Annotated in this window: 35 protein-coding genes; 15 read left to right on the top strand and 20 right to left on the bottom strand. The window is 74.8% G+C overall.

What is annotated here, in order from left to right:
* A partial coding sequence (locus ACFQ11_RS23255) for a hypothetical protein (protein ID WP_378302036.1) occupies positions 1-483 on the bottom strand: 483 nt, incomplete at its 3' end.
* Between the two features lie 145 nt (positions 484-628).
* Here ACFQ11_RS23255 and ACFQ11_RS23250 point away from each other — a divergent pair.
* Together ACFQ11_RS23250 and recD2 are read left to right on the top strand one after the other, a co-directional pair.
* Complete coding sequence (locus tag ACFQ11_RS23250) at positions 629-862, top strand: hypothetical protein (RefSeq protein WP_378302035.1); 234 nt, start codon at positions 629-631, stop codon at positions 860-862.
* Positions 863-864: 2 nt separating this feature from the next.
* Complete coding sequence (gene recD2, locus ACFQ11_RS23245) at positions 865-3081, top strand: SF1B family DNA helicase RecD2 (protein ID WP_378302034.1); 2217 nt, start codon at positions 865-867, stop codon at positions 3079-3081.
* Here recD2 and ACFQ11_RS23240 read toward each other — a convergent pair.
* The 5 genes from ACFQ11_RS23240 to ACFQ11_RS23220 all read right to left on the bottom strand — a co-directional run bounded on the left by ACFQ11_RS23240 (position 3072) and on the right by ACFQ11_RS23220 (position 9017).
* Complete coding sequence (locus ACFQ11_RS23240) at positions 3072-3824, bottom strand: MBL fold metallo-hydrolase (protein ID WP_378302032.1); 753 nt, start codon at positions 3822-3824, stop codon at positions 3072-3074. The two genes, recD2 and ACFQ11_RS23240, sit on opposite strands and share 10 nt — an antisense overlap.
* Positions 3825-3845: 21 nt before the next feature.
* Entirely contained in the window at positions 3846-4166 is a 321-nt protein-coding gene (locus ACFQ11_RS23235; RefSeq protein ID WP_378302030.1) for an alpha/beta hydrolase, read from the bottom strand.
* A gap of 199 nt (positions 4167-4365) precedes the next feature.
* Entirely contained in the window at positions 4366-5727 is a 1362-nt protein-coding gene (locus ACFQ11_RS23230; protein WP_378302028.1) for a hypothetical protein, read from the bottom strand.
* Between the two features lie 439 nt (positions 5728-6166).
* Complete coding sequence (locus ACFQ11_RS23225; protein ID WP_378302026.1) at positions 6167-7492, bottom strand: FUSC family protein; 1326 nt, start codon at positions 7490-7492, stop codon at positions 6167-6169.
* Between the two features lie 112 nt (positions 7493-7604).
* The gene (locus tag ACFQ11_RS23220) at positions 7605-9017 is read right to left on the bottom strand and encodes a type I glutamate--ammonia ligase (protein WP_378302024.1); all 1413 of its coding nucleotides are present in this window, start codon (positions 9015-9017) and stop codon (positions 7605-7607) included.
* 150 nt (positions 9018-9167) lie between these two features.
* On the opposite strand from ACFQ11_RS23220, the gene ACFQ11_RS23215 reads away from it, so the two are divergent.
* From ACFQ11_RS23215 to ACFQ11_RS23190, 6 genes are all read left to right on the top strand, one after another.
* A complete protein-coding gene (locus ACFQ11_RS23215) occupies positions 9168-10295 on the top strand; it encodes an amidohydrolase family protein (protein ID WP_378302022.1) in 1128 nt (375 codons plus the stop codon).
* 47 nt (positions 10296-10342) lie between these two features.
* Positions 10343-11731, top strand: a complete 1389-nt coding sequence (locus tag ACFQ11_RS23210) for an FAD-dependent oxidoreductase (protein ID WP_378302019.1) — start codon at positions 10343-10345, stop codon at positions 11729-11731.
* Positions 11732-11778: 47 nt separating this feature from the next.
* Complete coding sequence (locus ACFQ11_RS23205) at positions 11779-15159, top strand: DUF4132 domain-containing protein (RefSeq protein ID WP_378302017.1); 3381 nt, start codon at positions 11779-11781, stop codon at positions 15157-15159.
* Positions 15156-18494 (top strand): DUF4132 domain-containing protein, encoded by a 3339-nt coding sequence (locus ACFQ11_RS23200; RefSeq protein WP_378302015.1) that lies wholly within the window; start codon positions 15156-15158, stop codon positions 18492-18494. The genes ACFQ11_RS23205 and ACFQ11_RS23200 overlap by 4 nt, the downstream gene beginning before the upstream one ends.
* A 16-nt stretch (positions 18495-18510) precedes the next feature.
* On the top strand, positions 18511-20706 hold the full coding sequence (locus tag ACFQ11_RS23195) for a DUF4132 domain-containing protein (RefSeq protein WP_378302013.1): 2196 nt from the start codon (positions 18511-18513) through the stop codon (positions 20704-20706).
* Positions 20707-21003: 297 nt separating this feature from the next.
* On the top strand, positions 21004-22746 hold the full coding sequence (locus ACFQ11_RS23190; RefSeq protein WP_378302011.1) for a BCCT family transporter: 1743 nt from the start codon (positions 21004-21006) through the stop codon (positions 22744-22746).
* Positions 22747-22764: 18 nt separating this feature from the next.
* On the opposite strand, the gene ACFQ11_RS23185 is transcribed toward ACFQ11_RS23190, so the two are convergent.
* From ACFQ11_RS23185 to ACFQ11_RS23160, 6 genes are all read right to left on the bottom strand, one after another.
* Entirely contained in the window at positions 22765-24060 is a 1296-nt protein-coding gene (locus ACFQ11_RS23185) for a hypothetical protein (protein ID WP_378302009.1), read from the bottom strand.
* A gap of 34 nt (positions 24061-24094) precedes the next feature.
* A complete protein-coding gene (locus ACFQ11_RS23180) occupies positions 24095-24298 on the bottom strand; it encodes a hypothetical protein (protein WP_378302007.1) in 204 nt (67 codons plus the stop codon).
* Between the two features lie 55 nt (positions 24299-24353).
* Positions 24354-26111: an HSP90 family protein gene (locus tag ACFQ11_RS23175; protein WP_378302005.1), complete on the bottom strand. Its 1758-nt coding sequence runs from the start codon at positions 26109-26111 to the stop codon at positions 24354-24356.
* A 44-nt stretch (positions 26112-26155) separates the two neighbouring features.
* Positions 26156-28423 (bottom strand): hypothetical protein, encoded by a 2268-nt coding sequence (locus ACFQ11_RS23170; RefSeq protein WP_378302003.1) that lies wholly within the window; start codon positions 28421-28423, stop codon positions 26156-26158.
* Between the two features lie 42 nt (positions 28424-28465).
* A complete protein-coding gene (locus tag ACFQ11_RS23165; RefSeq protein ID WP_378302001.1) occupies positions 28466-28708 on the bottom strand; it encodes a hypothetical protein in 243 nt (80 codons plus the stop codon).
* Positions 28709-28889: 181 nt separating this feature from the next.
* Positions 28890-29180 (bottom strand): hypothetical protein, encoded by a 291-nt coding sequence (locus ACFQ11_RS23160; protein ID WP_378301999.1) that lies wholly within the window; start codon positions 29178-29180, stop codon positions 28890-28892.
* Positions 29181-29756: 576 nt separating this feature from the next.
* Between ACFQ11_RS23160 and ACFQ11_RS23155 the strand changes: the two genes are divergently transcribed.
* The gene (locus tag ACFQ11_RS23155; RefSeq protein ID WP_378301998.1) at positions 29757-30332 is read left to right on the top strand and encodes a GNAT family N-acetyltransferase; all 576 of its coding nucleotides are present in this window, start codon (positions 29757-29759) and stop codon (positions 30330-30332) included.
* A gap of 809 nt (positions 30333-31141) precedes the next feature.
* Here the strand turns inward: ACFQ11_RS23155 and ACFQ11_RS23150 are convergent.
* Together ACFQ11_RS23150 and ACFQ11_RS23145 are read right to left on the bottom strand one after the other, a co-directional pair.
* Positions 31142-31510: a RusA family crossover junction endodeoxyribonuclease gene (locus ACFQ11_RS23150; RefSeq protein WP_378301995.1), complete on the bottom strand. Its 369-nt coding sequence runs from the start codon at positions 31508-31510 to the stop codon at positions 31142-31144.
* 21 nt (positions 31511-31531) lie between these two features.
* A complete protein-coding gene (locus tag ACFQ11_RS23145) occupies positions 31532-32347 on the bottom strand; it encodes a hypothetical protein (RefSeq protein WP_378301993.1) in 816 nt (271 codons plus the stop codon).
* 116 nt (positions 32348-32463) lie between these two features.
* On the opposite strand from ACFQ11_RS23145, the gene ACFQ11_RS23140 reads away from it, so the two are divergent.
* The 4 genes from ACFQ11_RS23140 (at position 32464) to ACFQ11_RS23125 (ending at position 35259) form a co-directional block, all read left to right on the top strand.
* Entirely contained in the window at positions 32464-32673 is a 210-nt protein-coding gene (locus ACFQ11_RS23140) for a hypothetical protein (protein ID WP_378301991.1), read from the top strand.
* Positions 32674-32758: 85 nt separating this feature from the next.
* Entirely contained in the window at positions 32759-33505 is a 747-nt protein-coding gene (locus ACFQ11_RS23135; RefSeq protein ID WP_378301989.1) for a maleylpyruvate isomerase family mycothiol-dependent enzyme, read from the top strand.
* A gap of 973 nt (positions 33506-34478) precedes the next feature.
* On the top strand, positions 34479-35021 hold the full coding sequence (locus ACFQ11_RS23130; RefSeq protein ID WP_378301987.1) for an RNA polymerase sigma factor: 543 nt from the start codon (positions 34479-34481) through the stop codon (positions 35019-35021).
* Complete coding sequence (locus tag ACFQ11_RS23125; protein ID WP_378301985.1) at positions 35008-35259, top strand: hypothetical protein; 252 nt, start codon at positions 35008-35010, stop codon at positions 35257-35259. Before ACFQ11_RS23130 ends, ACFQ11_RS23125 begins: the two co-directional genes overlap by 14 nt.
* Positions 35260-35360: 101 nt before the next feature.
* Here the strand turns inward: ACFQ11_RS23125 and ACFQ11_RS23120 are convergent, their stop codons facing one another.
* Positions 35361-38408, bottom strand: coding sequence for a hypothetical protein (locus tag ACFQ11_RS23120; protein WP_378301983.1), 3048 nt, complete (start codon positions 38406-38408; stop codon positions 35361-35363).
* Positions 38409-38567: 159 nt separating this feature from the next.
* Between ACFQ11_RS23120 and ACFQ11_RS23115 the strand changes: the two genes are divergently transcribed.
* Complete coding sequence (locus tag ACFQ11_RS23115; protein ID WP_378301981.1) at positions 38568-38693, top strand: hypothetical protein; 126 nt, start codon at positions 38568-38570, stop codon at positions 38691-38693.
* 108 nt (positions 38694-38801) lie between these two features.
* On the opposite strand, the gene ACFQ11_RS23110 is transcribed toward ACFQ11_RS23115, so the two are convergent.
* From ACFQ11_RS23110 to ACFQ11_RS23090, 5 genes are all read right to left on the bottom strand, one after another.
* A complete protein-coding gene (locus ACFQ11_RS23110) occupies positions 38802-39914 on the bottom strand; it encodes a cystathionine gamma-lyase (RefSeq protein ID WP_378301979.1) in 1113 nt (370 codons plus the stop codon).
* A 124-nt stretch (positions 39915-40038) separates the two neighbouring features.
* Positions 40039-41274 (bottom strand): RNA polymerase sigma factor, encoded by a 1236-nt coding sequence (locus ACFQ11_RS23105; RefSeq protein ID WP_378301977.1) that lies wholly within the window; start codon positions 41272-41274, stop codon positions 40039-40041.
* Positions 41274-41612: a YciI family protein gene (locus ACFQ11_RS23100; protein ID WP_378301975.1), complete on the bottom strand. Its 339-nt coding sequence runs from the start codon at positions 41610-41612 to the stop codon at positions 41274-41276. Before ACFQ11_RS23100 ends, ACFQ11_RS23105 begins: the two co-directional genes overlap by 1 nt.
* 253 nt (positions 41613-41865) lie before the next feature.
* Positions 41866-43500 carry a fatty acid CoA ligase family protein gene (locus tag ACFQ11_RS23095; RefSeq protein ID WP_378301973.1) on the bottom strand — a complete coding sequence of 545 codons (1635 nt, stop codon included), beginning with the start codon at positions 43498-43500 and terminating at the stop codon, positions 41866-41868.
* Positions 43501-43622: 122 nt separating this feature from the next.
* The gene (locus ACFQ11_RS23090; protein ID WP_378301971.1) at positions 43623-45005 is read right to left on the bottom strand and encodes a pyridoxal phosphate-dependent decarboxylase family protein; all 1383 of its coding nucleotides are present in this window, start codon (positions 45003-45005) and stop codon (positions 43623-43625) included.
* Between the two features lie 446 nt (positions 45006-45451).
* Between ACFQ11_RS23090 and ACFQ11_RS23085 the strand changes: the two genes are divergently transcribed.
* The coding region (locus tag ACFQ11_RS23085) for a serine/threonine-protein kinase (RefSeq protein ID WP_378301969.1) at positions 45452-47118 on the top strand (1667 nt) is incomplete at its 3' end.

The raw sequence follows: 47118 nt of genomic DNA, 5'->3' as shown, positions 1-47118 counted from the left end.
GCCCGGCCAGCCGGGCGCGCCCGTCAGCGCGAGGACCGCGCCGTGCCTGCGGGCGAGCGCGGACAGCCGCCGCACGGCGGCGGGGTCCGGCCGGTCCGGCGGGCGCAGCAGCACCAGGTCGACGGCCTCGACCAGGGCCGCGACCACGTCCGCCCAGCGGCCGCCGGGCTCGTCCACCAGCAGCAGCCGGTCCGGGGCGGCGCCCATCCCCGTGGCGGCCCGCACCCCGAACGCGGGCAGGCCCACGACGCAGCACGAGCCGCCCGTCCCGTCCGGGCCGCCGTGGCGGGACGCGCCCGCGACCAGCGCCGCGCCCAGCGACGCCGCGCCGGGCCCGTCCAGGCCGACGAGCGAGCCCGCGCGCAACCCGCCGGGCAGGACGGCGCGGAGCGCGGGCAGCACCGGTACCGCCGCCGCCCGCGCCGCGCCCGGCGACACGGCGTCGCGCAGCGCGGTCGCGTCGCGCAGTGCCGCCTCGGCCACGTCCGTCCCCTTTCCCGCTTCCGCATAATTTCGAACACCGGTTCGATCGCTGTCAAGTTTACGCAGGTCACGCGATTGTTCGGGGGAGGCCGGAAAGCCCTGTGGGGTAAGGGCGCACGCGACTTTCCACGGCATCATGGACACCATGACGACCGATGCGCGGACCATCTCGTGGACGGGCGACGCCCTGCGGCTGCCGGACCGGTCCGCCCTGCCCGCCCGCATCGAGCACCTGGAGGTGCGGGACGTGGACGCGATCGCCCGCCTCGTCGCCGCGCTCGCGACCGAGACGGGCGTGCTGGACGTGTCCGCGGGCGTCACGCCGGAGAGTCGTCCACATCTCCGGAAAGGCGTGCCGGACCGTCCGGCCCACCTGTGATCATGTCGGACGTGACCCCACCGACTCCGCCCCGGGCCGTCCTGGAGGCCGTGCTCGAGCGCATCACCTACGCCAACGAGGAGACCGGCTACACGGTCGCCCGCGTCGCGACCGAACGCACCGGCGACGACCTGCTGACGGTCGTCGGGGCGCTGCTGGGCGCCCAGGTCGGCGAGAGCCTGCGCCTCACCGGGCGGTGGCGCTCGCACCCCAGGTACGGGCGCCAGTTCGAGGTCGAGTCGTACACGACGGTGCTGCCCGCGACCGTCCAGGGCATCCGCCGCTACCTCGGCTCGGGGATGATCAAGGGCATCGGGCCGGTGATGGCCGACCGGATGGTGGAGCACTTCGGCACCGACATCCTGCGGATCATCGAGGAGGAGCCGCAGCGGCTCGCCGAGGTCCCCGGCCTCGGCCCGAAGCGCACCAAGCGGGTCGGCGACGCCTGGGAGGAGCAGAAGGCCATCAAGGAGGTCATGGTCTTCCTGCAGGGCGTCGGCGTCTCCACCTCCCTCGCCGTCCGCATCTACAAGCAGTACGGGGACGCCTCCATCGGCACCGTCCGCCGCGACCCCTACCGTCTCGCCGCGGACGTGTGGGGCATCGGCTTCCGGACCGCCGACACGATCGCGCGGGCCGTCGGGATCCCGCACGACAGCCCGGAGCGGATCAAGGCCGGGCTCCAGTACACGCTGTCGGAGGCCGCCGACGACGGGCACTGCTTCCTGCCCGAGCCGAACCTCGTCACCGACGCCGAGAAGATCCTCGAGGTGCCCCGCGAACTGATCGTCCCCGCGCTGGACGAGCTGGCCGCCGGCGAGGGCGTCGTGCGGGAGCCGATCCCCGGGGACGCCGCGACGATCCCCGCCGTGTACCTCGTCCCGTTCCACCGCGCCGAACGGTCCCTCGCCCGCGGCCTGCACGAACTGCTCGACGCGAAGGAGGACCGGCTCGCGGCGTTCGCCGGCGTCGACTGGGGCCGGGCGCTGCCGTGGCTGCGCGAGCGCACCGGCACCGACCTCGCCGCCGAGCAGGAGGAGGCGGTCAGGCTCGCCCTGACCTCGAAGGTCGCGGTCCTCACCGGCGGGCCGGGCTGCGGCAAGAGCTTCACCGTCCGCTCCGTCGTCGAGCTCGCCGCCGCGAAGAACGCCAAGATCGTCCTCGTGGCGCCCACCGGACGCGCGGCCAAGCGCCTCGCCGAGCTGACCGGGCACGAGGCGGCGACCGTCCACCGGCTCCTCCAGCTCCAGCCCGGCGGCGACGCCGCCTACGACCAGGACAACCCCCTGGACGCCGACCTCGTCGTGGTCGACGAGTCATCGATGATCGACCTGATCCTGGCGAACAAGCTGGTCAAGGCGATTCCCCGGGGCGCGCACCTACTGCTGGTCGGGGACGTCGACCAGCTCCCGTCCGTCGGCGCCGGGGAGGTCCTGGCCGACCTGCTCGGCTCCGCGACGATCCCGCGCGTCCGGCTCACGAAGATCTTCCGGCAGGCGCAGCGGTCGGGCATCGTCGTCAACGCCCACCGCGTCAACTCCGGAGAGCACCCGCACACCCGCGGCCACCCCGACTTCTTCCTGTTCCCCTGCGAGGAGCAGGAGGAGGCCGCGGAGCTGACCGTCGACGTCGTCGCCAACCGCATCCCCCGCAAGTTCGGCCTCGACCCCCGCCGCGACGTGCAGGTCCTCGCGCCCGTGCACCGCGGCGCCGCCGGGGCGGGCGCGCTGAACTCCCTCCTCCAGGAGGCGCTCACCCCGCACGACGACGCCCGCCCCGAACGCCGTTACGGCGGCCGCGTCTTCCGCGTCGGCGACAAGGTCACGCAGCTCCGCAACAACTACGACAAGGGCGAGGCCGGGGTGTTCAACGGCACCGTCGGCGTCGTCACCCGGGTCTCCATCGAGGACCAGTCCCTCACCGTCCTGACCGACGAGGACGAGAGCATCGACTACGCGTTCGACGAACTCGACGAGCTCGCCCACGCCTACGCGATCACGATCCACCGCTCGCAGGGCAGCGAGTACCCGGCCGTGGTGATCCCCCTCACCACCGGGGCGTGGACGATGCTGCGCCGCAACCTGCTCTACACGGGCATCACCCGCGCGAAGAAGCTCGTCGTCCTCGTCGGCTCGCGCCGCGCCCTCGCCGCCGCCGTCCGCACCCCCGGCGCGGGCCGCCGCCACACCGCCCTCCGCCACCGCCTCGATCAGCGGTAGCGCATCAGCTCCCACGGGTCGTGGGCGCAGAACACGTCGACGCCCTCCAGCTCCCGCAACCGCGCGACGTTGCGCAGCCGCAGCTCCCGGTCGACCTCCGCGCTCTTCTGCACCAGCTCCATCACCGGGTGGACGCGCGGTTCCGCGCGAAGCTCGCCGTGGTGGAAGTAGGCGTCCCCGGCGTGCAGCAGCCAGCCGTCCTCGCCCCGGACGGCGACGCCCGCGTGCCCGGGGGAGTGGCCGCCGAGCGGCACCAGCAGGACGTCGCCGCCCGCGAGGGGCCGCACCCCCTCGAACCCCGCCCACGTCTCGCCGCCGTCGCCATGGACGGCCCACTTCGGGCCGTGGTCGAACTGGCGCGTGGTCGCGCACTCCCGCTCGGCCGCGAACACGTGCACCGCCGCGTCCGGGAAGTCGCTCAGCCCTCCGGCGTGGTCCCGATGCAGATGCGTCGGCACGATGTGCCGGACGTCCGACGCGGCGAACCCGAGCGCCTCGACCCGCCGGAGGGCCGTCTCCGCCTCGTCCAGCACCGGTTCCGCGAAGCCCGTCCATTCGTCACCGAGCCGCCCCGCCGGGTCCGCCACGTCCCCGGTGCCGAGTCCGGCGTCCACGAGCACGAGCCCGTCCGCGTCCGTCTCGACGACCAACACGTGGCACACGGCCCGCGCGGCTTCGGCCCCCGGTTCGTCCAACGGCTCGATCTCCCGCAGCGACCCGCAGTTCACATGATGCACCCGCATGGCTGACCACCTTCCGACGAATTATGTCGACCGGTCTAGATAATGCCACGCGCGCCGGGTCGACGCCGAGTTCGGCGGCGTGCGCGGCGGTCCGGACCAGCCCGGCGTAGCAGTCCTCGACGGGGCCGGGGTGGGGGGGCGCGGCGCGAGCCGGTACTCGACCGATACCACGGCGGCGCCGATGTCGGCGGCCAGGTCGAGCATCTCGGGCAGGCCCATCCGGTTGTCGCCGAGCACCATGCCGCCGCCGTGCGTGTGGTGGATCGCGGGCGTGGGGGCGGACGCGCCGGACGGCCGGCAGATCAGCAGGGGCACGTCCGGTGCGCCCGCGGGGCCGGGCACGGCGCGTTCCTCGACCGTGGACGCGCCGTCGCGGGCGAGGGCGTCGGGGGCCAGGTGCTCGTTGATGATCCGCAGGGCGGGGACGAGTTCGGGATCGAACGGCGGGGGAGGCCCGGCGGGGGCGGCGGGCGAGCGCCCGGCCCGGACGCGGGGGTCCGGGCCGGGCGCTCGTTCCGGCCGTCCGGGGACGACGGGTCCGTCAGGGCGCCCACGCGTAGAGCATGCGCTGGCCCTGGCCGGTGCCGTCCTCGTCGGAGCCCGGGTGCTCGGCGACCGTCCACATCTCGCCGAGCGTGGGGTCGTCGAGGATGCCGGGCCAGTGGGACAGGTCCTCGGGGCCCTTGCTGATGGGCTTGTGCCCGGCGATGGAGAGGGTTCCGGTAGACGAGGTGACCGGCCGGGTGGTGTAGAAGGTGCCGAGGCCGGTGATGCCGCGGCTGCGGGTCAGGTACCAGCGGTCGTTGAAGCGTGTGGCGCCCTGGATGTTGCTGTCCGGCAGATTGTGGGCGGCGTCGGCGTTCCACCGGTAGCCGGGGTCCATCACGGGCTCGCCGTCGGCGTCGAACGCGCCCGCCATCGGCCAGGCGGCGACCCGCCCGTTGACGGCGTGGTCGCTGTGGCAGTACTCGCCGGCGAGCAGGTGGTCGGCGCCGCTGCGGTCGAGGGAGACGTAGGAGAAGTTCGGGGACCCGTCGTTCTCGGTGCACTTGTCGCCGGTGGCCGCGGTCCGCGTCCACGAACCGACCTGCGGCATGATGTACCGGTACGCGTGGGCGTGGTAGGTGTCGCCGACCAGGCCGACCTTCGACTCGTCCTTCGTGGTGCCGTTCTCGGAGGCGCCGAGGTCGTAGATGCGGCGCATGTCGAAGACGCGGAAGCCGCGCGCGGTGTCGGCCACGAACAGGTGGTCGCCGTACCAGAGGATCCCGCCGGCGTGCAGGGCCTTGCCGTAGTCGCCGCTCTGGGGGTCCTGCGAGACGCGGACGCTCTCGTAGTCGATGGTGTCGCCGGACCGTTTCGGGTAGACGAGCAGCACGTGCCGGTACGCGCCGGTGGCGCGGTCGACGAAGCTGATGCGGACGCCGCGCTGGCCGCCGGTGCCGCCGTTGCGGTCGTACCAGCTCACGATGAGCTGCTGGGGACTGTCGCCCCACTGCTGGTCGGCCTGCATGTCGGCGACGCTCGTGACGCCCTGCGGGTACCACTCGGTCGTCTCGTTGTCGCCCTCGTTGAAGCAGATGCTGCGGCGGATCGACACGCCGGTCCCCACCGCGGCGGGGTTGCACGCGCCCCCGATCGTCACGGCGGGGCCGTCCCCCGGGTCGCGCCGCCGGTTCAGGTCGCCCATGATCTGGGTGACGGTCGCCTTGACCATCGGGATGTCGTCCGCGCGTTCGAGCAGGTCGGTGCCGTAGGCGTTGGGGCGCAACTGGAAGTTGGACAGGGTGAGCGGGGCCGCGGACGCCGGGGCCGGCGCGGCCACCAGCAGTGCGGCGGCCAGGGCGGCGGTGGTCGCGGGGGCCAGGATGCGGCGGCCGGGCCGGTGACGCCTTCTTCGCACGCGTTCCTCCTCGACGCCGCGCGAGGGAGGCGGGGAGCCGGGAGCGGGACCTCGCGCGGAACGTGATCAAGCCCCATAACGGTGCAAAAGTCGATATATCGGGTCAAGGTGCGCGTGTGCCGGCCCGTCGCCGCGGATGAGCGGGCCGGAGTGATCACTCCTGCTGGGGGACCGGACGGGTGCGCGCGGCGCCGATCACGTTGTGATGCACGCCACTTCTTCGATGTCGAAACGGAGACGACACGACAAATCGGCCCAGCCATAAATCGCCGGTGGAGGGGCCGCTACGTCACGGAACGAGCCCCGGGCATCGAGACACAGGCTGCCGCCGGACCGCCCGTCGCCGCCGCGGGCACCGCCCGCCCGGCGTCCGCACCGTCGCCGTCGCCGCACGAGGAGGCCGTCCGCCACCGTGGCGCCGGAGGCGGCCCTGCGGGTCCTAGGTGCCCGGGGGGCGGCGGCGGGGACGGAGTTCCTCGTCGGTCTCCTGCGCGTGCTGCTCGGCGGCGGCCGCCGCGGACCCGGCGGCGCGGCGGAGCTGCGAACCGGCCTGCCGGACGACCTTCGCGGGGCGTTCGGGCAGGTGCCGGGCCGTCCCGCGGTGCCGCCGCCACTGCTCGCGGGCGCGGGCGCGGTGCTCGACGCGGAGCTGCTCGACGAGGCGGTCGACGTCCATCGAGATCTCCCCGTACAGCGGCCACAGGTCCCCGGCGGCTGCCCGCTCGTGCAGTTCCCGCGCGAGCCGGGCGCGGCGCTCGCGGGCGATGTCGACCCGCACCTCCAGGTCCTGCTCGGCCTTGAACGGACGGGCGCGGCGGTCCAGGTCGGAGCGGGCGAGCCGCCCGTAGGCGGCGATGCCGTCGGCGACGCCGGCGAGCGCGTCGGCGAGCTGCGGCCGCAGCACCGGGTCGGTGAGCAGCCGCCCGTGCCGGCCGAGCCGCTCGTCGTCGACCAGCGACCGGGTGAGGCCGCGCAGCGTGAGGGTGAAGCGCTCCATGGTCTCCATGGCGTTGCGCAGCGCGACGCCCGCGTCGACGAGCCGCCAGGCGCGCGGGTTGAGCTTGACGCTCTGCTCGGCGGCGCCGAGCGCCTGGTCGGTCTGGGCGAGGTCCCGCGCGAGATGCTCGGTCTCGCGCTGCCACTGGACGGCCTCGCCGGGGACGCGCTCGCCGCGCAGCCCCTCGGCGATCCGCGAGATCAGCTCCCGCAGCCGTTCGGAGATGTCGGCCACCGCCTCCTCGGCGGGACGCACCCGCACCGACGGGACCAGGAACGTCGCGACGAGGCCGGTGGCCGCGCCGACGATCGTCTCCATGAACCGCGCGAAGGCCCCGGACTCGCTGGCCGCGCCCAGCGCGAAGATCAGCATGGCGCTGATCGCCGCCTCCAGCACGTGCTCGCGCAGCCGCAGCGCGTGCCCGATCGTCAGCGCCGCGAGGATCGCCAGCCCGAGCGTCCACCAGGTGAACCCGATCGTCTCGGCGAACATCACCGCGACCAGCACCCCCGAGGTGACCGCGCCCACCCGCAGGATTCCGGCGCGGATCGTGTCGAGCACCGAGTACTGGGTGACCAGCAGCGCGGTCAGCGGCGACAGCAGCGGCGGCGGCCCGCCCGCGGGCAGCAGGTGCAGCGCCAGCAGGTAAGACACCGTGGCGGTGATCGTCAACCGGGCGATCCGGTAGACGGTGGACTGCACCTCGGTCCGGACGCTGAAGGGCGAGCGCCCGGTGCTGGGCGGCCGGCGGATGAACGGGATGGGCATCGGTGAACCGGGATGGGTCGGGTACGTGGCCGTGCGGCCTCCCCTCCCCGGAGCGAGGACGCGTGGAGGCCGTACAGGTCCCGTGTGCCCGCCCGGGCCCGGTTCACTCTCGTCAGTGGCGCCAGCGGGTCGCGGCCGCCACCTCCTCGGGCGTGGCGCCGGCGAGCAGCTCGGCCTCGCCGCGGCGGACGGCCGAGACGGTGTCGGCGACGGCCTCGCCGAGCGCGTCGCGCAGCACGTCGTCCCGCTCGAACGCCGCGACCGCCTCGCCGAGCGACGCGGGCAGCGGCGCGATCCCGCGGGCGGCGCGCTCGTCGTCGGTGAGGGTCGCCGGGTCGACGCCGACCGGTTCGGGCAGCGTGCGCCCCGCCGCGAGCCCGTCCCGTCCGGCGGCCAGCAGCGCGGCGAGCGCCAGGTACGGGTTGGCGGCCGGGTCGAAGCATTTGACCTCGAGGTTCGCGGCCTCGTCCCGCTCGCCCCGCACGCCGGTGACGAACCGGAGCGCGGCCTCCCGGTTCTCCGGCCCCCAGCACGCGAACGCGCCGGCCCAATGGGACGGGACGAGCCGCAGGTAGCTCGCGACCGCGGGCGCCCCGATCGCGAGCAGCGCGGGCAGCCGCCGCAGGATCCCGGCGGCGAACGCCTCCCCGTGCGCGCTCATCCCGCACGGCCCGGCGCCGCCCGTCATCGCGTTCGCGGGGCCGTCCACGGCGCCGCGCCGCCACAGGCTGAGGTGGACGTGCCCGCCGTTGCCGACCGCGTCCGCCTCGACCTTCGGGGAGAACGACGCCCGCATCCCGTGCCGCAGCGTCACCGCCCGTACCGTCTCCCGCACGAGGACGGCCGTGTCGGCGGCGCCGATCGGGTCCTCGGCGGCCACCGAGACCTCGAACTGGCCGGCCGCGTACTCGGGGTGCAGTTGCAGGACGGTCACGCCGCTCCCCGCCAGGGCCGACAGCAGTTCCCGCAGGTATCCCGACAGCTCGGTGATCCGCGTCATCCCGTAGGCGGGGCCGCGCGCCGCCGGGACGAACGCGTCGCCGTCCCCGGCCGACACCGCCCACTCGATCTCGAACGCGGCCTTCGCCTCCCAGCCGGCCTCGCCGAGCCGCACGACCTCCCGGTACAGCAGGGCGCGGGCGTCGAGCGGGTGCACGGCGCCGTCCTGCGCGAACCGGACGGCCGGGGCGTGCGCCCAGCCGGGCAGCGCGGCCATCGGCACGACCCGGTCGATGACGGGGTGCAGCCGCAGGTCGCCGACGGGGCCGCCGATGTGCCGACCGGAGACGATCGAGTCGTCCAGCAGGTACACGTCGAACACCGGGGACATCCCGACGCCCCAGGCGGCGGCGTGCTCGAGCCGGTTCACCGGGACGGTCTTGGTGCGCGTGATCCCGCTGACGTCCACCCATGTCAGGGCGACGGCGGCGACGTCCTGGCCGGCGAGCCGGCGGGCGGTCTCGGCGGCCCGGGCGCCCATCCGGGCGCGGTCGCCGTCGCCGAGGGACGCTGGGATCTGTTCCACGTTCGCTCTCCCGGTTCGCGTTCACAGGGCCGTTCACAGGGCCGTTCACAGGATCGTCCGCGCCGGGACGTCGGTGTGTCCCCGGTCACCAGGGCATCGTAGGAACATCTTCCGGCAGTTTCCGGGAAGAGCCTGCTGTCGGGACACGTCGTGGGGAGGAAGCGGGCCGTGCTGGAGTACCTGGAGTCGCTGCCGCTCGTCGATCACCACTGCCACGGGGTGTTCGAGGCCGACCTGGACCGCGCCGAGTTCGAGGCGGCGCTGACGGAGGCGGACGCGCCGGGCCCGCCCGGTGCGTCCCTGTTCGACTCGCAGATCGGCTTCGCGCTGCGCCGCTGGTGCCCGCCCGTCCTCGGACTGGACGCGCACGCCGCGCCCGACGACTATCTGGAGCGGCGCGCGGACCTCGGCGCCGCCGAGGTGAACCGCCGGTTCCTCGCCGCGTCCGGCCTGCGGGCCGTGTGCGTGGACACCGGGCACGCTCCGCAGCCGGTCCTGGGTCCGGCCGCGCTGGGGGAGCTGGTGGGGGCGGACTCCCACGAGGTGCTGCGGCTGGAGACGGTCGCCGAGGAGGTCGCGGCGGAGGGCGTGGCGGCGTCCGGGTTCGCCGCCGAGGTCCGGTCCCGGATCGAGGCGCGCGCCCCGTCGGTGGTCGCGGCCAAGTCGATCGCGGCGTACCGGGCGGGGCTGGAGATGCCGGGGCACCGGCCGCCGGACGCCGAGGTCGCGGCGGCCGCCGGACGGCTGATGCGGCACCTCGAGCCGCGCGTGTCCGAGGAGCCGCTGCACCGTTTCCTGGTGTGGTGCGCGGTGGACGCGGGCCTGCCCGTCCAGTTCCACGTCGGGTACGGCGACCTGGACGCCGACCTGCGGCGCGGCGACCCGCTGCTGCTGATCGGCATGCTGCGGGCGATGAACGACGCGGGCGTCCCGGCGATGCTCCTGCACAACTACCCGTACCACCGGAACGCGGGCTACCTGGCGCAGGTCCTCCCGAACGTGTACGTGGACGCCGGTCTCGCCATGAACAACCTCGGGCACCGCGCGCACGTCCTGCTGTGCGAGCTGCTGGAGCTGGCGCCGTTCGGGAAGGTGCTGTACTCGTCGGACGCCTACGGCCTCGCCGAGCTGTACTTCCTGGGGTCGCTGCTGTTCCGGCACGCGCTCGCCGGGCAGCTCGCCGGCGGCGTGGACGACGGCGCCTGGACGGACGGCGACGCGCGGCGCGTCGCGGAGATGATCACGCGCGGCACCGCGGAGCGCGTCTACGGCCTCTGAACGCCCGGTAGCCTCGGGAACGATCATCGGGGACGGGAGGACCGACCATGGCCGCACGCGAACGCCTGCTGGTGATCGGCGGGGACGCCGCGGGGCTGAGCGCCGCGTCGCAGGCCCGCCGCCGCCGCGACGCCGCCGACCTGGAGATCGTCGCGTTCGAGCGCGGCCACCACGCGTCCTACTCGGCGTGCGGTATCCCGTACTACGTGGGCGGGGTCGTGGACGGCGCCGACCGGCTGATCGCCCGGACGCCCGCGGAGTTCGCCGCCCGCGACATCGACCTGCGGCTCTGCACCGAGGCCGTCGAGATCGACACGGCGGCCGGACGGGTGCGGGTGCGCGACGTCGCGTCCGGCACGGAGGCGTGGGAGCCCTACGACCACCTGGTGGTCGCGACGGGCGCGGTCCCGGTGCGGCCGCCGCTGCCCGGCGCGGACGCGCGCGGGGTGCACGGCGTGCAGACGCTCGACGACGGGATCGCGATCCACCGGGCGCTGGAGGCGGACGCGCCGCGCCGCGCGGTCGTCGTGGGCGGCGGCTACATCGGCCTGGAGATGGCGGAGGCGATGGTGATGCGCGGGCTGCACGTCACGCTCGTCGACGCCGCCGAGCAGCCGATGACGACCCTCGACCCCGACATGGGGGCGCTCGTCGCGGACGCGATGCGCGGCCTCGGCATCGACCTGCACCTCGGCGAGCCGGTCGCGGGCTTCGACACCGACGCGTCCGGCCGGGTCACGGCCGTCCGCACCGGGGCCCGGACGCTGCCCGCCGACATCGTCGTGCTCGGCCTGGGCGTCCGGCCGGGCGCCGACCTGGCCCGCGACGCGGGGATCGAGGTCGGGTCGACCGGCGGCATCGTCACCGACCGCCGCATGCGCACCCGCACCGAGCGCGTGTGGGCGGCGGGCGACTGCGTGGAGTCCCGGCACCTGGTGTCGGGCGCGCCCGTCGCGATCCCGCTCGGCACCCACGCCAACAAGCAGGGCCGCGTCGCGGGCATCAACCTCGGCGGCGGCTACGCGACGTTCCCGGGCGTCATCGGCACCGCGATCTCCAAGATCTGCCGCGTCGAGGTGGCGCGCACCGGTCTGAACGAGCGGGAGGCGGCCGACGCCGGGTTCGCGGCGCTCGGCGTCGCGGTCGAGTCGACGACCCGCGCCGGATACCACCCGGGCAGCACCTCGATGACCACCAAGCTCGTCGTCGAGCGCCGCTCGGGGCGGCTGCTCGGCGCGCAGATCGTCGGCGAGGAGGGCGCGGCGAAACGGGTGGACGGCCTCGCGGTGATGCTCTGGAACCGGATGACGGTCGAGGAGATGACGGGTCTCGACCTCGCCTACGCGCCGCCGTTCTCGCCCGTCTGGGACCCGGTGCTGATCGCCGCCCGCAAGGCCGCCGAACGCGTCGAGCGGGACATGCACACCCTGGATTGAGCCGTTCCGGACGGCTTTGTCGGTGATCTCCCGTACGGTACGTGCACATGATCGACACGATGGGGCCCGACGAGGACACGCTGGTCATGCCGGTCTCCTGGCGGCGCGCCCGGCACCCGCGCCGGGACCGCCCGGACGTCCCGAAGCCGGCCGCGCCCGACCCGTCGGCCGCCGAGCGCGTGCGCTCCCTCGTGGCCGCGGTGCGCGACGACATCGACCACGTCCTCGGGCTCGCGGGCACCGCGCCCGACATCGCGGACGCCGCCCGCGCCCACCTGGGCGGCGAGCCCGACCCGCTCGGAGCCGCCGCGGTCGCGTACGTCACCGCCCCGCTGAACGGGATGTCGGAATGGTCCGACCCGCCGCCCGACCGGCTGTTCCTCGACGCCCTGGTCGCCGAGCACGGCGTCGCGTTCGCCGCCCGCGCCTACACGGAGTGGGCCGGCATCCACGCCGACAACCCGGCGTGCGTCAACCGCACGGGCTTCCCGGTGACCATCGCGGGGCGCCGCGACGCGTTGCTGTCGATGACCGTCACCCGCCAGGACCCCGGCGAGCTGCTCTGCGACTGGTGGCTGACCCGGGCGAGCGGCAGGGCGCTGCGCACCCGCCTGGCCGCCGCGCCCGACGACGTCTACGCCGAGGCCGTCGAGCTCATCGGGGGCGCCCGCCGCCACCCGCTGCAGAAGCTCGTCGCCGCCTACCTGGCGCCGACCCGCGAGGACTGGGTCGAGGACCTGTGGGCGCGCCCCGGCGAGATCCCCTTCGGCCACTTCGCGGCGGGCTGGCTGACCCTCTGCGCGCTCGGCCGCCCGCACCAGCCCGCCGCTCTCGGTGAGCCGCTGGGTTTCGCCTACGACCGCGAGGTCGTCGCGACGCTGCTCGACGGCGTCGGCGTCGACGCCGTCGTGCCGCTGCTGATCGATGCACTGGACGGCCCGTACATGAGCATCACCGAGGAGCTCCGGCGGACCCTGGGGTTCCTCGCCGCGCTGCCCCGGGACGAGGCGTTCCAGGCGCTCGTCGACCGGATCGGCGGCCCCGAGGTCGTCCCCGCCCTCCTGGAGGCCGCCCGCCGCTTCCCGAACCGCGCGATGCGGCTGCTGCCGGGGTCCGCGGACCCGCGGGCCGCCGACCTGCTGTCCGCGCACGTCCGCGCGAACCCCGGCATCGCGGAGGAGGTCGCACCCGGCCTCCCCGCCGGACCGCGGGCGAGAATCCGCGAGATCCTCGACGCGAACACGCGCGTCCCGTCCGCCACGGACCTGCCGCCGCTGCTGACCGAACCGCCGTGGACCCGCCCCCGCGAGAAGACGAGGCCGGTCGTCATCGATGACCTGCCCCTGCCGGGCACCCGCGCCATCACCTGGGCACCGGGCGAGCGCGACGCCTGGGCGGAACGGCAGGCCGGGCCGTGGAACGCGCGGGCGGAGGGGACGGACTTCGACGCCCTGGCCGCGAAGGTCGCCGAGGGACGCGCCTCCTGGTTCGAGGCGCCCCTGCTGTTCCTCTGCGGCCCCGAAGAGCTCGCGTGGCCGGTGCTGGAGGTCTGGGAACCCCGCGACCTGTGGCGGGCGCACGAGTGGCTGCCGCCGATCGTCGCACGCCACGGGGCGGACGCCTGCGTCCCCGCCCTGTCCGCCGCCCGCCGGGACCCGGGCGCGCACGGACGGCACCTGCTCCCGCTGCTGTCCGACGAGATCGCGCGGACGATGGCCGGCTGGCTCGCCCTGAAGGGCGCGGGCGTGACGGCCCGCGCCTGGTTCCGGCGGCACGGCACCGCCGCCGCGCCGTCCCTGCTCCCGGACGCGCTCGGCGGGCCCGGACCCGCGCGCCGCGCGGCCGAGGCGGCCCTGCGGCTCATCGCCGACCGGCACGGCCCGGACCCGATCGTCGCGGCGGCGCGCGTCCACGGCGACGCGGCGGCCGCCGCGATCGAGGCGCTGCTGGCCGCCGACCCGCTGGACGACCTGCCGAAGAAGATCCCGGACGCCGGCTGGGCGGACCCCCGCGCGCTCCCGCAGATCCTGCTGCGCGACCGCGGGCGGGCGCTCCCGGACGAGGCGGCCGGGCACGTCCTGACGATGCTGGCGATGTCGAAGCCGGACGACCCGTACGCGGGCGTCCGCGTGGTGCGGGACCTGTGCGACCCGACGTCCCTCGCCGAGTTCGGCTGGGCCCTGTTCCGCTGGTGGGAAGTGTGCGGGGCGCCCGCGAAGGAGAACTGGGCGCTGACCCAGCTCGCCCTCACCGGCGACGACGACACCGCCCGCCGGCTCGCCCCGGTCGTCCGGGCGTGGCCGGGCGACGGCGGCCACGCGAAGGCGGTGGCGGGGCTGGACGTCCTCGCCGCCATCGGCACCGAAACGGCGCTGACGCACCTCGACTCCATCGCGCAGCGGGTGAAGTTCAAGGGACTCAAGACCCGCGCGCGGGAGAAGGTCCGGGAGGTCGCGGCGGAACTCGGCCTCAGCGCCGAGCAGCTCGCCGACCGCATCGTGCCCGACCTGGACCTGGACGCGTCCGGGACCCTCACACTCGACTACGGCCCGCGCCGGTTCCTCATCGGGTTCGACGAACTCCTGAGGCCCACGGTCGCCGATGAGGACGGCACGCCCCGCAGGTCGCTCCCCAAGCCGGGCGCCAAGGACGACCCCGAACTGGCCCCCGCCGCCTACAAGCGGTTCACCGGCTTGAAGAAGGACGTCCGCACGATCGCGTCCGACCGGCTCGGCCGCTTCGAAGGCGCCATGGTCACCGGCCGCCGCTGGACCGTCGCCGAGTTCCGCGCCCACCTCGCCGGGCACCCGCTCGTCGGGCATCTCGTCCGCCGCCTGGTGTGGATCGCCGACGGCGGCCCCGCCTTCCGCGTCGCCGAGGACGGCACGTTCGCGGACGCGGCCGACGAGACGGTCGTCCTGCCCGACACCGCCGGGGTCGGCGTCGCCCATCCCGTCCACCTCGGCGACGAGGTGGAGGCGTGGACGCGGGTGTTCGCCGACTACGAGATCCTGCAGCCGTTCGAGCAGCTCGCCCGTCCCGTCCACGCCCTCACCGAGGACGAACGCGAAGGCGGGCGCCTCACCCGGTTCGAGGGGCTGCGGGCGGACGTCCACCGGATCCTCGCCCTGACCCGGCGCGGCTGGGAGCGCGGCGCGCCGATGGACGCGGGCATCGAGCACTACGTCTCCCGCGAGCTCGACCCCGGCCGCCACCTGGTCCTCGGCCTCAGCCCCGGCATGTCCGTCGGGATGCCGGACGACCGGGGGGACCAGACCCTCGTCGACGTCCGGCTCGCGGTGTCTCCGGGCGAGTACAGGCCGTCGCAGCCCGCGTCTCTGCGCCTCGGCGACCTCGATCCCGCCACCGCGTCGGAGATGCTCGCCGACCTGCGCTACCTCACCGCCGGCGCGGAGGCCGCCCGATGAGCGACGAGAACACGCTGATCATGCCGGACGGCTGGCGGCGGGTGCTGCATCCGCGCCGCGACCGTCCGCCCGTCCCGGCGCCGCCCGCCCCCGACCGGGACGCCGCCGAACGCGTCCGGGAACTGGTCGCCGAGCGGCGCGGGGAGATCGAGGAGGTCCTCGCGCTCCCCGGCACCGACGCGGCCGTCGCCGAGGCGGCCCGCGCGGACCTGGGCGGCGGGGCGGACCCGCGGGGCGCGGCGGCCGTCGCGCTCGTGACCGTCGCCCTGGCCGGGCTGCACCGGGAAGGGCCGGACCGGCTCTTCGTCGACGCCTGGACGGCCGACCGGGGCGTCGCGTTCGCCGCGTCCGCGTTCGCGGCGATGGGCGGGCTCCGGGCCGTGTACCAGGTCGCCGACCTGTCCAGGCGGGGGAGGCGGCGCGGCCGGCGGGCCGGCGGCGGGCTGGACTGGACGGGCGTCCGGCCGCGCCGCCCCGCGGACGGGCAGTCCGAGTGGTGGATCGGGCGGGACGCCGTCCGGCGGCTGCGCGCCCGCCTCGCCGCGGCGCCCGACGACGTGTACGCCGACGCCGTGGAGCGGCTCGCGGGCCACCGCGGGCACGGCGGCGCCCGGCTGATCGCCGCCTACCTCGCGCCGACCCGGCGGGACTGGGTCGAGGAGCTGTGCGCCGACCCCGGCCAGGCCGCCGCCCCGCTCTCCCCGGACCGGTGGATGCTGTTCTGCGCCCTCGGCGAGCCGCACCAGCCGGCCGCCCTCGGCCTGCCGCTCGACCACGACGACCGCACCCTCGACGTCCTCGCGTCCCTGGTGGACGGCGTCGGGCCCGAGCCGGTCGTCCCGCTCATCGTCGACGTCCTCGACGACGACCACGTCCCCGCGGACCGGCTGCGGGTCCTCCTCGGGGTCCTCGCCGCGCTGCCGGCGGACGAAGCGTTCCGGGCGCTCGTCGAGCGGATCGACCGCCCGGGCGTCCCGCCCGCGCTGCTCGCCGCCGCCCGCCGGTTCCCGGCGCGGGCGATGCGGCTGCTGCCCGAAGCCGACGGCCCGCGGGCCGCGGAGCTGCTCACTGGGCACGTCCGGTGCAACCCCGGCCTCGCCGAGGAGACGATCCCGAGCCTGCCCGGCCCGGCGGGGGCGAAGGTCCGGAAGGTCCTCGACGCGGCCACCCGCGTCCCGCACGCCACGGACCTCCCGCCGCTCCTGACCGAGCCGCCGTGGACGCGGGACCGCGCCAAGGCGAAGCCCGCCGTCGTCAAGGGCCTGGCCCCGGCCGGGCACCGCGCGGCCGTGTGGGAGCCGGGCGAGCGCGAGGAGTGGACGTCCCGGTCGCCGTACCTGTGGCGGTGGGCCGACCGGCTCGACCTCGAGAAGCTGGCCCGGAAATTCGACAAGATCCCCCCGCATCAGCAGGTCGTCGTCCTCGTGAAGGGACCCGAGGACGTCGTGCGCCCGCTCCTCGCGGGCTGGGAGCCCCCCGTCGCCTGGGAGACCGGCGACTGGCTGCGGGTGCTCGTCGGGCGTTTCGGTCCGGACGCGCACGACCCGGCGCTGCTCGCCGCCCGCGAGAACCCGGCGCACCTCGCCGGGGTCCTGCTGCCGCTGCTGAGCGACGACATCGCGCGGACGATGGCGGACTGGCTCGTCCGCCTGAAGACCGCGGCGAAGACGGCCCGTATCTGGTTCGCGCGGCACGGCGCCGCAGCGGTCCCCGCGCTCGTCCCGGACGCCGCGGGCCGGGCGGGCGCGGCCCGCCGCGCGGCCGAGCACGCGCTGCGCCTGATCGCGGACCTGGAGGGTACGGAGCGGGTCGTCGCGGCGGCGCGCGTCCACGGGGGCGAGGCGGCCGCCGCGATCGAGGCGCTGCTGGCCGCCGATCCCCTCGACGACCTGCCGAAGAAGATCCCGTCCGCCGATTGGATCGACCCGCGCGTTCTCCCGCGGCTCCTGCTCCGCGACCGGACCCGCGCCCTCCCGGACGACGCGGCCGCGCACGTCCTCACCATGCTCGCGATGTCGACCCTGGACCACGCGTACCCGGGCGTCCGGGTGGTGCGGGAGCTGTGCGACCCGGAGTCGCTGGCCGAGTTCGGGTGGGCCCTGTTTCGCTGGTGGGAGACGTGCGGAGCGTCCTCGAAGGACAACTGGGCGCTGACCCAGCTCGCGCTGACGGGCGACGACGGGACGGTCCGGCGCCTGACGCCGGTGATCCGGGCGTGGCCGGGGGAGGGCGGGCACTCCCGCGCGGTGATCGGGCTGGACGTCCTGGCCGCGATCGGGACCGAGACCGCCCTGATGAACCTGCATTCGATCTCTCAGCGGGTGAAGTTCAAGGCGCTCAAGGCCCGTGCGCGGGAGAAGATCGAGGAGGTCGCGGCCGGGCTCGAGCTGTCCGCCGAGCAGCTCGCCGACCGGCTCGTCCCGGACTTCGGGCTGGACGCCTCGGGCACCCTCACGCTCGACTACGGCCCCCGCCGGTTCGTCGTCGGCTTCGACGAGCATCTCAAGCCGACCATCATCGATGAGGGCGGCAAGGTGCGCAAGTCGCTGCCCAAGCCGGGCGTCAAGGACGATCCCGAGCTGGCGCCCGCCGCGCACAAGCGGTTCGCGGCGCTGAAGAAGGACGTCCGGATGGTCGCGGCCGACCAGGTCACGCGCCTTGAACTGGCCATGGTGACCGGCCGCCGGTGGCCGCTCGGCGAGTTCCGCGAGCTGCTCGCCGGGCATCCGCTGGTCGGCCACCTCGTGCGCCGGCTGGTCTGGACCGCCGATGACGGTCCGGCGTTCCGTGTCGCCGAGGACGGCACGTTCGCGGACGTTTCCGACGACACGGTCGTCCTTCCCGACGCCGTCAGGGTCGGGGTCGCGCACCCGCTCCATCTGGGCGACGACCTTCCGGCCTGGGGCGAGGTCTTCGCCGATTACGAGATCCTGCAGCCGTTCGAGCAGCTCGCCCGTCCCGTCCACGCCCTCACCGACGATGAGCGAGCGTCCGGGCGGCTGGCCCGGCTGGACGGCCTGAAGGTCCCGCCGGGCGCCGTCCTCGGCCTCGTGAACCGGGGCTGGGAGCGGGGCGCGCCGCAGGACGCGGGCGTCGAAGGGTGGATCTCCCGCCGCGTCGGCGCCGGACGGTTCGTCGTCGTCGACCTCACCCCCGGGATCACCGTCGACCACCCGGACGAGTTCGGCGACCAGAGCCTCGGGGTCCGGATCGCCGACCGGCCGGACGACCTCTACTCCGCGCGGGACACGGACGCGACGTTCGGCGACCTCGATCCCGTGACGGCGTCCGAGATCCTCGCCGACCTCGTCCACCTGGCCATGTCCGCCCGCTGAACGGAAGGCGGCCCCCGTGACTCCGACGCTTCCCGAGTTCCTCACCGACCCGCCGTGGCTGCGCAAGCCGAAGCGGACCGCCGACTGGACCGCGGTCACCATCGCGGGCCTGGAGCCCCCGCCCGGACGGCGCGTCCGCTGGGCGCCCGGCGAGCGCACGGACTGGCTCGGCGACCCCTCGCCCCACCACGAGGCCCACTGGCGGGCGGAGATCGGCCGGCACTTCGGGACGTACGGGGGCCCGTCCTTCTGCCAGGCCGACGTGCTCGTCCACGCGCCCGAGCACCTGGCGCGCCCGCTGCTCCCGAGGTTCTCGCCCGGCGACGGCGAGATCCTCGGGGACTGGCTGAGGCCCCTGCTCGCGCGCTACGAGACGGACGTCTGGGACGTCGTCGTCCGGATGGCCGCATCGCGCCCCGCCCGCAACGGCCGGGTGATGCTCCCCCTGCTGGGCGCCGACACGGCCCGCCTGGCGGCCCACTGGCTGTACAAGCTGAAGACGGCGCGGCACGTCGCCGAGGAGTGGTTCGAGCGGCACGGCCCGCTCGCCGCCGGGTATTACCTGGTGCCGGACGCCCTCGGCGGGGCGGCCGCGCCCCGCCGCCACGCGGTCCACGCGCTCCGGCACGCCGCGGGCATGGACGCCGGCCTGGTGGTGCGGGCCGCCCTCGCCTACGGCGACGCGGACGTCGACGCCGTCGCGCGGCTGCTGCCCGGCGACCCGTCCGGCGTCGCCCCGGCGCAGCGCCCCGCGGCGCCGCCGAAGCCGCCCGGCTCGGCGGACGCCGCCGCGGCGCCCCGGCCGGTGCTGCGGGACGGCGGCGGCGCGTTGCCCGCCGCCGCGGTCCGCAACCTCGTGCTGCTCCTCGGCATCGCCGGCCGCCCGGACGAGTTCCCCGGCGTGGACGACGCCCTCGGCGAGGTCGCGGAGATCTGCGAGCCGTCGTCCCTCGCCGGATTCGCGTGGGGGCTGTTCGAGGCTTGGCGGGACGCGGGGTTCCCGGCCCGCGACAGGTTCGTGATGCGCGCCCTCGCGCGGTTCGGCGACGCCGGGACCGTCCGCCGCCTGGCCCCGCTCGCCGCCGGGTGGACGGCGCCGGACGCCTACGACCGGGTATGGGAGGCGCTGCGCGCGCTGGCGGAGATCGGCGGGGACGCGGCGGAGACGCACCTGAACGACATCGCGATGCGGGCGCGCACCAAGACCGTCCGCCGTGCCGCCCGGCAACGGCTCGGCGAGCTGGCCGAAGCCCGCGGCCTCACCGCCGACGCCCTCGCCGACCGGCTCGTCCCCGATCTCGGCCTGGACGGCGCGGGCGGGCTCGTCCTCGACTACGGTCCGCGCCGCTTCACGGCCGTCGTGGACGAGCGGCTCGTCCCGTTCGTCGTCGACGACCACGGCCGGGTCCGCAAGACCCTGCCGACAGCGGGTGTGAAGGACGATCCGGTCCTCGCCGCGGCCGCCCGGGAACGGTTCGCGCGGCTGAAGAAGGACGTCGGGGTCGTCGCCGCCGACCGGATCGCCCGCCTGGAGCAGGCCATGCTCGACGGGCGGAGCTGGACGCCCGCCGAGTTCGGCGCGCACCTCGTGCGGCACCCGCTCGTCGGGCCGATCGCGCGCCGGCTGGTCTGGCGGGCGGCGACCGGGGTGTCGTTCCGCGTCGCCGAGGACGGAACCTGCGCCGACGCCGCCGACGAGCGCGTCGACCTCCCGGCCGATGCCGCCGTCACCCTCGCCCATCCCGTCCGGCTCGGCGAGGACGAGCTGAAGGCGTGGTCGGCCCTGTTCGCCGACTACGAGATCCTGCAGCCGTTCCCGCAGCTCGAACGCCCCGTGCACGCCCTCACCGCGGCCGAACGCGACGCCTGCCGCCTCGACCGGCTCACCGGCCGCCGGGGACCCGCCCGCGGCTTCCTCCGGCTCTGCCGGCGGGGCGAGTGGCGGTTGCCCCGCGCCGCCGACACGAGCCGGCGGCGCCGGATCATGCTCCCGGCGGCCGAAATGCGTTACATCGCCGTCGACCTCTCGCCCGGCCTGGCCAACGGCGACCCCGCCGACTCCGGGGAGCAGCGGATCACGGCCGTGCGCGTCGTCGACCGCTTCGGCGCCGCGTCGCCGCACCGCGGCGGGCTCCGCTTCGGCGACCTCGACCCGGTCGTCGTCTCCGAGGCCCTCGCCGACCTGGACGCCGCCCTCCGCGCGCCCGCCTGACCGCTCACCGGCGCTCCCGCAGGGGTCCGGCGCGCACTGCTTGCGGAAATGCCCGATATCCCGGCCCGGCGATATTCCGGGGCCGCGCCGCAGTGCCCGCCGACATATCGGCACACACATGAACGGGTGTGGACAGGGCCATGGATGGGCACCTATCCTCCCACCTCAGCGAATTGCCGAGACAAAAGTCATCCGTCCCTAGCACAAGAAAAGCCGAATTCAGCTCCCCTGGGGTCAATGGTTGCCCGATCGTGACATTGATCGGGGTATCCCTTGACACGGCAGAAAGGTCGGCCAATGGCGAAGGCCCCGAACGGCGGTACCGAGACCAAGGACGAACCGGACGGCGGGCCGCCGAGCCCGGGCGGCGGCCCGCTCGGTCAGGCGGCCCGCGCACTCGGTATGCGCACGGACGGGACCATCTTCTTCGTCTCGGCCGGACTGATGATCGTCTTCCTGGCCCTGGTGCTGCTGCTGCCGGAGCCGATCAACGACATCTTCAGCGCCGGGCGGGACTGGATCGTCACCAACCTCGGCTGGTTCTTCATCCTGGGCGTGACGACCTGGCTCGTCTTCCTGGCCTGGGTCGCGCTCAGCCGCTACGGGAACCTCCGGCTCGGCGGTGACGACAGCCGCCCCGCCTACGGGAACCTGTCCTGGTTCGCGATGCTGTTCGCGGGCGGCATCGGCACCGTGCTGATGTTCTGGGGCGTCGCCGAGCCGATCTCGCACTTCGCGAACCCGCCCCGCGCCGGGGTGGACCCGCACTCGGTGCAGGCGTCCCAAGAGGCGATGAACTTCTCCCTCTACCACCTGAGCCTCCACACCTGGGCCATCTTCACCCTGCCGGGCCTGGCGTTCGGTTTCTTCATCTACCGGTACAACCTGCCGCTGCGGGTCAGCTCGGTGTTCTATCCGTTCCTGAAGTACCGGATCCACGGCCCGATCGGGAAGACGATCGACATCTTCGCCGTCCTGGGCACCCTGTTCGGCCTGGCGGTCTCGCTGGGCCTCGGCACCTCGCAGATCGCGGCGGGCCTGGAGGTGCTGACGCCGCTGCCGGACGACGTCACCACCCGGGTGCTGGTGATCAGCGTGCTCACCGCCGTCGCGGTCGGCTCGATCGTGGCGGGCCTCGACAAGGGCGTGAAGCGGCTCTCGAACATCAACATCCTGATGGCCATCGGTTTGATGATCTTCGTGCTGCTCACCGGCGGGGAACTGGTCTTCCTGCTGCGGCAGGTCTTCGAGAGCCTGGGACGCTACCTGGAGAGCATCGTCGGGCTGTCCCTGTGGAACGACGCGATGGCGGGCTACACCAAGGACGGCGGCTGGGGCTGGCAGGGCGGCTGGACCGTCTTCTACTGGGCCTGGACGGTCACCTGGGCGCCGTTCATGGGCGTGTTCCTGGCCCGCATCTCCAAGGGCCGGACGATCCGCCAGTTCGTCGGCGGCGTCCTGCTCGCGCCCTCGGCGTTCACCCTCGTGTGGTTCGCCATTTTCGGCTGGTCGGCCATGCGGATCGACGGCATCGGCGGCGACGGCGGGGAGCTGACCCGCGAGGTCGTCGACGACAAGCAGGTCCCGCTGGCGATGTTCGAGTTCTTCTCGAACTTCCCGGCGACCACCCTGATCCAGGGCATCGCGGTCGTGGTGGTGGCGCTGTTCTTCGCCACGTCCTCGGACTCGGCGTCCCTGGTCGTGGACATGCTCTGCTCCGGCGACGAGGAAGCCGGCCCGGTGCGGCAGCGCGTCTTCTGGGGCGTGTCCGAGGGCGCCCTCGCCGCCTCGCTGATCGTGCTCGGCGGCGACAAGGCGCTGCAGGCCCTCGAACAGGTCATCACGGTGATCGGGCTCCCGATCTTCGTCCTGGCCTTCCTCATGGTGTTCTGCCTCCTCAAGGGACTGCGGCAGGAACGGCCCGCGGTGTACGCCTTGCAGGTCAAGGAGATGCAGCGGCACTTGAAGCAGGCCGAGGCGGACTCGCTCGCCGAGGAGCCCGCCGCCGGCTCCGCGGACGACACGGACACCAAGTCGTGAGCCGAACCCCCGGCGCCGTCAGGCGAACCGCGAGCTGCGCACGGGCCCGGGCGAGCCGACCGGCTCCCTGGGCCCGTCCGGCCAGTGCGCCCGCACCGCCGTGACCATCGCGGCCAGGGCGTCGTCCGGGTCCGGCGGGGTCTCCCCGTCGCCCTCGTCCGCGGCCGGTGCCGCCCGGACGATCTCGGCGGCGACCTCCGCCGCGGGCCGCGCGTCCGGCTCCGTCCTCTCCATTGCCCCGCCCGGCGCCGCCCGCAGCCCCGCCCCCCACGGCGGGACGACCACCTGGTGCAGCAGCCCGCTCACATCGGCGGTGACCGGCGGCGGATCGGTCCAGCAGGTGGCGTGCTCGAACAGCACCTGCCCCTCGGCCCGCTCCCACAGGCCGCCGAGCGCGTCGCCGTCCACGTCGTTCAGGTCGTAGGCGACGACGAGCGAGCCCGGGCGTCCCGGCGCGAACGGCTCCGCGGGCAGCCCGAGCAGTTCCGCGACGGCCAGCCCCAAGATCGTGCTGGACCGGTCGGGCAGCGGCATGACCCGGTCGGGCGCCGCCCCCGCCGCGTCCAGCACGAGCCGCAGCCGCTCGACGCCGCGGCGGCACTGCCCGTACGCGTCCCCGAGGTAGGCGAACCGTCCGGTCATCCCGGCGGCGAACCCGTGCGGCGCCAGCGACAGCAGCACCGCCCCGGCGATCGCGAACTGCCAGCCCCGCAGGTCGCGGTCGTCCAGCGGCGACACCGCGCGGACCGCCCGCGCCCGGGCCAGCATCCGCCGCAGCCGCTCCGCGGCGGGCGCCCACGTCCCGTCCGGTTCCGGCAGCCCCCGCGCCGCGTCCTCCGCACGGGCGACGTCCCCGGCCATGAACGCGTTGTAGGCGAGGAGGTACCGGTCCGGCCACGGCTCCAGCAGAGCCGCGCGGGCGTCCAGCTCCGCGACCGCCTCCGCGTGCCGGTGGTCCCGCTCCAGCGCGGCGACCAGCTCCCGCACCAGCCCGATCTCCCCGGGCAGCAGCTCCAGCGCCGCCCGCAGCGCCGGGACGGCGAGGGCCGCCGCCCCACGCTCCACGCACGCGTACCCGAAGTCGTACAGCTCCTGCGCCCCGGGCTCCCCGCCCCGGCGGAACAGGCCGCGCCGTCCGCCCGTCCCGGCGACCGCCGCCGCGGCCTCCCGCAGGTCGTCGAACCCGGACGCCGCCGCGGCGCCCTCGGTCAGCCGCGCCAGTTCCCGGAGGTCCATGCTTTCGGCGTTCGCCCGCAGGTGCCGCAGCAGCCCCGGAATGTCGCCGTTGTCGAGAAGCACCTGCGGATCGTCCATGAGCGCGCACCCTACTGCCCGCCCCGCCCCGGGATCACCGCATTTTCCGGCGCGGTCCTCGGGCGCGCCCGTCGCCGAGGGCGAAGGCGGCGCGGGTGTGGAACGCCGTCCCGAGCGCCTCCTCCCACCGGTGCGCGTACCCGCCGAGGTGGTCGCGGGCCGAGGCGGCCGGCCGCGAGAAGCTCCAGTCGTCCTCGGGCTCGCGGCACGCGCCGGCATCCCGCGGAACGCCGCTCACGCGGCCCGCGCCCGGACGAGCGCGCGCCGCAGCTCCGCCTCGTCGAGCACGGCCGTCAGCCCTCCCGCACGGCGTGCTCGACCAGCCCGAGGAACGCGCGGTTCACCCCGGCCACGTCGTCCGGCCGCAGCGGCCGGTTCCCGGTCAGCAGCGCGTACCCGTACAGCGCCTCGACCGACAGCTCCACCACCCGGACGTTCGGGGTGCTCGTCAGCCGCGCCACGATGGGGTTGCGGTGGTTGAACACCAGCCGCGGCCCGGCCCGCTCCGGCTCCCCGGTGTCGGTGAGCTCCGCCCAGACGCCGTCCGCCGCGGCGTCGGCGCCGTGCCCGCCCGGGTCGCCGTCCAGGTACACGACGGGCAGCGACGCGGGGGAGAACGACCGCAGCAGCGGCTCGCATCCCGCCCCCGCGAGGGCCCGCCGCGCCGCCACCAGGAAGTCGCGGGCCGCGAACTCCACGCCCGGCCCCACCGGGCCGAACCGCGTCGCCAGCTCCGACGGCTCCAGCCTGCGCACGTCCAGATCCGGGTCGAGCCGCCGCAGCCGGTTCAGGATGTCGACGTGGTAGACGTAGCCGCCGTTCACGAGCGCGATGCCCTGCGCCGCCGCGATGCCCGACAGCTGCCGGAACTCCTCGACCCGCGGCGTGTACCGGATCGACCGGTGCCGCGCCCGCAGCTCCGCGAGCGTGACGGTCCCCTCGCTCGTCTCGAACGGGACCTGCTCGTCCACGATCCGCAGCATCTCGGTGTCGTGCACCGCGAGCGCCATGACCCCCCGGTAGTGCACCTTCAGGAAGTCCCGCATCCGTTCCGGGTCCGTCGCGGCCAGCCGCACCAGCCACGACCGCAGCGCGTCGCCGAGCCGTTCCCGCGTCACCGCCAGCAGGTCGTCGTCGTACAGCTGCTCCCGGCTCGCCGTCGGCCGCAGCTCCCCGGCGTCCACGACGCAGCGGACGAAGAACGCCCACTCCGGGAGGACGCTTTCGACCCGGTCGCCCAGCAGCATCCGCTTCAGGTACACCCGGTGCGCCGCCCGCTCGCTCGGGTCGCTCTCGTACGGCAGGACGAACGCCGCGCCGCGCAGCCCCGCCTCCGGAACCGCCAGCTCCACGGCGTCGAACGGCACCGCGCCCAGCACCCGCGTCCCGTACCCGAGCAGCTCGTCGCGGCCCCGCTCCCACGGCGGCGTCGCCTCGGTGACCCGTTCCCCGTCCACCCGCACGTCGCAGGGCAGCAGCGCCCCGTAGTGCCGCACCAGCTCCCGGACCGTGGACGCCTCCAGCCAGTGCCCGAAGTCCCTGCGGGCCCGCAGCGTCACCGTCGTCCCCGGCTCGTCCCGCCGCCCCGGCGCCACCGTGTAGTGCCCGTCCGCGTGGCCCCGCCACACGACCGCCGCGGCGTCCGGGACGGCCGCGCTGCGCGTCACGACCTCGATCTCGTCGGCGACGAGGAAGCACGACAGCAGCCCGATCCCGAACTGCCCCAGGAAGTCGTGCCGCGCCAGCCCCAGCCCGTCCCGCTTCGAGGAGTTCCCGATCGTCGCGAGCAGCTCGTGCACCTGCGGCTCCGTCAGCCCGATCCCCGAATCGCGGACGCGCAGCTCCCCGTCCGCGGTCTCGAACAGGATCGGCGCCGCACCGCCCGCCGCGTCCGTCCCGGTGCCGCGCGCCGTCATCGCGTCCACCGCGTTCTGCAGCAGCTCCCGCACGTACACGCGCGGGCTGCTGTAGAGGTGCCGGCTCAGCAGATCGACGATCCCGCGCAGATCGACGTTGAAGTTCCGCGCCCCCGCCGGCTCCCGACTCGCCATCACCCCACTGAGATGATCGCCCGCCGCACCCGGTTCCCGCGGGTTCACCCGGTGACCGCGCGAGTGTGGAAGGCCGTGCCGAGGACCTCCTCCCAGCGGCGCGACTCCTCCGCGACGGACCCGCGGCACTCGCGCGCGAGCCGCGCGTACGTCCAGTCGTCCTCCGGCTCGCAGCACGCGTCGGCGGGCCACGTCCAGTTCTCGGCGTGCCCCGCCTCCGCCAGCAGCTCGCATACCCGCGCCCCCGCCGCGTACAGCCGCATGTCCGCGAACGTGAAGTCGTCGTCCTCGTTCGAGCCGTGGAACAGGGGCAGGGCCCGGTGGAGGATCTCCCGCCCGCGGTCGAGCAGGCCGATCTCCGCGCAGTACCGCAGGTGGGCGGTCACCTCCGGGTGCCCGGACGCCGTCGGGTGGGTGCGCTCGTGCACCGCGCGTGCGTCGTCCGTCCGCCCGGTGCGCAGGTAGGAGAGCAGCAGGAGGTCCTCGCGGTCGTCGCCCGCGAGCGGCGCCATCGCCTCGATCGCCTCCCCGTCGCAGCCGAGGTCGAGCCACCACCCCACGCAGCGCAGCACGTTCTCGCGGCTCGCGTACCGCTCCACCGGCGGCAGCTCCCGGAACCGCGCCCACGCCCCGCGGGCCGCCCCGGCGTCACCGGCCCGCGCGGCGGCCTCGGTGCGGAACCAGCGGACGTGGTGCAGATCGGCGGTCCCGGGACGGACGCGCCGTTCCGCCGCATCCAGCAGGTCGCGGACCTGCCGCAGGTGCGGCCCCGGACGGGTGAGCGACTCGTCCAGCACGACCGGGACGGCCCGCCACAACGCGTCGAGCCGCTCCGGGGCCGCCGCGACCGTCCCCTCGTCGAGCATGCGGAACAGTTCCCGCAGCGCCGAGAACCGGTGCCTGGCCCAGCCGCGCCACCCGAGCCCCAGCAGGTCGTCCAGCAGCCGGAGCCGCGCGTCGGCGAGCACGCCCGGCTCGCCCGCCGCCATCGCGTTCTGCATCACCTGCTGCGTCAGCACGATGCGCGGCCTGGGCCGCTCCACTCCGCGCGCCCGCTCCAGCCCCTCCCGCAGCCCGGCGGCGTCCGCGGCGTCCAGGTGGACGGACGGCGGCGGGACCGCCAGATGCGACGGCGGCTCGATGCCCGGCGGCAGCTCGAGCCCCTCGACCAGCGGTTCGGCGTGCACGAGCGCGTCGATCCGCTCCCCGAACGCGGACGTCCCGTTCAGTTCGTCCACGCGCCGCGCGAGCCTGCCCGCCCGCCACCGCAGCTGCGCGCCGAGCTCCGCCCAGCTCCAGATCGCCAGGTCGGTGCATCCGGGGTCGGCGCACGTGCACGCCCAGACCCACTCGCGGTCGAGGCCCTTCGCCGCGGCCCGCAGGCACAGCAGCGCCGCCGCGGCCGCCGTCCACGCCTCCACGACGTACCGGCAGCCGTACCCCATCCGGCCCAGGTTGCGGTGCAGGACGTCCAGCCCGCGTTCCTCGTTGCCGGTGCGGGCACAGAACTCCAGGTGCGCGGCGACGGCCTCCAGCTTCATCCCGGACCGGGCATAGGTGCGCTGGTGCAGCGCGACCGCCTCCGCCACCCGCCCGGTGTGCAGGTACGGGAGGAGACAGTCCACGTGCTCCACACGGTCCGAACGAGCGGGGATCTGCCCGGCCAGCACGGGCGCCATCGCCTCGATCGCGCGTTCGTGGTGGCCGAGCTGCGCCCACATGGTCGCGTCGCCGCGCGCCACGCCGTCCGGGAGGAAATGCTCCGTCGGCACGTCCTGCGTCCGCAGCCCGCGCCAGAGCCGCTCGACCTCGCCGACGTCGCCGCGCCGCGCCTCCAGCCGCATGCGCGCGACCCGCAGCGCGTACCGCGCCGCGGGCCTGGTCGGCGGGCAGTACCGCTCCAGCTCGTCGATCAGCCGGCGCGTCCGGTCGGCCGGCTCCGGATCGAACCGGGTGTACCAGTCGAGCAGCCGGTAGAACTGCGTCCACATCGCCTCGACCGACGACCCGTCGCACAGGTGCGGCGCCTCGTGCCACATCAGGAGGCTCTTCCGCAGGACCCGGAGCCTCGGCGCGACGGCCTCCCGGGAGTGCTTCGTCCAGCCCTTGAAGCCCAGCGAGTAGGCGTACTCGATGCGGATCTCGAAGAGGATCCCCGGCTCGCCGTACGCCTCCGCGTCCGCGTGCAGCGCCTCCATCTCGGCGAGGTACCGCTCCTTGTCACCGCCCGGTTCGTCCGGGCAGAGCTTGCGCGCCTCCTGGTACCGCCGCCGCAGCTCCGCACCGCCCGCGTCCGCCCGTTCGCTCAGCACGAGACTGAGATGCCGGCCCCCCGCCCCCGGTTCCGACTCGGTTCAGCCGCGGGCGTCGCATCGGCGTCGCTCCGCTTCGAGCACGTCCGCGAGGGCGGACCGCTCGGCCTGGTGACGACGGAGGAGTTCGGCGCTGAACTCCGACCACGCGGCGTCCTGCTCGTCGGTCATCTGGGCGCCGTGAACCTCGGACTCGACATCGGGGCGGGCGTCGAGGAACCGCGTGAACAACGCGCCCATCTCCCTGCTGTGCCGCCGGTTGAGTGCGATGCGTCGCGGATCCACCAATCCCACCTCCAGCGGCGCCGACCGTCCTCGCGCCCGTCCAGCGTAAACGTGCGGGAGGGCGAAGACCGGCCTCGATCCGGAGCTCGGATCGCCCGTCCGAAAGTGGCCTTCGCCAGACGCGCCACGCCCCGGGGACGCGTGCCCCTCTCGCCGGTGGACCGCCGTACCGCCGAGTGCTTCACGCCCGGACATCGGCGGCGACGATCTCGGCGATCAGCGGAAGCACATCGTCCCGCCAGACCACGGGACTGGGCACGTCGTTTCCCTCGAAGACCGCCCCGCTGTAGGCCGATACACTGAAGATGATCCCGCCTTTGACGCAGGCGACCTCGGGGAAGAAAAGCGTAGTCGGGCCGCACCGGGCACCCGCGATGTTCTTCGCGGGATAAGGGATCGCATGGACGACCTCCCCAAAGTATTCGAGGTTCGATTCAGGTTTACCGACTCTCCTGATGTCGACCCGGATCACCGTAGTGTCCATCTTGTCGCCGGGAAACCCCACAGCCGGCCCCCCACGCGGCGGCCGTCCTCCCCACGCGCGGCGGCCGTCCTCCGCATGGGCGGGGGGCCCACCACGGACGGCGGTGTTCCCTACGTGGTGGCGGTCCTCGCCGCGCCCAGGGAGCCTAGGGAACGGGACGGACGAGCCGGCGCCACGCCACCCGCACCGCCCGCCCTGGCCACCGACCCCGCGCCCCAACCTGCCCGGCGGCATACCCGCCTCGTTCGTCCCGGCGGCGGTGTCCCCCACGCGGCGGACGTCTCCCTCATGTGCGGCGGTGGTTCAACCACGTGCGGCGGTGTTCCTTGCGCGCGGCGGTGGCCGTCGCCGCCTCCGGCATCTGGGCCCGGGGGAGTGGGGCGGGCGCATCACCGCGGCGCTTCCCCGGTACATGACCGTCCCGGTCTACCGCGCCTTCCACGAATGCCCCGGCCGCGGCGACGCACTGCGGGGAGAGGGGACCGAGGCGTGAGCCGCGGGGACCGGAAGAGGGCCCTCGAAGTGATTTCTGAGCGTCACCACGACTCTGTCATCATGAGATCCATGCGCCACCCTCTTGACACCCTCGACTGGCCGATTTCCACCGAGCGACTGCTGTTGCGCCGGGCTTCCCCCGACGACCTGGACGCGACCTGGGCCTTCCGGCGGCTGCCGGAGACTCAAGAATGGGTCACGGCCGCCGTAAAGACCTACGACGACTACCGTGAGCGTTTCCTCCGCGAGAAGCTGCTCGCAGACCTGCTCGTCATCGAACTGGACGGCCGAGTGATCGGCGACCTGACACTGAAGGTCCAGGACGCCTGGGCCCAGGAAGAGGTCGCCGACCAGGCGGAAAACGTCCATGGAGAGCTCGGGTGGACGCTCGATCCCTCCTACGGCGGAAAGGGCTACGCCACCGAAGCGGTACGCGCCCTCATCGACATCTCCTTCAACGGTCTTGGCCTGCGCCGCCTGCACGCGGAATGCTTTTACGACAACGAATCCTCGTGGCGGCTGATGGAGCGGGTCGGGATGCGCCGCGAACAGCACACGGTGAAAGACTCACTCCACCGCACCAGGGGATGGCTCGACGGTCTCGCATATGCGCTCCTGGCCGAGGAATGGCCCGCTCACAGGTGATCCGGCGTCGCCCGACCTGCCCGGTGATCTGTACGTCCTGTCGCGGCTCTCCGTCCCGTGCGGCGGCGTCCCGTCCATCGCGGTGAACCTGGAAATGCTGCGCGACACGGCGGCCACGCTCCTCGACCGGGACCTGAGCGGGTCGCACTCGGCGATCTACAAGGAGGCCCTGGGCGGATTCTCCCCGGCGGCTCTGGAGGGCGACGCGCTCGTGCACTATGACGTGCACGCCGGAAACCTCCTGGCCGCCGGGGGGCCAACCTCATCGACTGGTCGTTCGCCTGCCGGGGCGCCGCCTGGGACGATGCCGCTCTGCTCGTCCCAAGGCTCTTCGAGGCCAGGCGCACCCCGGCGCCGGCCGAAGCGTCCATGACCGCCGTCCCCCGCCGTGCGGCGATCGAGGCCGTCTGGGCGCATACGTCACCCACCGCGAGGACCGTCCGGGCTGGTTCGGCACGGATGTGCCATTCGCGGAACGGGGGCGGTCACATTACCTTTGGCGTGATCTGCCGTTCTCTGCGGAGAGAGGTTTTCGGGCGTTCCCCATGTGCCTTGCGTGGGCGGCGTGGACCGTCGCCTTGAGAACGAGGCCCCTGGGCCGGTGAGACGATTTGACCCGTCCGGCCTGGCTGGCGCTACGCCTTCGCCGGCGGCAACCCCATCACACGCGTCGAGGGCAACGGCCACTTCAGCTGGTAAAGCGTCGGCAACTACAGCGTTCGAAGCCGGCTCGGGGACGCGAGCGGTACTGCGAGGGCCGTCCGGCTTGGTTCGGCGGGATGTGCCGCGCCGCTTGTGGAACGGGGTGTTCAGAGCAGCCACACGTCGATGGTGGCGCCGGGACGCTCGTCCGCCGACGGGAGGCGCTTGGACGCCTCGATTCGGTCGACCCGGCCGTCGGCGGGCTGCGGGGTCCCCTTCCAGGGACGCAGTCCGAAGACGCCTTCCATTGCGTCCAGGGTCGGCTTGATGAGGTTGTCGAGGTCCCAGACTTCATTGGACGTTCGCGCCGCCGCCAGACGGAACTCGATGCGCACGCCGAAGCGTCCTTCGCCGGGCGATACGCCCGAGCGTGCGACCGCGTCCCGAACCGCCTGTTTCCACGCCCGTTCATGCGCGGTGGCGAAGGTGGCGGGTCGGCCCTCCACCTCCAGTGTGACGAGATGACGGCGTTCCATGCCCGGCATTCCTCTTTCGCCCTATCGGGCCTCGGCGGCGGTGTCGAGGAGTTCGCCGACCGTGCGGGGTTCCGCCGTCTTGCTCGGCAGGCCTTGCAGCAGGTCGTGGCGGGCCTCGGTGGCATGGCCCTGGGCGAGCTTCAGCAGCAGTTCGTCCTTCTCGCTCGCCGGCAGCCGCTCGATGTGGGCGGCGAGTGCGGCGTCGGACGGCTCGGGGGCGGCGGCGCGCGCGGCGACGTCCAGGAGCGTGTCGTCCAGGCGGAGGAACCGGGCGAGCGCCCGCTGCGCGGGGGTCGGTGAGCCGAGGCCCGCGGGGACGGGCGGCTCGGTCGCGTCTTCCGCGTCGTCGCCGAACGCGTCCTCGTCACGCTCCCAGGTCCCGTAGGCGGCGAGCCACGCGAGGTACAGGGGACGCAGGTCGCCTTCGGCCAGCTCGGCCCGGACGCCGACGAGGGACGACAGCGTCGGAACCTCGTCCTCCTCCCATTCGCCGTCCTCCTCCTCGCTGTGGATGTCGAGGACGACGTGGTCGCCGGTCGTCCGGACGATCACATGCTCGTCCACCGCGTACCTGCGGGCGACGCGGACGGGGAGCCGATCCTGGGGCAACCGGAGCATCAGCCTGTGCGTTCCCCAGTTCGCCCAGTACAGATGCGCGTCGTAGTAGAGCGACATCAGCGTGTCCGGATCGCCCTCGAAGTCGCCCCACTCGTACTCGTTCACGAAGCTGGTCGCGGTGATCTCGGCCCGTGTGGACAGGGCACGGATGTCGTCTCGTTCGTCTTCGTCGAGGGGCCGGTCGATGGCCAGGAACTCGTAGTACTGGTACTCGCTCATTTCGACCGGGAGTGTAACGATCGGCGCCGACGGCCGTGGCCGGTCGTGATGAGTTCCGGGGCGGGACGGAGTCATACCAGCGAGAACACTGGTGGACCGGCGAACGGAGGACACGTATGGGGAAGCTCATCTACTCGATGGTCACCTCGCTCGACGGGTACGCCGAGGCGGCGGAGGGCGACCTCGGCGCCGGGGCCGAGGACCCCGAGGTGCACACCTTCATCGGCGACCTCTTCCGCCCCGACGGCGTGCGCCTCGACCTCGAACTGGTCGAGGAGCGCGCCTTCGGCGGCGGACTGGTCTACGCGCGGTACCGGACCCGCTGAGCCGCGCCGGACGCCCCCGGAGAGTGGACGCACGTTCCGCGTGTTGCTCGGAGGGGGGCGGCGCTCGTCTGCTGGGATGGGCGGCATGGATCATGTTCGGTTCCTCGAGTGCCTCGCGGCCGACCGGTCCCGGCTCCGCGCCGTCGCGGCGTCCGGGCCGTCCGCCCCGGTGCCCACCTGCCCCGGCTGGACGGTCGCCGACCTCACCCGCCATGTGGGCCACGTGTACCTGCACAAGACCCTCGCGATGCGGGAGGGGGCCGAGCCCGAGCAGTGGCCGCCGGACACGTCGCCGGACGAGACGCCGCTCGACCTGCTCGACCGGGGCTACGCCGGGCTGCTCGCCGAGTTCACGTCCCGCAAGCCCGACGAGCCCGCCGGCACCTGGTACGCCCCGGACCGGACGGTCGGCTTCTGGATCCGCCGGATGGCGCACGAGACGGTGATCCACCGCATCGACGCCGAGCTCGCCACCGGCCGTCCCGTCGCGGACGTCCCCGCCGACCTCGCCGTCGACGGCGTCGACGAACTCCTCAAGGTGTTCGTGGCCTACGGCGTCGCCGAATGGGGCGACTACTTCACCGGCGTCCTCGGCGCGTCCCCCGGACGGACGTACGCGCTGCGCACCGACGGCGGGGCCTGGCGGGTCCGGACGGGCCCCGGCCTGTTCACGGTCGAGGACGGCGACGCCCCGGCCGACGTCACCATCGAAGGCCCGCCCGCCGCCCTCCTGCGCTGGGCCTGGAACCGTCACGGCGAAGGCGTGACCATCGACGGCCCCGCCGAGGCCATCGAAGAGCTACGCCAGTGCATCACCACCGCCACCCAGTAACGCGCTTCCAGGTACCGCTGTACCGAGCACTCCGCCATTGCCGCCGGGCCGTCGTAGGGATGTGCTTGTGTATCGAGTACACGCATACCCTGAGGTGAGGCGCTTCGATGGGCGAGCGCAGCGAGGGTTCCCTCACCCCGGCGACGAGCAGCTTTCGCTGACGACGGGCGTGTCCGGGCCCGCGCGGCCCGGTGCCGCGCTGGACGTCCCGCAGGTGTTCGGCGGCGCGACGTCGCACGAAGTGCGCGACCGACTCGAAGACTTCGTCCGGCGTGACCTGCTCGGGCCGTGGGGCGGGCCTGCGGAGGGGTTCGCCCCTCGGGCGATGGGGCCGCGCGAGCGGTATCTGGTCGGGATGCTCGGGGCGAAGCACGAGGTGGTCTCGGTGATCCAGGACGCGGCGGAGGTGCTCGACACCGAGACCGGGGTGGACGGCGACGCCCGGGAGGGCGAGCCGCCGGAGATCGTCACCCCGCAGGTGCTCGGGCGCATCTGGGCGTCGTCGCGGCCTCGTGGGGGCGCTACGGCCGGCACGAGCGGGAGGGCGAGGACGGCAAGAAGATCCGGGTGTGGGCGCGGGAGCCGGTGCGCCCGCGGGCGACGTCGACCGGGCCCTGCACGGGGCGGGCCGCGCCATCGCCCTCCCCGGCCCAAGTGAGCGGCCGACGACATCGAGCGACTGAAAGGAGCCGGCGGCGCGGCGTTGCGCTCCGTCTCCGGACGTGATCGGTCGGGCGTTCGTGGGCGGGGCCGCGGAGGGGCGGCCGGGTACCGTCGAGGCTCCGGATCGTGCGGAGGGGCCTCCGGGCGATGAATCCTTTTGCGGGCGGCGTGCCTCCTATGGGCGCGTCGGCAATCCGGCCGGCGCTGAGATCGGAGGCAATCATGACCCTCGTCGTCGCCGTCCTCGTGGGCGCGGGCGTACTCGTCTGCGTCTGCGCGCTGACCCTGCTGCGCCGCCGGAGCCGGTCGCGTGGCTGACGTGACCTGGCCGGCGGAGGATCTCGTCGCCGCCGCGCAGCGCGGCGACGCCGAGTCGCTCAGCGCGCTCGTGTCGGGATCGCATCCGCACGTCCAGCGGTTCGCCCGGACCCTGTGCCCGTCCCCGCAGGACGCGGAGGACGCCGCGCAGGAGGCGCTCATCGTGCTTTACCGCAAGATCGGGACGTTGCGCGCCTCGGCGGCCCTCGCGTCGTGGATGTTCCGCATCGTCCGCCACGAGTGCGTGCGGCGTGTGCGGCGCGCGGCACAGGGCCGCGAGGTCCCGGACGGGCTCGCCGCGTCGGCCGAGGAGGAGGCGCTCCGGCGGCTGGACGCCGAGCGGGTCGCGGCGGCGATCGGCGCGCTGCCCGCCGACCAGCGGCGGGTGCTGATCATGCGGGACGTCCAGGGCCGCTCGGGACGGGCGGTCGCGAACGCGCTCGGGTTGAGCGTCCCGGCGATGAAGTCGCGGCTGCACCGTGCGCGCGCGACCGTCCGGCGCGAACTGGAGGGGACCTTCGATGGGCGACGGTGACTTCGCGAGCGTGTCCGTGGCGCGGCATCTGACGCGCGGCGCGATCGGGTTCGGCGCGCTGATCGGGGCCGTGGCGCTGCTGCCGGTGACGGGGCCGTGGAGCCTGCTCCTGCTGCCGGTCGCGTTCGCCGCGCTGCGGGGCTGCCCGGCCTGCTGGGCCGTCGGGCTGGTGCAGACGGTCTCGCGGGGGCGGCTGCGCGGGTCCTGCGCCGACGGCCGGTGCACGGTGACGCGCTGAACCGGCGCCGTGCGGCTCCGCCCGTGCGCCCGGCACGGGCGGGGCTCGCACCGTTCTACTCGAACACGCGTGTTCGGGGTTATGCCGAAGGGACCGTCGTCTCAGCCGAGGTCGTCCCAGGACCATGGAGGCGCCGGGCTCCCGTCCGGTTCTCTGCCGAACCGGTACCGCTCGCCGTGTTCGGCGTTGGCCGCGAACAGGTCGAACATGCCTGCGGCCGGCAATCGGGCGGTCAGTTCCGCGACATGGGCGGGAGCGCCGAGTTTCCGCAGTGCCGCGAGCAGACCGGTGATCGGCGGGTCGTCCAGCAGGTCGGCGTCCGGTCCCGGCTCCTCGTCGATGCGGACGTGCGCGGCCGGACGGCGGTCGAGCAGTGCGGCGATCTCCGCGTTCTTGCCGAGCCGGGAGAGGAAGGTCAGGAGCCGGGCGACGTTCGCGGGGCTGGTGAGGTCGTATCCGGCCGCGACCCGCGCGGTCAGCGCGTCGACCTGGTCGTGTGCGTCGAGCTCCCGCAGGGCGTCGACGAGTTCGATGACGCCGTCGAGGTCGTCGAGGGAGACGTGGGCGGCGGGTTCGCGGTCGAGGACCGCGGCCACCAGGTCGTGCGGCCCCCTCGCCGCCAGGAATCTCAGTATGTGGGCGACGTATCCGGCTTCGTCGAGCTCGCATTCGGCGGCGGATCGCGCGGCGAGCGCGTCGATCTGGTCGTGCGCCCCGGCTTCCCGCAGTTCGTCGAACAGAAGGCGGGTCCCGTAGGAGTTGGTGAGGCGCACTCGGGCGGCGGGATCACGGCTCAGCAGCGTGGTGACGTGTTCGGTGGCCCCGAGCGTCCGCATCAGTTCCAGCAGGTAGCCGACGCCCAGGGGGTCGCGGAGTGGAGTCTGGGCGGCGGCTCGGGAGGCCAGCGTCATGGCCGGCTCGCGGGCTCCCAGGCGGGCCAGCCCGCCCAGGAGGGACGCGGTCCCGTACGTGTCGTCGAGATCGGCGCGGGCGGCGCGGTCGAGGGGATCGTCGGCCGGGACGTGCGCGGCCGCTCGGGCGGCCAGCGCGTCGGCCTGCTCGTGCGCCCCGACCGCGCGCAGCCGCGTCACCAGATGACCCACGGCGTACGGGAATTCGGTCGGGGTATGTGCGGCGGCTCGGACGGCCAGGGCGACGGTCTGGGCGGACGCCCCGGCTTCGTGCATGGCGGCCAGCAAGGCGGCCACGGCGAAGGGGGCGTCGGTGGGGGAGCCGGAGGCGGCACGGTCGGCGAGCGCGACGGCATGCTCGTCCGCGTCGGCCCTCCCGAGATCTTTCAGCAGGCCGGCGACGGAAGCGGGCTCGTCGGTGGGGCCGTGGGCGGCGGCGCGGGCGGCCAGGACGGCGAGTTGCTCCCGCGCCCCCGCTTCCAGCAGCTCCCGCGACAGGAGGGAAACGGAATGAAGGGGGTCGACGCGGACGTGAGCGGCCGGATCGCGGTCCAGTAGCGCGGAGACCTGCTCCATCGCCCCCGTCTTTCGCAATAGCTGGAGGAGCGCGGCGATTCCGGAGGCGTCGTCGAGGACGACCCGCTCGACGGCCCAGTCCGCGGGGCGGAGATCCTCGGGATGCAGCGTGTGCAGCAGGTCGACGAGGAAGTAGGCCGCATAGGTGTGGCCGTGGTCGGCGGCGTTCTTGAACAGCTGGGCCGCGTCGCGGAGCAGGCCGCGGTCCCGCGCGGCGTTGCCGAGGGACCACATGTCCGCCGTGTGGGCGTGGACGGCGGCCGCCGTCCACAAGCCGATCGGCGGGATCTGCCCGGCCCGGTCGGCGCGGCCGTGCTGGTCGAGGTAGTCGGCCAGCCGAATCACCGGCCCGCCGGGCTCGGCGGCGGCGCCTTCCCGGCGGCCGGAGCGTGGGCGCGGGCGGGGACGGTCGGGACGGACGGGGGTGAGCGGGGCCCGGGCCCCTTTGCACGGCTCGGTGTCGGAGGCGTAGGCCAGGGCCCGCCCCAGCCAGTCCCGCTCCAGGCCGTCGCACTGGGCATCGGTCAGGTAGGCGAGGGCGGCCTCCGCGAGGAGAGGTTGCGGCAGGGCGTCGCGGTGCCCCATGCGGCGGGCGTCCATGGCCGCCCGGATCAGCGCCTTGGCCGCCGGGGGAGCGGTGCGGAACCGCTCCAGCAGCGCGGGGCCGCCGGCGAGGTACTGGGTGATCTGACCGTCGGCGGCGGACTCGGCCGCCTGTGCCAGCCGCGGGTCCGCGCCGGCGTGCTCGGCGAGAGCGGCCAGGTCGTCACCGGTGAAGTACTCCGGCACCTCGATCGTGGTGCCCTCCAGAACCTGCCGGGCCTGAGATCCCGGGGTTCGCGTCAAGACCGTGTGGTGCTCGGGCCACAACGTGCCCAGCACCAGCACCGGGGCACGGGCGGAATCGGCCAGGAGGCTGCGCAGCTTGGCCGCGACCTGCTCGCCGCCCAGGTACTCCTGGGTCTCGTTCAGCCACACGACCGTGCGCGGCCCGACGCGGTCCAGCCCGTCCAGCGCCGCGTTCGGGCGGGTCGGGTCGTAGGGATGCCACAGCCGCCAGCCCCCCGCCTCCCGCAGTGGCGCGAGCGCCTCCCAGCAGGCGCGGGTCTTGCCCGTCGACGAGCCCGCGACCAGCACCGCCATCGCGCTCGCACCCCCGGCGGCCCGCCGGACCACCGCGTCCAGACGCTCGTCGTGGGCCCGCCGCACGTACAGCGGGAGCTCACCGGACGCGTCGTCCGGGTCGACCGTGATCGGGCGGTGCACCTCCAGGGCGAACGGGTCGGTCACCTGGTCGAGGGGGACGCCCGGCGCGGTGTCCAGCCGGGCCGCGATCCACAGGTCGCGGGACCGGGCGGCGGCGTCCCCGGGATCCCAGCGGGCGGCCCGCGCGAGCACCGTGACGACCGCCACCACATCGGCCTGCTGCGCCGGTACGGCGACGTCCCGGATGATCCGGCGGATCGTGTCGCGTTCCGGGGCCCCGGCGAGTTCGTCGTCGGCGGCGACCCAGGCGGCGATCTCGTCCAGCGTGGGCGCCCCGGCCGCCACGTACAGCTCGTACACCAGGCTCTTGAGGTCGCGCAGCGGACCGGGCGGCGGCACGGGACGTTCGATCACCCGCGGGCGGCGCACCGGCCGGCCCTTTCCGTCGCCGCTCATCGCACCCCATCATCGCGCCCCCGCCCGCCTTTCCGCCCCGTACTGCGCGGATCGGCCCGACCCGGCCGCCGCTCATCGCAACTCGGTGACGGACCCGCCCGGGGGCGGACTCTGGGACCAGCCGGCCGGCGACCCGGACTCGACCGACGGAGGAACCCGATGACCAGCGCACCCCGACTGACCCGGACCGAACGACTCCTGCTGGCCGCCGCCGCGCTCCGCGGCGCCGTCGCCGGAGCCGTCCGCGCCCTCACCGAACGGCTCCTGGACCACTTCACCCACTAGCCGAGCAACGCGGGCCCCGGCACCGGGGCCCGCCCCGCTCTCCCCGGTGCGCGGCGGCCCGGGCGACGACGATCGCGTGGGCCGCCCCGGCTCGTCCGGCGGCTCAGGTCAGGTGCGGGCGGCGTCGAGGGCGCGCAGCGCGTCGGCGACGAGGTCGGCGGTGTCCTCGACGCCCACCGAGAAGCGGACGAACCCCGGTTCGACCGCGTCGCCGCCCCAGCGGCCGCGCCGCTCCGCCGAGCTGTGCACGCCGCCGAAGCTCGTCGCCTGCGTCACGAGGGCGAGGGCGCCGAGGAAGCGCTCGGCGAACGCCTCGTCGGGGAGCGTGAACGACACGATGCAGCCGAACCGCCTCATCTGCCGGGACGCGAGGGCGTGCGAGGGGTCGTCCGGGAGTCCCGGGTAGCGCAGCCCGGACACCTCGGGACGGCCGCGCAGCGCCTCGGCGAGCGCGAGGGCGTTCGCCGACTGCCGGTCGAGGCGCAGCTGCAGGGTCGCGAGCGACCGGTGCGCCAGCCACGCCTCCATCGGCCCGGGGATCGCGCCGACCGTCTTGCGCCACCACCGGACGCTCGCGGCGAGCCCGGGGTCGCGGGTGGCGACGTGGCCGAGCAGCAGGTCGCCGTGGCCCGTCATGGCCTTGGTGTCGCTGGCGACGGAGAAGTCGGCGCCGAGGTCGAGGGGGCGCTGCCCGAGCGGGGTGGCGAGGGTGTTGTCGACGGCGACGAGGGCGCCGCCCGCGTGCGCCGCCTCGACGACGCGGGCGATGTCGCACACGTCCAGGTTCGGGTTCGACGGGGTCTCCAGCCAGATCAGCCGGGCCCCGTCGAGCAGTTCGAGCTGGGCGTCGTCGGCCGTCGGGCCCATCCGGACCTCGACGCCGTAGGACTCCAGCCGCTCCTTCAGGGACCGTGTCGTCTGGTAGCAGTCGGTCGGCAGCACCACCGCGTCGCCCGCCCGCACCTGCGAGAGCAGCACGGCCGAGATCGCCGCCATCCCGGACGAGAACACCGACACCTCGGCGCCGCCCTCCAGCTCCCCGACGGCGTTCTCCAGCAGCGTCCACGTCGGGTTCCCGTCGCGGCCGTAGGTGTAGGGGCCGGACGGGTCGCCCGGCAGGTGGTAGTGCGCGGCGAACGCCGGTCCCGGCAGCGTCGGCGCGAACTTCTCCGCGGGCGGGCGCCCCGCGCCCACCGCCAGGGTCCCGTCCCCGATCTCCACTGTGGCCTCCTCGTACGCGTGAGCGTCATCGTCCCGCATCGGGTCGCGCGGCCTCCCGGCGGGACCCGGTTACGGGCGCCGCCGAACAGGGCGCCGTCCAGGAGCGTGGCCGTCCGCGCCGTGTTCACTCGTGGGCGAGCCGCTGTTCGAGGAGGACCTGCTGGGCGGGGTTGGCGGTGAGGTCCAGGGCCCGCCGGTCGGCGGTGCGGGCCTCCTCGGGCCGGCGGAGGGCGCGGAGCAGTTCGGCTCTGGTGGCGTGGTAGAGCGGGTAGCGTTCGAGGGTCGCGCGGTCGGCCCGGGGGAGTGCCTCCAGGTCGGCCAGGGCGTTGGACGCGCCGCCGCGGGAGCCGGGGTGGTGGTGCAGGGCGATGGCGCGGTGGAGCCGGTGCACCGGGGAGGGCGCCATCGCGAGCAGCATGTCGTACAGCACGACGATCTGCGGCCAGTCGGTGTCGTCCCAGGCCGGCGCTTCGGCGTGGCAGGCGACGATGGCGGCCCGCAGCTGGTGGGGGCCGGGACGGCGGAGCGCCGCGGCGCGTTCGAGCAGCCGGACGGCCTCGGCGATGGCGTCGTGGTCCCAGCGGGCGCGGTCCTGGTCGCGCAGCGGCACCAGGCCGCCGCGGGCGTCGAACCGGGCCGCGGCGCGGGCCTGGTGCAGGCGGACGAGCGCGAGCAGGCCGAGGACCTCGGGTTGCCGCGGCATCAGCCACGCGAGCTGGGCGGCGAGCCATTCGGCGTCGCCCGCGAGGTCGGGCGCGTGCGGGCGTTCCCCGGCGCTGGTCAGGTAGCCCTCGTTGAACAGCAGGTAGACGACCGACAGGACCTCCTCCAGCCGGTGGGGAAGCTCGGCGTCGGCGGGGACGCGGTAGGGGATGCCGGCCTCGGCGATCTTGCGTTTCGCGCGGGTGATGCGCTGGGAGACCGTCGATTCGGGGACCAGGAACGCGGCGGCGATCTGGGCGGTGGTGAGCCCGCACACGGCCCGCAGGGTGAGCGCGATCCGCGCGGCCCGCGGCAGGGCGGGATGGCAGCAGGTGAACAGCAGCTTCAGCCGGTCGTCGGGTTCGGACGGCACCGGCCACCGCAGCCGTGCCAGCTTGTCGCGCTGGACGGCCCGGCGGCGCAGGACGTCGATGCCGCGGCGGCGCGCGGTGGTGAGCAGCCAGGCGTCCGGATGGTCGGGGACCCCGTCGACCGGCCAGCGCCGCAGCGCCGTCTCGATCGCGTCCTGGACGACGTCCTCGGCGGCGGCGAAGTCGTCCAGCACCCGCACCAGGCACGCGGTGAGCCGGCCCGCGTGCTCGCGCACGGTGCGGGCCAGCTCGGCGTGCACCCGCGGGTCCGGGTGTTCGGACGTCATCAGGTGATCGGGCGGATCTCGACGATCGGGCACGCGGGCCAGGACCGGGCCACCGCCATCGCCTCGTCCAGATCGGCGACCTCGATCTCGGCGTACCCGGACACGACCTCCTTGCCCTCCACGAACGGCCCGTCGGTGACGATCGCGTCCTCGCCCGACAGCCGCACGGTGGTGGCGGTCTCGGCGGGCCGCAGGTGCGCGTGGTGGGTGATCACGGCCGCGTGCTCCGCGAACCAGTGCCCCACCGCCTCGAACGCCGCCTGCCGCTCGTCCTCGCTCATCGCCTCCAGTTCGCGGGCGAACTCCTCGTTCTCGACGAACATCAGCACGTACTTCACGTACCTCTCCTTCCCCGGTCGCGCGGGCCGGCTACTCGGCGGTCAGCGGGCAGTACAGGTCCGCTCCTTTCGTCGGGAGATGCTCTTCACCCCCAAGACGAACGGGCCCTCTCCCGATCCGACATCGCCGGCGACCGAATGTCGGACTCGGGCCGGTGCCGGCGTGCGAGGTGATCGCCGAGCGCGCCGCGGGAGGCCGTCCCCCGGCCTCCCGGTTCGCGGGCTTCGCCGGCGTGGCCCTCCACCGGCCGGGTCACCCGTCGCGTGTCGTGGCGAGGCGGTGCTCGGCCCACGCCGCCAGCTCGCCCCGGCGGATCTTGGTGTCGTGGCGGACGTCGACGGGGAACCGGTAGTGGAACAGGACGGTGCGGATCTCGGCGGTGCCGGGCCGCCGCGCCGCCAGCGCGAGCACGTCCGCGCGGATGCGGGACCGCTGCGCCCGGCTCGTCCCCGGTTCGGGCTCCACGACGAGCACGGGCCGCTGTCCCGGCGCCCGCCCGACGCCGACGAGCGCGGTGCGGCGCACGCCGCGCACCGTGTCGAAGATCGGCTCGACGTGGCCGGTGCACAGGACGCCGCCGGACGTGCGGACGCGATCGGCGGCGCGGCCCGCGAACCACAGCCGGCCGCGCTCGTCGAGGCGGCCGAGGTCGCCGGTGCGGTGCACGGCGCGGTCGCCGTCCTCGATGCGGGCGCGCGCGGTGGCGCCGGGCCGCTCCAGGTAGGGGTCGGCGACGGTCGGCCCGGTGACGGTGATCTCCCCGACGGCGCCCGGCGGGACGAGCAGGTCGTCGGTCCACTTGCGGATCGGCCCGTCGGTCACCGTGATGATCCGGACGAGCTGGCCGGGCAGCGGCGCGCCCACGCAGGTGCCCGCGCCGTCGGCCGTCGCGGCGCCGGTGAGCGCGAGGTTGCGGCCCTCGATGGCGCTGACCAGCATGCATTCGGTGGTCCCGTACGCGGAGTACAGGTCGGCGCCGGGCGGCAGGCAGGCGCGGGCGTGCTCCAGCACCGCGTGCGACAGCGGAGCGCCCGCCGTGTACACCGTCCGCACCGGGTCGAGGACGCGGCCGCGCGGCAGGCAGTACCGCGCCATCCGGTCCAGCACCGCGGGCGACGCGAACAGCACCGTGACGTCGAAGCGCCGGGCGTCCGACACCAGCACGGACGGGCGCCGCGGGTCGGCCGCGGGGATCACCGCGCACGCCCCCAGCACCGTGGCGGCGACGGCGAACGGCGGGAACGTCGACAGCACGCGCGTCCCGGGGGCGAGCGGCCGCGTCCGCTCCAGCATCCGCACCTGCGCCAGCAGGTGCCCGTGCCGGAGCGGGACGCCCTTCGGCGCGCCCGTCGACCCGGACGTGTAGGCGATCAGCGCGACGTCGTCGAGGGCGGGCTGCGGCCCGGCCGCCGGTCCGGCGGGCGCGTCCTCGCGCCGCCCGCGCACGGTGCGGCCCAGCCACAGCCGCCGCGGCCCCACGGTGATCGTCGTGCGGACGCACCGCCGCGCCCAGCCGAGCGCCACCCGCCCGACCTGCGCGAGCGGGACGCCGATGAACACCTCGGGCGCAGCCTCGGCCAGGCAGCCGCGCAGCGCCGCCTGCGGCAGCGCCCGGTCGATGAGGACCGGGACGGCGCCCATCCGCAGCAGCGCGTGCACGAGCGCGACCAGTTCGAGCCCCGGCGGGACCATCACCGACGCGCGGGTGCCCGCCCCGACCCCGGCCCTGCGCAACCCCGCCGCCGTCCGGTCGATGACGGCGGCCAGCTCGGCGTACGTCACCGCCCGGGGCCTGCGCCCGCCCGTCACGCACGCCACCGCGTCGGGCCGGGTCCATACCTGGCGCTCGAAGAGCGCCTCGAGATGACCGCCGTCGTCCACCGTCATGTCGCCCACGCCTCTCGTGCCATGACCCCCGCTTGACCAGGGGTTATAACATAGAGTTACGAAGCGATTACAGACAAGTGGCAGAACGGCGGGGCGGGCTCGCCGGCCGCGGCCGGGGCCGGTCACACGTGCGGGACGGCCTCCCGCAGCGCCGCCGCGACCCTGCGCACGTCCGCCTCGCCGGTCCGCCAGTTGCTGAACGCGGCGCGCAACGCCGGGACCCCGTCGTGGACGGTGGGCGTGAGGAACGCCTCCCCGGCGACCCGGTCGGCGAGCGCCGCCAGCCGCTCGGCGTCCGGGCGGTCGGCGAGGGTGAAGCACACGACGTTCAGCCGGACCGGCGCGAGCAGCCGCAGCCCCGGGACTGCCTCCACCGCGTCGCCCAGCGCCCGCGCGCACGCGGTGCACCGGTCGACGATCTCCCGGTGCCCGTCCCGGCCGTAGGCGCGCAGCGTGAACCACGCGGCGAGCGCCCGCAGCCGTCGCGAGTTCTCCGGCGTGAGATGCACCAGATCGGGCGCGTCGCCCAGCGGCCCCAGATACGCGGCGGCGTTCCGGAACACGGACGCCTGCAGGTCGGGCCGCCGCGTCAACTGGAGGGCGCTCCCGTACGGGACGTTCAGCCACTTGTGCAGATCGACGCAGATCGAGTCCGCCGCGTCGAGCCCTGCCACCAGGTGCGCGTGCGCGGGCGAGAGGGCCGCGAAACCCCCGAACGCGGCGTCGACGTGCAACCAGAACGGGTACCGGTCCCGCAGCGCGGCGACCGCCCGCAGATCGTCGAAGTCGCCGGTGTTGACGGTGCCCGCGTTCGCGACGACGACGCACGGGCCGTCCGCCTCCCGCAGCGCCCTCTCGAGCGCCGCCGGATCCACGGCCTCCCGCCCCGCCGCCGTGGGCACACCGGTCAGCGCGCGCCGCCCCAGCCCCAGGACCGCGAGCGCCTTGGGCACGCTCGAATGCGCGGCCCCCGACAGCACCCGCACGTCGCCGAGCGCGCCCGCCCCGTCCTCCGCCGGCGACACGCCCGCCCGTTCCCCGAGCCACTCCCGCGCGATCGCGAGCCCCACGGTGTTCGACACGGTCGCGCCGCCCACGAACGCTCCGTGGTGTCCGTCCGACAGGCCGAACAGCTCCCGCAGCCATCCGACCGTCTCCCGCTCCAGCTCCTGCCCCGCGCCGTCGAGCGACGACACCGGGTTCTGGTCCCAGACTCCGGTCATCCAGTCGCCCGCGAGCGCCGCGGGCGTCGTCCCGCCGGTCACGAACCCGAGGTACCGAGGGCCCGCGCTCGCCGACAGGGCCGGCTCCCACCGGTCGGCGAACGCCGCGAGCGCCCCCGCGAGCCCCGCGCCCTCCTCGGGCAGCCGCTCCGGCTCCGGCGCTTCCACCGCCGGGACCACCGCGCGTTCGCCCAGCCTCCCCAGCGCCCCGGCGGCGTGCCGCCGGACCTCCTCGAGCAGGCGCGCCAGCCCGTCCTCGTCCGCGGCGAGCTTCGGATGCATTCGACCTCCCGGTTCCGTCCGGTCACGACGCTAGGCCAAGCCGCCCTCCCCGCACCCGGTCCAATCCGAGGAACCGGCCCGCGTGTCCGAGGTCCCGCCGTCCCGGGCGCCCCGACCGGGTATGTCGGGCGGGCCCGTACGGTGTGCGGCGTGGACGACCGCGAGCTTCCCGGCGAGAACGCCCCACGATCCCTGGAACCCGCGCCGGGCCGTCCGCCCGGGCCGTGACGGCATGCCCGTGCCGGCGACGAAATTGGGGCGCGATGCCCTGGCCGGCGTCCGGCGGTTCCCCGCCGGGCCCGGCGGCGCCGGCGTGCCGCTGCGCGGGGTCGGCGGCGGCCCCGGTCTCGTCGAGGCAGCGCCGCCCCCGGGTTTCTCGCCGCCGCGGCCCGCCGAACCGGGGAATTGATCACTATTGTCGGGGTGGTTCTCTACGGTGATGCATCGTGAGCGACTCCGAACTCCCCGGCGAGCCTTCCGGCGAGGACGTCCTGACGATGCCGCCCGGCTGGCTGCGGCTGCTGCATCCGCGGCGGGGCGGCGTGCCCGTGCCGCCGCCCCGGGGCGGCCGCGCGGGGGAGGGTCGGGGCCTCCTGGAGGCCGCGGCCGGCGCCCTCGCCGCGCTGCCGTCCGACGAGAGGGTCGAGCCGGGGCTGCGCGACGCCGCGCGGCGGCACCTGGACGGGGAGCCCGACGCCGTGGGGGCGGCCGTCGCCGCGGCGGTCGCGGTCGCCGAGGCCGGCGGCGGGGGCGCCGACGGGACCGGCGGGAGGTGCCGGGCGCTCGCGGACCACTGGCGCGCCGAACACGGCATCGGGTTCGCGGCCTGCGCCGCGGTGGAGCTGAGCCGCCTGCGGATCCCCTCCGGGGACGGGCCGCGCACCCCGGTCCCGAACGAGGGCTCCTTCATCGGGCTGATCCGGGAGGAGACGCTGCGGTACGTGCGCCGCCTGCTGGCGGCGGCCTCCGACGCCGAGTACGCGGACGCCGTCCGGCGCCTGGCCGGCCACCGGACGACCGCGCCGCGGCGGCGCGTCGTGTCCTACCTCGTGCCGACGGAGGCCCGCTGGCTGGACGAGAGCGCCGCCGACCCGACCGGCGGCTACGAGGACCGGTGGCTGGCGCTGCACTCGGCCGACCGCGCCGAGCGGTTCGGCGGCGGCCCGTCCCCGCTGCACTACGCGGAGATCACGCGAGGGCTGCTCGGGACGCTGCTGGACGCGTGCGGCACGGACGTCCTGCCGATCCTGCTCGCCACGGTCGACCAGAACCTGCCCGCCCAGGTGACGGACGTGCTCCTGGAGGCCGTCGCGGTCCTCCCGACGGACGCCGCCTTCGCGGCGCTGCTGGAGCGCGCCGACCGGCCCCGGGTGCGGCCCGCGCTGATGGCGATGATGGAACGCTTCCCCGTGCGGGCGGTGCGGCTGCTGGCGGCGACGGACACCGCCGCGGCGCTCGCCCTGCTGAAGATCCATCTGACGGCCCGCCCCGAACTCGCCGGGCACCTGCCGGAGGGGGCCCGGGCGGTGCTGAGGCCGCCCGACACGACGCCGGAGGCCGACCCGGCGGCGCTGCCCGCGCCGCTGTCCGGGCTGCCGTGGGAACGGCCGGTGAAGCCGATCGTGCGGGTGCCGGAGCCGCCCGCGACCCGGACGGTCGCCTGGGCGGACGGGGAGCGCGAGGAATGGGCCCTCGCCGGCCTCGACGACATGCCCGTGCCGGAAGACGTGGACTGGGACGACCTCGAGGACGCCTTCCGGAAGGCCGACACCATGAGGCAGGCCCGGATCGCGGTGCACGGGCCGGAGGACGGCGTCCGGCCGCTCCTCGCCGGATGGGACGACCCGCCCGCCTGGCTCGACGGGGAGTGGGGCAGGTCCCTCGTCGCCCGGTACGAGGAGGACGCGCTGCCGTTCGCGCACCGCATGGCCAAGGGGGCGCCGCGGCGGCACGCGGGGCTGCTCGTGCCGTTCCTGGACGCCGAGGTCACGGCCGTGATGGGCGACTGGCTGGCCCGCGGCACCGGCGCCGCGGCCGCCGCCCGCGACTGGTGCGACCGGCACGGCCTCGCCGCGGTGCCGTTCGCGGCCCCGGCGGCGCTCGGCCGGGCGGC

The sequence above is a fragment of the Actinomadura sediminis genome (genome assembly GCF_042675525.1).
GTDB lineage: Bacteria > Actinomycetota > Actinomycetes > Streptosporangiales > Streptosporangiaceae > Spirillospora > Spirillospora sediminis.
The sequence above is the reverse complement of the archived record's forward strand: the minus strand, read 5'-3'. Positions and strand labels throughout refer to the sequence as shown.

Bases quoted from the DNA above. Each gene is read 5' to 3' on its own strand.
- ACFQ11_RS23150 (WP_378301995.1), bottom strand. From the start codon at position 31,510: ATGGAACGCCGTCATCTCGTCACACTGGAGGTGGAGGGCCGACCCGCC.
- ACFQ11_RS23185 (WP_378302009.1), bottom strand. From the start codon at position 24,060: ATGGACGATCCGCAGGTGCTTCTCGACAACGGCGACATTCCGGGGCTG.
- ACFQ11_RS23155 (WP_378301998.1), top strand. From the start codon at position 29,757: ATGCGCCACCCTCTTGACACCCTCGACTGGCCGATTTCCACCGAGCGA.
- ACFQ11_RS23125 (WP_378301985.1), top strand. From the start codon at position 35,008: ATGGGCGACGGTGACTTCGCGAGCGTGTCCGTGGCGCGGCATCTGACG.
- ACFQ11_RS23140 (WP_378301991.1), top strand. From the start codon at position 32,464: ATGGGGAAGCTCATCTACTCGATGGTCACCTCGCTCGACGGGTACGCC.
- ACFQ11_RS23135 (WP_378301989.1), top strand. From the start codon at position 32,759: ATGGATCATGTTCGGTTCCTCGAGTGCCTCGCGGCCGACCGGTCCCGG.
- ACFQ11_RS23225 (WP_378302026.1), bottom strand. From the start codon at position 7,492: ATGCCCATCCCGTTCATCCGCCGGCCGCCCAGCACCGGGCGCTCGCCC.
- ACFQ11_RS23205 (WP_378302017.1), top strand. From the start codon at position 11,779: ATGATCGACACGATGGGGCCCGACGAGGACACGCTGGTCATGCCGGTC.
- ACFQ11_RS23250 (WP_378302035.1), top strand. From the start codon at position 629: ATGACGACCGATGCGCGGACCATCTCGTGGACGGGCGACGCCCTGCGG.
- ACFQ11_RS23105 (WP_378301977.1), bottom strand. From the start codon at position 41,274: ATGACGTCCGAACACCCGGACCCGCGGGTGCACGCCGAGCTGGCCCGC.
- ACFQ11_RS23210 (WP_378302019.1), top strand. From the start codon at position 10,343: ATGGCCGCACGCGAACGCCTGCTGGTGATCGGCGGGGACGCCGCGGGG.
- ACFQ11_RS23200 (WP_378302015.1), top strand. From the start codon at position 15,156: ATGAGCGACGAGAACACGCTGATCATGCCGGACGGCTGGCGGCGGGTG.
- ACFQ11_RS23115 (WP_378301981.1), top strand. From the start codon at position 38,568: ATGACCAGCGCACCCCGACTGACCCGGACCGAACGACTCCTGCTGGCC.
- ACFQ11_RS23240 (WP_378302032.1), bottom strand. From the start codon at position 3,824: ATGCGGGTGCATCATGTGAACTGCGGGTCGCTGCGGGAGATCGAGCCG.
- ACFQ11_RS23145 (WP_378301993.1), bottom strand. From the start codon at position 32,347: ATGAGCGAGTACCAGTACTACGAGTTCCTGGCCATCGACCGGCCCCTC.
- ACFQ11_RS23175 (WP_378302005.1), bottom strand. From the start codon at position 26,111: ATGGCGAGTCGGGAGCCGGCGGGGGCGCGGAACTTCAACGTCGATCTG.
- ACFQ11_RS23120 (WP_378301983.1), bottom strand. From the start codon at position 38,408: ATGAGCGGCGACGGAAAGGGCCGGCCGGTGCGCCGCCCGCGGGTGATC.
- recD2 (WP_378302034.1), top strand. From the start codon at position 865: ATGTCGGACGTGACCCCACCGACTCCGCCCCGGGCCGTCCTGGAGGCC.
- ACFQ11_RS23190 (WP_378302011.1), top strand. From the start codon at position 21,004: ATGGCGAAGGCCCCGAACGGCGGTACCGAGACCAAGGACGAACCGGAC.
- ACFQ11_RS23090 (WP_378301971.1), bottom strand. From the start codon at position 45,005: ATGCATCCGAAGCTCGCCGCGGACGAGGACGGGCTGGCGCGCCTGCTC.
- ACFQ11_RS23095 (WP_378301973.1), bottom strand. From the start codon at position 43,500: ATGACGGTGGACGACGGCGGTCATCTCGAGGCGCTCTTCGAGCGCCAG.